Source organism: Streptomyces sp. NPDC057702 (genome assembly GCF_042799315.1).
Taxonomy (GTDB): Bacteria; Actinomycetota; Actinomycetes; order Streptomycetales; family Streptomycetaceae; genus Streptomyces.
Genome location: NZ_JBHVJC010000017.1, coordinates 115,344 through 172,018 on the forward strand (window position 1 = coordinate 115,344; position 56,675 = coordinate 172,018).

Here is a 56,675-nt window from a genome sequence, read left to right on the forward strand (position 1 = left end):
GGCCTCACCCACCGACCGGCGGTGCTCTTCCTGGACGAGCCGACGACGGGCCTGGACCCCGGCAGCCGCGCCGACCTGTGGGACCTGGTCCGCCGGGTGCGCGGCGAGCACGGCACCACGGTCGTGCTCACCACGCACTACCTGGACGAGGCCGACGCGCTCGCCGACCGGCTGGTGATCGTGGACAGCGGCGTGGTGGTCGCCGACGGCGCCCCGCGCGACCTCAAGCGCCGCCACACGGGCTCACCCGACGCCTCCCTTCACGACGCCTTCCTGGCGATCACCGGCCACGGCATCACCCCCGACGGGCCCGGCGGGACCACCCCGGCCGCCGCGTGAGCCACCCGTCCCGCGCCGGCGACGCCCCACGGCCCGCCCCGCACCCCGGCCCACCCCCGGGGCCGCCCCGCTGAGGCCCCCGGCCCCGACCGCGTACGCCCCGGGCCCCCCGACCCCGTACGCCCAACGCGTCCCGTCCCGTCCGCCCGTCCGTCCCTCCGTCCACCGGGAGCGCTCCCCATGTCCGCCGCCCTGACCACCCTGTGCTCCGACACCGCGCTGATCTGCGGCCGGTATGTCCGCCAGACCCTCAGATCCCGGTTCCAGGTCCTCTTCGGCATCCTCATGCCGCTGCTGTACCTGCTCTTCTTCGGCCCGCTGCTCACCGATCTGTCGCTGGACTCCGAAGGCGACTCCTGGCAGGTCCTCGTACCGGGTCTGCTGCTCCAACTCGGCCTCTTCGGCGCCTCGTTCGCCGGCTTCGCGGTGATCGTCGAGAAGCAGAGCGGGGTGGTGGAGCGGATGCGGGTGACGCCGGTGAGCCGCCTCGCGCTGCTGCTGGGCCGGGTGCTGCGGGACGCGGCCGTCTTCGTCTTCCAGGCCGTGCTGCTGGTGCTGGTCGCGCTGGCGATGGGGCTGCGCGCGCCGCTGGGCGGCATCCTGATCGGCCTCGCGTTCGTCGCCCTGCTCACCGTGTCGCTGGCCTCGCTGTCCTACGCGCTGGCGCTGCGGGTGGACACGCCGCAGGCGTTCGGGCCCACGGTCAACGCGCTGACCATGCCGTCCATGCTGCTGTCCGGGCTGATGCTGCCGATGTCGCTGGCCCCGGCCTGGCTGGACGCGCTCTCGCACGTGATGCCGTTCCGCTATCTGGTGGACGCGGTACGCGCGGCCTTCGTCGGCGACTTCGCCAGCCCCGCGATGCTGTACGGCACGCTGGTGGGCGTGGCCCTGTCGGCCCTGGCCGTGACCGTCGGCACCCGGGTGTTCACCTCGGCCGGCGCGTGAGCGGTGGTTACGCTCGACCCATGGTCAATCTGACGCGCATCTACACCCGCACCGGCGACAAGGGCACGACCGCGCTCGGCGACATGAGCCGTACCGCCAAGACCGACGTCCGCATCGCGGCCTACGCCGACGCCAACGAGGCCAACGCCGCCATCGGCGTCGCCATCGCCCTGGGCGCGCTGCCCGCCGAACTGGTACGCGTCCTCGTGCGCGTCCAGAACGACCTCTTCGACGTGGGCGCCGACCTGTGCACGCCGGTGGTGGCGGACCCCGAGTTCCCGCCGCTGCGGGTCGAGCAGTCCTACATCGACCAGCTGGAGGCGGACTGCGACACCTTCCTGGCCGACCTCGACAAGTTGCGCAGCTTCATCCTGCCGGGGGGCACGCCGGGCGCCGCGCTGCTGCACCAGGCGTGCACCGTGGTGCGGCGCGCCGAGCGCTCCACCTGGGCGGCGCTGGAGGCACACGGCACCAGTGAGGACGGCGGCTCCATGAACCCCCTCACCGCGACCTACCTCAACCGCCTCTCGGACCTCCTGTTCATCCTGGCCCGCACCGCGAACAAGGAGACCGGCGACGTCCTGTGGGTCCCCGGCGGCGAACGCTGACCCCCCGCGCGCCCCGTACATCTCCCGCGCGACCCCGCCGCCACGCCCCCGGACGCCATCGCGCCCGGCCGTCCTCCGCGACGCCCACCCGAGCCCCCGACGGACCCGCCCGTCGGGGACTCAGCGGTCCCGGTGCGTGTGGCGCGGGGGCGTGTGGCGCGGGGGCGTGGGCAGCCAGCCGGGACGTTCGGCGGGGGCGGTGTCGGTCCCCACGGCGGCGGGCGGCACGGCGGGACGCGCGGGATCGGTGTCGGTGGGCGCGGGGTCGGCGCGGTAGGTCGGGCCGGCGGCGGGTGCCCGACCGGTCGCGGGCGTCCGACCGGCGGGGTCGTCTTTCGGCCACAGCGTGTACGACAGGGCGACCAGCAGCCAGATGCCGGTCAGTATGCCCATCGGCGTCTGCGTGTCCCGCAGGGCCGCCGTGCGGTCGGGGTCGTCGACGTACCAGATCGCCAGTTGCAGCAGCCCGGCGGCGACACCCGCGCCCAGCGCCGTGCGCAGCCACATCCGCCACTCGTGGACGGCCCGCGCCATCCCGTACTTCGGCGGCTTCGCGGGCCGGGGACCGCCCGCGAAGCGGTACGCGAAGTGTCGGTCGGCCCAGGCGACCGTGTAGTGGCCGTACCCGACGGAGAAGCCGACGTACACCGCGGCCAGCCCGTGCCGGGCGCTCGCGGTCGCGCCCCCGCGCAGGTCGACGACGGTGGCGGCCAGCAGCGTGAGTTCGAGCAGCGGCTCGCACAGCAGCAGCGCGGCGCCCGCGCGCGGACGCCGCAGCGGGTAGCGCAGGCACAGGCCGCCGACCAGCAGCACCCAGAAGCCGACCTCGGCGACGACGATCATCGTGACGATCACGGCAGCACCCTCCCGCTCGATCCGTGGGGCCCGCGTGCCGGTCCCCGGGAGCCTCCTTCAGGCTGCCCCGCCCGCCGCGCCGCGCGCGTCGTCGGCGCTGACGAACCGGCACTGCATCCTTCGATGTAGCGGCCCGTCCCCGCGCACGACCGCCAGCGGACGCCGCGCCCGCGACCCGCGTGCTGTGATGGAGCCATGCCGCGCCGCCCCCTCTCGCTCCGCCCGGACGAACACGACGTGTTCATCAGCGTCAGCGGGCTCCTCGGCGGCCTGCTGCTGTACGCCCTCGGGCTGCGCAACAGCCCCGCCTCCCTCGGGCTGCCCGGCTGGCTCTCGCTGGTGGCGCTGGTCGTGATGGCCGGCGCCGAGCTGCTGCGGCGCACCGCGGCGCAGGTCGGTCTCGTGATCGGCACCTGCGCCCTGACCCTGGACGTGCTCACCGGCACCCTGGTGGCCACCGTGCTGATGTTCACGGACCTGGTGTACGCGGGCGTGATGTACGGCTCCCCGCAGGCGGCCCGCCGCATCCCGCGCGACTGCTACCTGATCACCGCGCTGGTCACCGTCGGCACCCTCGTCGCCTTCCGCGACCCGGCCGCCCTGCTGCTCGGCTTCGCCACCGCGATGATCACCATCGTGCCCGCCTGGACCGGCGCGATCATCCGCACCCACCGGGAGGCGGCCCAGGCCGCCCGCCTGGAGGCCGAGCGCACCGCGCTGCTCGCCGAGCTGGATCGCCGCGAGGCCGTCGCCACCGAGCGCGCCCGGATGGCCCGCGAGCTGCACGACATGGTCGCCGGCCACCTGTCGGCCATCGCCATCCACTCCACCGCCGGCCTCTCCCTGGGGGACCCGAAGGCGGCTCGGGAGGCGCTGGGGGTCATCCGCGAGAGCAGCGTCCAGGGGCTGGCCGAAATGCGTCGGCTCATCGGGCTGTTGCGCGACGCCAGCGGCGAGACCGAGCCCACCGTGGCGCCCACCCTCGACGGCCTCCAGGCGCTACTGACCCAGGCCGGGCGCACCGGCGCGGAGAGCGGCCTGACCTTCGCCCTCAGCGACGAGCGCGCGGCCGACGCCCCCGCCGACGACCACCCGCCCGCCCTCGACCCCCGCTCCCCGGCGGGCGCCACCGCGTCCGACCCGCCCCCCACCGAGGACGCCGACGCCGGCCCGCCCGACCCCGACGGCGAGGCCCGCGCCCTGCCGGCGCCGGTGGAGCTGGCCGCGTACCGCATCGTGCAGGAGGCGTTGACCAACGCGCTCAAGCACGCCGGTCCCGGGCAGGTGCGTGTGCGGCTGAGCCGGGCGGTGGGCGGGCCGCTGTGCGTGGAGGTGACCAGTCCGCTGGGCGACCGGGGCGGCCCGCGCGCGCCGGGCTCGGGCGCCGGGCTGGTCGGCATGGAGGAGCGGACCGCGCTGCTGGGCGGCGCGTTCGAGGCGAGCCCGGAGCAGGCCGGGCAGGACAGGATCTGGCGAGTACGGGCCGTACTGCCGGTGGACGAGGAGACAGGCACATGACCCACCCGATGGACGCGCACCCCACCGCGAGATCCCGGGGCCCGGCCGGCCCCCGACAGCCGACGGCCCCGGCGAGCCCCCAGGGGGCGCCGGAGCCGGTGGACGGGGCGGGGCCCGCCGAGCCCGTCCGGGTGCTGGTGGCCGAGGACCAGACGTCCGTACGCGCCGGCCTGGTGCTCATCCTGCGCTCCGCGCCCGACCTGCGCGTGGTCGGCGAGGCGGCCGACGGCGAGCGGGCCGTGGAGCTGGCCCGCGAGCTGCGGCCGGACGTGGTGCTGATGGACGTGCAGATGCCGCGCCTTGACGGGGTGTCGGCCACCGGTCAGATCGTCGCCGAAGGGCTGGCCGACGTCCTCGTGCTGACCACCTTCGACCTCGACGACTACGTCTTCGGGGCGCTGCGCGCGGGCGCCGCCGGCTTCCTGCTCAAGAACAGCGAGGCGGGCGAACTGCTGGCCGCCGTCCGCACGGTGGCCCGTGGTGAGGGCACGATCGCCCCGTCGGTGACCCGGCGGCTGATCCGCGAGTTCGGCCGCGTGCAGCCGCCCGGACCCGCGAGCGGGCCCGAGGCCGCGCTGCTGGACGCGCTCACCCGGCGCGAGCGCGAGGTGTTGGGCGCGCTGGGCGAGGGGCTGTCCAACGCGGAGATCGCCACCCGTCTGACGATGGCGGAGGCTACCGTGAAGACTCACGTCAGCCGGCTGCTCGGAAAACTGGAGTTGCGCAGCCGCGTGCAGGCCGCCGTGCTCGCCCAGGAGTGGGGTGTGAGCGCCCCGCCGCACCGGCCGTAACCGGAATCCCCCAATCTCACTTTGGTCCAGACCTATTGACCAGTGGTCCAGACCTCCTTACGCTCCCTTCACATCTTTGGTGAGCGTGTCATGACAATGACGGCTTACCGGGCGGCGCACGTTTCGCGAAGATCTCAGCCCGATATCCGGACCCCACATCCGGACCCGAATATCCAGGAGCCCCTGTAGTGAGATCAGGAATCGTCAGACGCATTCGACACAGCCGGCACAGAACCACCGCGGCGCTCGTGGCGCTCGCACTCCCCTTCGCCGCGCTCGTCGGCCTGGCCTCTCCCGCCCAGGCCGCCGAGTCCGCCACCGCCACCTACACCAAGGCAGCCGACTGGGGCAGCGGCTTCGAGGGCCGCTGGACCGTCAAGAACACCGGTGACACCGCGCTGAGCAGCTGGACCGTCGAGTGGGACGTGCCCTCCGGCACCACGGTCGGCTCCGGCTGGGACGCCACCATCACCGGCTCCAACGGCCACTACACCGCCAAGAACCTGAGCTGGAACGGTGCTCTGGCCCCGGGCGCCAGCGTCACCTTCGGCTTCAACGGCACCGGCGGCGGCGACCCCACCGGCTGTAAGCTCAACGGCGGCTCCTGCGACGGCAGCACGCAGCCGGGCGACACCCCGCCCAGCGCCCCCGGCATCCCCACCGCCAGCGACATCACCAACACCTCGGTGAAGCTGACGTGGGCCGCCGCGACGGACGACAAGGGCGTCAAGAACTACGACGTGCTGCGCGGCGGTTCCACCGTGGCCACCGTCACCGGCACCAGCTACACCGACTCCGGCCTGACCGCCGGCACCGACTACTCGTACACCGTCAAGGCCCGCGACACCGCCGGCCAGGTCGGCCCGGCCAGCGGCGCCCGCACGGTGCGCACCACCGGTGGCAACGGCGGCGAGCCCCCGGTGGGCGACGCGGTCAAGCTCGGCTACTTCACCAACTGGGGCGTCTACCAGCGCAACTACCACGTGAAGAACCTGGTGACCTCGGGCACCGCCGAGAAGATCACGCACATCAACTACGCCTTCGGCAACGTCCAGGGCGGCAAGTGCACGATCGGCGACAGCTACGCGGACTACGAGAAGCTGTACGACGCCAGCGCGAGTGTCGACGGCAAGACCGACACCTGGGACCAGCCGCTGCGCGGCAACTTCAACCAGCTCCGCAAGCTGAAGGCCAAGTACCCGCACATCAAGGTGCTGTGGTCCTTCGGCGGTTGGACCTGGTCGGGCGGCTTCGGTGACGCGGTCAAGAACCCGACCGCCTTCGCCGACTCCTGCTACAAGCTGGTCGAGGACCCGCGCTGGGCCGATGTCTTCGACGGCATCGACCTGGACTGGGAGTATCCCAACGCCTGTGGTCTGACCTGCGACACCAGCGGTCCGAACACCATCACCGACATGATGAAGGCGATGCGGGCCAAGTTCGGCAAGGACAACCTGGTCACCGCCGCGATCACGGCTGACGGCTCCAACGGCGGCAAGATCGACGTCGCGGACTACGCCGGCGCCGCGCAGCACGCCGACTGGTACAACGTCATGACGTACGACTTCTTCGGCGCCTGGGACGCGAAGGGCCCGACGGCTCCGCACTCGCCCCTCACCGCGTACCAGGGCATCCCGAAGGAGGGCTTCAACTCCGACGCGGCCATCCAGAAGCTGCGGGGCAAGGGCATCCCGGCGAAGAAGCTGCTGCTCGGCATCGGCTTCTACGGCCGAGGCTGGACCGGCGTCACCCAGAAGGAGCCGGGTGGCACGGCGACCGGCCCCGCGCCCGGCAAGTACGAGCAGGGCATCGAGGACTACAAGGACCTCAAGGACCGCTGCCCGGCCAACGGCACCGTCGCGGGCACCGCGTACGCCCACTGCGGCAACCAGTGGTGGAGCTTCGACACCCCGGCCACCATCGGCGGCAAGATGTCGTACGTGAAGGACCAGAAGCTCGGCGGTTCGTTCTTCTGGGAGTTCAGCGGCGACACCACCAACGGTGAGCTGATCTCGGCCATCAACAGCGGCCTGCGCTAGTCCCATCCCGGGGGGCCGCGACATCGCGGCCCCCCGGGCCAGCGGCCACCCTCCGAGGCCGCGACACTCCACCGTGGGACCGGTGAGATCCGGACCGGGGAGTCGGCACCGCCCGCCGACTCCCCGGTCCTTCGCCGTGTCCGGGAATCCCCACGGCGGTGGCCGCGTTCGCCCGACTGGAACCACCCGTCACACCAGCCAGGAGAGACCGCGTGCCCACGCCGCAGATCGACGCCCTCGTGTTCGACGTGCTCGGCACCCTCGTCGACGAACCCGCCGGCCTGCGCGCCGGCATCCGCGCCCTGGACCCGGGGCTCGACGGCGCCGAGGTCGACCGCCTCCTGACCCGGTGGCAGCGGCACGTCGAGGACGAGCAGCGCCGTGTCCACACCGGCGCCCGGCCCTACGCCGCCAGCGACGTCATCGACCGGGAGGCCGCCCAACTCGTCGCCGACGCCGTCGGCGTCGACACCCCGGGCGCCGTGACCGCCCTGGCCCACTCGGCCCGCGCCCTCCCGCCGTGGTCGGACACCGTGGCCGGCCTCGCCCGCCTGGCCGACCGCTTCCCGTTGATCGGGCTGTCCAACGCGAGCCGTACGGCACTGCTGGGGCTCAACGCCCACGCCGGACTCCGTTGGCACCAGGCCCTGTCCGCCGAGGACGCCCGCGCCTACAAACCGGACCCGGCGGTCTACCAGCTCGCCGTCACCGTCTCCGGGCTCCCGCCCGAGCGGCTCCTGATGGTCGCCGCCCACGCCTGGGACCTTCGCGGGGCCCAGGCCCTCGGCCTGCGCACCGCGTACGTGGCCCGCCCCGTCGGCGACCCGCCCACCGCCCAGGACACCTTCGACCTGCACGCCGAGGGCCTGGCCGACCTGGCCGACCAGCTCTCCGCCAACTAGACGCGGCCCCGCCCGGCCCGAGCGGACCGCACCCGCGGTTCAGCTCCCGGGCGCCGCCGGCCCGGCCGGCCCCGTCGGGGGCTCGGGTTCGAGGACGAAGACGGGAATCACCCGGGAGGTCTTCTCCTGGTACTCGGCGTACGGCGGGTACGCGGCGACCGCGCGCCGCCACCACCTGGCCCTCTCGTCCCCCGTGACCTCGCGAGCCCGCATGCTCCGGCGTACGGGACCGTCCTGGAGGTCCACCCGGGGGTCGGCCTTGAGGTTGGCGTACCAGACCGGGTGACGCGGGAAACCGCCCTTGGAGGCCACCGCCGCGTACCGCCCCTCGTGCTCCACACGCATCAGCGGAATCTTGCGGATTCTGCCACTCCGCGCGCCGCGCATCGTGACGATGACCACCGGCAGGCCCGTCTCCCAGAGCGTCGTGCCCCGCGTACCACCCGAGCTCTCGTACAGCTCGACCTGCTCCCGCACCCACCGCGCCGGACTCGGCTCGTACTCACCCTCAAGAGGCATCGCCGTCACTCCTCCCCCAGCTACCGCTGGGAGGTGCCCCCACCCCAACCACTGCTGGAGGTGCACACAACCCAGTCACCGTTGAGGTGCACACAACCCGACTAACGCTGGGAGGGACCCCCAACCAACGAGACCCCTCTACCTAAGCAACATTGACTCTCCCCCAGCTACCGCTGGGAGGGACCCCCAAACAACGAGACCCCTCTATCTAGGCAACATTGACCCTCCCCCAGCTACCGCTGGGAGGGACCCCCAACCAACGAGACCCCCTACCTAAGCCACATTGACTCGTTGGCCCGGGGGGGCGGCTTCTAGCCAGGCGAGGAAGCCGGTCAGGGCGTCTTCGCTCATGGCGAGCTCCAGGCGGGTGCCGCGGTGGTGACAGGCCAGTACGACCGCGTCGGACAGGAGGGCCAGCTCCTCCTCGCCGCGCGGGGTGCGGCGGGCGATGACCTCGATGGCCGAGCGTTCGAGCAGGCGGCGCGGGCGGGGCGCGTACGAGAAGACGCGAAACCACTCCACCCGGTCGCCGCTGTACCGCGCGACGCCGTACACCCAGCCCTTGCCGCTGTGATCGGCCACGACCCCACGCGGTCCCTCGGCCCCGGCGGCCCCGACGGTGTCGTTCTCCGTACGCGCCGGCACGTCCCAGCGCAGGCTACAGTCGAACGTTCCGCCGGATCGCTGGATCAGTCGTCTCCGCAGCCCGAAGACGAAGAGCCCCAGCAGCACGAGTACGACGACCGCGCCGCTGACAAGCAGAGCGAGGACCATCTTCACCGACCTCCTCGCGTCATCCAGCCAACCGGCACCTGCATCGCCTCAGCCGCGGGCCGCTGGACAGAGGTCCAGCGGGGCCCGCGGCTGAGGATCGTACGTATCCGTGGCCGGCTCAGTGCACGCCCGCCACCGCGCGCAGCCGGACCTCGGCGCGCCGCTCGGCGGCGTCGTCCGCATCCGACTTGGCACGCTCCAGCGCCCGCTCGGCACGCTGTACATCAATCTCGTCGGACAGCTCCGCGATCTCCGCGAGCAGCGACAGCTTGTTGTCGGCGAACGAGATGAACCCGCCGTGCACCGCGGCGATCACCGTCCCACCGTCGCTCGTACGGATGGTCACCGGGCCCGACTCCAGCACACCGAGCAGCGGCTGGTGGCCGGGCATGACGCCGATGTCACCCGATGTGGTGCGCGCGATGACCAAGGTGGCCGCGCCGGACCAGACACTCCGGTCCGCAGCGACCAGCTCGACGTGCAGCTCAGCAGCCAACGTGGCTCCTCGGGTCGTCACCCGGCGAGTGCGCCGGATGTTGGGTCGAATTCTAGTGGGCGTGACGGGAGGGACGGGACAACACCCGCCCCTCCCGCTACGTCAGGCGTCAGGCGACGCCGAGCTCCTTGGCCTTGGCCTTGAGGTCGTCCAGGCCACCGCACATGAAGAACGCCTGCTCGGGGAAGTGGTCGTACTCACCGTCGGCGATCGAGTTGAACGCGCTGATCGACTCGTCCAGCGAGACGTCCGATCCGTCGAGACCGGTGAACTGCTTCGCCGCGTGGGTGTTCTGCGACAGGAAGCGCTCGATACGACGGGCGCGGTGGACGGTGAGCTTGTCCTCCTCGCCGAGCTCGTCGATGCCGAGGATCGCGATGATGTCCTGCAGGTCCTTGTACTTCTGCAGGATCCCCTTGACGCGGGAGGCGCAGTCGTAGTGCTCCTGCGAGATGTACCGCGGGTCCAGGATGCGGGACGTCGAGTCCAGCGGGTCCACCGCCGGGTAGATGCCCTTCTCCGAGATCGGACGGGAGAGCACCGTCGTCGCGTCGAGGTGCGCGAAGGTGGTCGCCGGGGCCGGGTCGGTGAGGTCGTCGGCGGGGACGTAGATCGCCTGCATCGAGGTGATGGAGTGACCACGGGTCGAGGTGATGCGCTCCTGGAGGAGGCCCATCTCGTCCGCCAGGTTCGGCTGGTAACCCACCGCGGACGGCATGCGGCCGAGCAGCGTGGAGACCTCGGAACCGGCCTGCGTGAAGCGGAAGATGTTGTCGATGAAGAACAGCACGTCCTGCTTCTGGACGTCGCGGAAGTACTCGGCCATGGTCAGGCCGGCCAGCGCGACGCGCAGACGGGTGCCCGGGGGCTCGTCCATCTGGCCGAAGACCAGCGCGGTCTTCTCCAGCACGCCCGAGTCGGTCATCTCGTCGATGAGGTCGTTGCCCTCACGGGTGCGCTCGCCGACACCGGCGAACACGGAAACGCCCTCGTGCAGCTTGGCCACACGCATGATCATTTCCTGGATGAGGACGGTCTTGCCGACGCCCGCGCCGCCGAACAGACCGATCTTGCCGCCCTTGACGTACGGGGTCAGCAGGTCGACGACCTTCAGGCCGGTCTCGAACATCTCGGTCTTCGACTCGAGCTGGTCGAAGTCGGGCGCCTTGCGGTGGATGGCCCACCGCTCGGTGACGTCCGCCTCGGCCTCGGGCTCGTTGAGGATCTGGCCGAGGGTGTTGAACACCTTGCCCTTGGTGATGTCACCGACGGGCACCGTGATGCCGTCGCCGGTGTCGGTCACCGCGGCCTGACGGACCAGGCCGTCGGTCGGCTGCATCGAGATGGCACGGATGACGCCCTCGCCCAGGTGCTGGGCGACCTCAAGGGTCAGCGTCTTGAGCTTGCCGTCCTCGGCGGGGTCGGCAACCTCGACGGTCAGCGCGTTGTAGATCTCCGGCATCGCGTCGACGGGGAACTCCACGTCGACGACCGGGCCGATGACCCGCGCGACGCGGCCGGTGGCCACGCCGGCAGGAGCGGTCGGCTCAACAGTGGTGGTCATATCAGTCACTCCCCGCGGTCGCGTCGGCCAGGGCGCTCGCGCCACCGACGATCTCGCTGATTTCCTGGGTGATGTCGGCCTGGCGGGCCGCGTTGGCAAGCCGCGTGAGCGACTTGATGAGTTCTTCCGCGTTGTCGGTCGCCGACTTCATCGCGCGGCGCGTGGCGGCGTGCTTGGAGGCAGCCGACTGGAGCAGCGCGTTGTAGATCCGGCTCTCGACGTACCGCGGCAGCAGGGCGTCGAGGACGTCCTCCGCCGACGGCTCGAAGTCGAACAGCGGCAGGATCTGGTCCTTGGCCGCGCCCGCCTTCTCCGCGTGCTCGGTCGCCTCGTCGATGCTCAGCGGCAGCAGCCGCGCGTCGACCGGCGTCTGCGTCATCATCGACACGAACTCGGTGAAGATGATGTGCAGCTCATCGACACCGCCCTCGGCCGTCTCGGTGGTCACGGCCTCGATCAGGGGGCCGGCGACCGTCTTGGCGTCCGCGTACGTCGGGTTGTCCGTGAAGCCCGTCCACGACTGCGTGACCGCGCGGCCACGGAAGCTGTAGTAGGCCACGCCCTTGCGACCGACGATGTACGGCAGCACCTCCTTGCCCTGGGCGGTGAGCCGCTCGGTGAGCTGCTCGGCCGCCTTGATGGCGTTGGAGGAGTAGCCGCCGGCCAGACCGCGGTCGCTCGTGATGAGCAGCACGGCGGCCCGCGTCGGGCGCTCCACCTCGGTGGTCAGCGGGTGCTGGGTGTTGGACCCGGTGGCGACCGCCGTCACGGCGCGGGTGAGCTCACTCGCGTACGGCGTGGACGCGTCGACCTGGCGCTGCGCCTTCACGATCCGTGACGCGGAGATCATCTCCATCGCCTTGGTGATCTTCTTGGTGGCGGTGACGGACTTGATGCGGCGCTTGTATACCCGTACCTGGGCGCCCATGCTCAGCCCTCACCCAGCAGCTTGCCGTCCGAGGTCTCGAACTGCCGCTTGAAGGACGCGATGGCCTCGGCGACCGCCTGGAGCGTGTCGTCCGACATCTTCCCGCCCTCGCGGATCGAGGTCAGCAGGTCCTTGTGCTCCCGGTGCAGGAAGTCAAGGAGCTCACGCTCGAAGCGACGGATGTCCGCGACCGGAACGTCGTCCATCTTGCCGGAGGTGCCGGCCCAGATCGAGACGACCTGGTCCTCGGTGGAGTACGGCGCGTACTGGCCCTGCTTCAGCAGCTCGACCATGCGCTTGCCGCGCTCCAGCGACGCCTTCGACGCGGCGTCCAGGTCGGAACCGAAGGCGGCGAACGCCTCCAGCTCACGGAACTGGGCGAGGTCCACGCGGAGCCGGCCGGAGACCTGCCGCATGGCCTTGTGCTGCGCCGAACCACCGACTCGGGAGACCGAGATACCGACGTTCAGCGCCGGCCGCTGGCCCGCGTTGAACAGGTCCGACTCCAGGAAGCACTGGCCGTCGGTGATGGAGATGACGTTGGTCGGAATGAACGCCGACACGTCGTTGGCCTTGGTCTCGACGATGGGCAGGCCCGTCATCGAACCGGCGCCGAGGTCGTCCGAGAGCTTGGCGCAACGCTCCAGGAGCCGCGAGTGCAGGTAGAAGACGTCACCCGGGTAAGCCTCGCGGCCCGGCGGGCGACGCAGCAGCAGGGACACGGCGCGGTAGGCGTCGGCCTGCTTCGAGAGGTCGTCGAAGACGATCAGGACGTGCTTGCCCTGGTACATCCAGTGCTGACCGATGGCCGAGCCGGTGTACGGGGCGAGGTACTTGAAGCCCGCCGGGTCCGAGGCCGGAGCCGCGACGATCGTCGTGTACTCCAGCGCGCCCGCCTCCTCCAGCGCGCCGCGCACGCCGGCGATGGTGGAGCCCTTCTGGCCGACGGCGACGTAGATGCAGCGGACCTGCTTCTTGGGGTCGCCGGTGCGCCAGTTGTCGCGCTGGTTGATGATCGTGTCGACGGCCAGGGCGGTCTTGCCCGTCTGGCGGTCGCCGATGATGAGCTGGCGCTGGCCGCGGCCGATCGGGGTCATCGCGTCGACGGCCTTGAGGCCGGTCTGCATCGGCTCGTGCACCGACTTACGCACCATGACGCCGGGAGCCTGCAGCTCCAGGGCGCGACGGCTTTCGGTCTCGATCTCGCCGAGGCCGTCGATCGGGTTGCCGAGCGGGTCGACGACGCGACCCAGGTAGCCCTCGCCAACGGCGACCGAGAGGACCTCGCCGGTACGCGTGACCGGCTGCCCCTCCTCGATGCCGTTGAACTCGCCGAGGACGACCGCGCCGATCTCGCGCTCCTCAAGGTTGAGGGCGAGACCAAGGGTGCCGTCCTCGAACTTCAGCAGCTCGTTCGCCATGGCCGAGGGGAGGCCCTCGACCTTTGCGATGCCGTCGCCGGCAACGCTGACCGTACCGACCTCCTCGCGCGAGGCCGCGTCCGGCGTGTACGCCTGGACAAAGTTCTCCAGTGCGTCCCGGATCTCCTCCGGCCGGATCGTGAGCTCCGCCATCTGGGTTCCCTGCTCTCCTTGTTGGGCCCGAAGTTTTTCTGGGGGGTCTGGGGGCTACCCCCCAGAGGACTCAGTCGGCCCAACTCGGGCCGCTAGCAATGCTTGTTGAGTTGGTGGCTGGTCAGCCGGCCATCCGCCGGGCCGCCTCGTCGAGACGGTCCGCGATGCTTCCGTTGATCACCTCGTCGCCGATGCGCACCGTGACCCCGCCGAGGACGCTGGGGTCCACGTCGAGGTTGAGGTGCACCACACGCCCGTAGATCCGGGCGAGCGCACCACCCAGGCGCTGCTTCTGCTGGTCAGAAAGCGGCACCGCGGAGGTGACGACGGCGACCACGCGGCTGCGACGGTCCGCGGCCAGCTTGGAGAGGGCGTCAAGACCCGCTTCCAGGCTACGTCCCCGAGGCCGGGTGACAAGACGGGTCACCAGCCGCTCGGTGACGGGGTGGGCCCGACCGTCGAGCAGCGAGTGCAGCAGCTCGGCCTGGGCCGCCGTGGCGCCCTGGTGAGCGGCCTTCGCGGTCAGCGCGGCCCGCAGCTCGGCGGAGGAGGAGACGATCCGGCCGAACCGGAACACCTCGTCCTCCACGTCGTCGAGCGCGCCGGCCCGCTGCGCGGCGATGAGGTCGGCGCTGGCCGCCAGCTCCTCGGTCGCGTCCACCAGGTCGCGCGAGCGCGACCAGCGGGAGCGGACCATGCCGGAGACCAGGTCCAGGCTCTCGCCGCCGAGCTGGCCGCCGAGCAGTCGGCCCACCAGCTCGGCCTTGGCCGCACCGGACTGCGCCGGGTCGGTCAGGGCCCGGCGCAGGGACACCTCGCGGTCGAGCAGCGTGGTGACGGCGGCCAGCTCCTCGGCGAGCTTCGCCGCGTCGACGGACGTGTTGTCCGTCAGCGCGTCGAGTCGCTCGCGTGCGGAGGCCAGCGCCTCGCGGCTCGCTCCGTTCATCGCGTGGCCTCGGCCTTCGTCGCGCTGTCCTCGAGTCCGTCGAGGAAGCGGTCGATGGTGCGGCTCTGCCGGGCGTTGTCCTCAAGCGCCTCGCCCACGAGCTTGCCGGCCAGTTCGGTGGCGAGCTTGCCCACGTCCTGGCGCAGCGAGAGCGCGGCCTGCTTGCGGTCGGCCTCGATCTGGGCGTGGCCGGCGGCGATGATCTCCTCACGCTGCCGCTGGCCTTCCGCGCGCATCTCGGCGATGAGCGTGGCCCCCTGCTCCTGCGCCTCCTGGCGCAGGCGGGCGGCCTCGTGGCGGGCGTCAGCGAGCTGGGCCCGGTAGTCATCGAGAACCTGCTGCGCCTCGGCCTGGGTGGCCTCGGCCTTCTCCATGCCGCCCTCGATCGACGCCCGGCGCTCGTCCAGAACCTTGTTGATGTTCGGGAGGAGCTTCTTGGCGAGGAAGAAGAAGACGATCGCGAAGGCGATCAGGCCGATGACGAGCTCTGGGATCGGCGGGACGAGGGGGTTCTCGGCCTCCTCGGACGCCATCTGTACCAGGGCGTTCACATCAGTGCCTTTCGTCGAATCGACTGGGCTTTACGCCGTGATCAGCTGGTCGGGTAGACGAACGGCATGACCAGACCGATGAGGGCGAGCGCCTCACAGAAGGCGAAGCCGAGGATCTGGTTGGCGCGGATCAGGCCGGCGGCCTCGGGCTGACGGGCCAGGGCCTGGGTGCCGTTACCGAAGATGATGCCGACGCCGACGCCGGGGCCGATGGCCGCGAGGCCGTAGCCGATCGAGCCGAGGTTGCCCTTGAGCTCAACACTCGAAGCGGCGAGGGTCTGGAGAGCGGACATGCCGGTTCTTCCTTCTCTTTCACGGACCGGTGGGGGTTGGCCACCGGACGTCTGTTGGACTGGGGGAGGCGGGTGCTCAGTGGTGCTCGGCGAGAGCGCCCTGCACGTAGGTGGCCGCGAGCAGTACGAAGACGTACGCCTGGACGGCCTGGATGAAGAGCTCGAAGACGGTCATCACGACGGTCAGCACGAACGAGACGCCGGCGTAGGCGATGCCGATCCCGTTGAGCAGGTACCAGCTGGCGATGGTGAACATCAGCAGCAGCAGGTGACCGGCGAACATGTTCGCGAAGAGCCGGACGGCGTGGGTGAACGGCCGCACGATGACGTTGGACATGAACTCCAGGAACATGACCAGCGGCAGGACCCCGCCAAGGGACTTGTCGTAGCCGGTGATGTTCTTCAGGCCGCCGACGAAGCCGTGCTTGCTGAAGGTCAGGTACATCCACAGGACGTAGACGACCAGCGCCAGCGCGGCGGGGAAGGCGATGATCGAGGTCACCGGGAACTGGGCCACCGGGATGATCGACCAGAGGTTCATGATCCATACGAAGAAGAACAGCGAGACCATCAGGGGGACGTACTTCTCGCCCTCCTTCTTGCCGAGGGTCTCGTAGACGATGCCCTTGCGGACGAAGTCATATCCCGCCTCGCCCACCATCTGCAGCTTGCCCGGGACGACCTTGGCCTTCCCGAAGGCCGCCCAGAAGAACCAGACGATGGCTACCGTCCCGAGCAGCGCCAACAGCATCGGCTTGTTGAACTCGAAGCTGCCGACGGTGAAGATCGGGTCGAAGGTGAACGAGTGCAGCCCTGGGGCCGGGAAGCCGCACCCGTCAAAGATGTGGCAATCGGTCTCGAAGGCGAGCGTCTGGTCAGAACTCACCGCGAGCTCCTTCAGCGTGGCGCATGGGTACGGCAACCTCGTTGTGTCGGCGCGGCACGGAGCCACGGAACGGCACTGGACTGGTCTTACGGATTAGGGGGCGGCTGGTCGGCGCTGGGCCGGGGCGGATCGCTGGCACCTGCCGCGGTGGCCGCTGGTTGCGTCCCGGGAAGTTCGGGAGTTCAGCCGCCGGCGCCAGCTGTGCCGCAGATGGAACCGGACGATAGCAGGCGCTCGCGCGGACGCTTATTCCGCCCCTACGTGTCACGTCGTGGACCCCGCGGTCGGTGACTTCTGGGCCTCCGAGGCCGCCGGATCGACGTAGAAGATCTTGGCCTTCGTGTGTGCGCGCGCCTGGGCGCCGATCCACACGAGGGTGGCGGCGACCAGGGAGATGGCGAACGCTCGCGGGTTGAAGAACGTGGCGTCCTGGAACACGGCGACGAAGACGACCATCAGCAGGAGCTGCACGACGTACAACACCAGTCCGATGCCCTGGAAGAGCTGCGGGAGGGATTTGGCGATCCACTGCAGGACACCGAGCCCCATCCCCATGAGCGCGATCACCAGCACGACGCCGAACACGGCACCGATCGCCCCCTTGCCACCTGCGAACACAGCGCTGAGCGCCACGGCGACCACGCCGGCGACAGCGGTGGGTGCGGCGGTATGGAGGAGAATTCGGGCGTCATTCGACTGCATGGCGGCAGCTCCGGCTGGGCGAGAGGGCGGGCGTCGTCATGGACGAGCGTAGCCCGGAGCAGGGGATGACCTAGGACCCAAAGGACCATCGCACTGGGGCCCTTGGGATCTGTGCACCGGGTTTCGTGAACGGTATCACAAACTATTTGATGAGGTCTTTACCCACAAAGTGTGCCACCCGTCACACGGAAGGGTTACTTCCGTCACGTCTAGCTGACGCGTGAGTACAGGTCTGCTATGCGCGCCCTGGCACGCCCGCTACCAGGCAGAACGCGAAGGGCGCGGCCCGGCATCGCCGCACCACGCCCTTCGCGTCTTTGCGTTCCGTACGCCGTGAAGACGCCGGGCGGATGCCCACGCGCCTCGCGACCGGAGTCAGCGGTGACCGCTGATCTCGCGCCGCTGTGGCAGGTGCGCACGGTCCCCGATGGCGGTCGCCCCGTGGAACCCGCTGGGCACCGGCTCGCGCTCCTCGTCCACCTCCCGGCCGGCCTCCGACCCGACCGCCGAGTCGGCGTGCGCGCCGGTAGCAGCGTGCGCGCCACGGCGTCGACCGCGCCGGTAGCGGGGCGGGAACAGGCTCTCCGCCCAGCGCGGCGCGTGCGGGGTGAAGCGCGGCAGCAGCAGGAGCGCCAGGCCCACGCCGCTGAGCGCGGCGATCGTGAAGACCACCCACACGCTGGCGGAGTTGACCGAGTAGGCCACGGTGCCGAAGGCGATCAGGGCGGACCAGAAGTACATGATGAGCACGGCACGGCTGTGCGAGTGGCCGATCTCCAGCAGCCGGTGGTGCAGGTGGCCACGGTCGGCGGCGAACGGCGACTGGCCGTTCCAGGTGCGCCGCACGATGGCCAGCACCAGGTCGGCGACCGGCACCGCGATCACGGTCAGCGGCAGCAGCAGCGGGATGTAGACCGGCACCATCGCGTGCACGGCCGCCCGCTCCGAGCCCGCCGAGGAGTTGAGCAGGTCCGGGTCCACCTGGCCGGTGATGGAGATCGCGCCCGCGGCCATGACCAGGCCGATGAGCATCGACCCGGAGTCGCCCATGAAGATGCGCGCCGGGTGCATGTTGTGCGGCAGGAACCCCAGGCACATGCCCATCAGGATGACCGCGAACAGCGTGGCCGGGGCGGCGGCCTCCACGCCGTAGCCGAACCACATCCGGTAGGCGTACATGAAGAACGCCGTGGCCGCGATGCAGACCATGCCGGCGGCCAGGCCGTCCAGGCCGTCCACGAAGTTGACGGCGTTGATGGTGATGACCACGAGCGCCACCGTCAGCAGGGTGCCCTGCATGGGGGTCAGCGAGACGGTGCCGACGCCGGGCACCGGAATCCACAGGATGGTCAGGCCCTGGAGGACCATCACGCCGGCGGCGATCATCTGCCCGCCCAGCTTGACCAGCGCGTCCACGCCCCACTTGTCGTCCAGCACGCCGAGCAGCCAGATCAGCCCGGCGCCCGAGAGCAGCGCGCGCGGCTCGTTGGAGATCTCGTAGACGCTTCTGAGGTTGGTCAGGTGGGCGGCCACGAGCAGCCCGGCGCACAGCCCGCCGAACATGGCGATGCCCCCCAGGCGCGGGGTGGGTTCGCGGTGTACGTCGCGGGCACGGATCTCGGGCATCGCCCCGGCCGCGATGGCGAACTTCCGCACGGGCCCGGTGAGCAGATAGGTGACCGCAGCCGTGACACACAGCGTCAGCAGGTATTCACGCACAGGCTGCCCCAGAGGTTTCGCTGGCCATCACAGCCCCACACCCTATGCGCGTCCGACGTTCTCCTGTGAACTTCAAGACAGACGCACGGCGGCCGTCAGTGGTTCCCCCCACCGCTCTGGGGTGCGTCGATGACCGGATAGGGGGGAAAGCTTCCGGCCAGTTCCGCGACTCGGCCACGGGTCCCCGACTCCTCCCGCAGGGCCGCCCCGACCAGCTCCCCGATCAGCTCCATCTGGGCCTCCCCCATGCCCTGCGTGGTGATCGCGGCGGTGCCGAGCCGGAGGCCCCTGACGTACCCGGCCGGCTGACCCGGGTGCGGCAGCGCGCAGGTGTCCAGGACGATCCCGGCCGCCGCGAGCCGACCGCGCGCGGTGCGCCCGTCCAGGTCAAGACCCGTGACATCGGCGCTGATCAGATGTGTGTCAGTGCCACCGGTCAGCAGGTCGAGCCCCATCCCGTCCAGCACCCAGGCCAGTACCCGGGCGTTGTCGACCACGCGGTGGGCGTACGCCACGAAGTCGGCCGTGGCCGCCTCGGCGAACGCGACCGCCTTGGCGGCCACGGTGTGCATCTGCGCACCGCCCTGCGTGAAGGGGAAGACCGCGCGGTCGATGCGCTCGGCCAAGCCCGCGCCACACAGGATCAGGCCACCTCGCGGTCCGCGCAGCACCTTGTGCGTGGTGGCGCAGACCACGTCCGCGTACGGCACCGGATTGGGCGCCGCACCGCCGGCCACCAGGCCGATGGGGTGGGCCGCGTCCGCGATGAGGTAGGCGCCCGCCTCGTCGGCGATCTCCCGGAAGACGGCGTAGTCGGGGTGCCGGGGATAGGAGATCGAGCCACAGACGATGGCCTTGGGGCGGTGGGCCAGGGCCAGGGCGCGGACCTGGTAGTAGTCGATGAGGCCGGTGGCGCGGTCCACGCCGTAGCCGACGAAGTCGAACCAGCGGCCGGAGAAGTTCGCCGGGGAGCCGTGCGTGAGGTGCCCGCCGTGGGGCAGGGCCATCGCCAGGACGGTGTCCCCCGGGCGGAGCAGCGCGGCGTACGCGGCGAGCACGGCCGAGGAGCCCGAGTGCGGCTGGACGTTGGCGTGCTCGGCGCCGAACAGCGCCTTGGCCCGGTCGACGGCGATGCGCTCGGCGAGGTCCACCAGCTCGCAGCCGCCGTGGTGGCGGGCGCCCGGATAGCCCTCGGCGTACTTGTTGGCCAGCGGGGAGCCGAGCGCGCACAGCACGGCCCGCGAGGTGAAGTTCTCGGCCGCGACGAGCTGGAGCCCGTCCGACTGTCGGTCCAGCTCGCCGAGCAACACCCCCGCGATCTCCGGATCGACCCGGCGCAGCGCGTCGAGGTCGGCCCCCCAGGGGGTCTGCGGCAAGGGCGTGGCGATGACCGACATGGCGCTGCCTCCGGGCCTAGAAGGGGCGTAGGCCCAATGTAGGTCCGCGATGCCGCGTCTGCCCGGTACACACCACGTTCGGGCTGGTGTGACCGCGCGAGTGGCCCCACGCGCGCGGGGCGCGCCCGCCGGCCGTGGGCGCCGGGGCGCTGTGCGCTGCCGTGCCGCTCGCACGGGGGGCGCCCGGGCCTTCCCCGGGCGGGGGCCGTCGCCGGGCGGCACGCGCCCGCTGAGGGCGCTGGCGGGCGGGGTGGCGCCGGCCGGTGGCGGGTCGGCCGGCGCACCGCGCGCGGGCGGCGCGGCCCGGCGGCGCCCTACGCGGGGGCCGGCACTCCGGTCAGGGCCGTGACCACCGGGTCCAGGGCCTGGTTGATCTCGTCGCCGATGCTGCGGAAGAAGGTGATCGGCGCCCCGTACGGATCGTGCACCTCGTCCGCCTCCTCGCTGGGCGCCAGCAGCCAGCCGCGCAGCGCGGCGGCGGCCCGCACCAGGGTGCGGGCGCGCTCGACGACGCCGCCGACCTGCTCGGGGTCGGGCAGCGTCGCGGGGTCTATGGCCCGCACGAGCCGGGTGAACTCCTTGAGCGTGAAGGTGCGCAGACCGGCCGAGTGCCCCATGGAGATCACCTGGGCGCGGTGGTCGCGGGTCGCGGTCAGGACCAGGTCGGCGCGGATGACGTGCTCGTCGAGCAGTTCCCGGCCCAGGAAGCCGTCCGGGTCCGCGCCGAAGTCGGACAGCACGGTGGCGGCGTGCGCCTCCATCGGCGCGCCCTCGTGACCCCAGGTGCCCGCGCTCTCCACGACGAGGCCGCCGATGTACGGGTCACCGAGCCGGTGTGCCAGGGCGTGCCGGTTCAGCCGCTCGGTGATGGGCGAGCGGCACACGTTGCCGGTGCTGACGTGGAGGATGCGAAAGGCACCCGCGCCGTGGCCGGGGCCACCGTCGCGGAAGGGGTCACCGTCCGCTATGCCACGCCCGTGGGGGGGCGTCAATTGGCCACCTCGAGATCGGGAACGACCTCCCGCAGCTGGTCGGCGCTCAGGGCGCCCGCGCGCAGCAGCACCGGCACCTTGCCGGTGACGTCCACGATGGAGGACGGCACGGCGGCCGGCGTCGGCCCCGCGTCGAGGTAGACCGAGATGGAGTCGCCGAGCATGTCCTGGGCCGCGTCGCAGTCCTGCGGCGAGGGGTGCCCGCTCAGGTTGGCGCTGGAGACGGCCATCGGCCCGAACTCGGTCAGCAGCTCGATGGCCACCGGGTGCAGCGGCATCCGCACCGCGACCGTGCCCCGGGTCTCCCCCAGGTCCCAGGTCAGCGACGGCTGGTGCTTGGCGACCAGCGTCAGCGCGCCCGGCCAGAACGCGTCCACCAGCTCCCACGCCTGCTCGGAGAAGTCCGTGACCAGGCCGTGCAGCGTGTTCGGGGACCCGACGAGGACGGGCGAGGGCATGCCGCGCCCGCGCCCCTTGGCCTCCAGCAGATCGGCCACGGCCTCCGCGCTGAAGGCGTCCGCCCCGACCCCGTACACGGTGTCGGTGGGCAGCACGACCAGTTCACCGCGGCGGATCGCGGACGCGGCCTCGCGCAGGCCGGTCTTGCGGTCGGTCGCGTCACCGCAGTCGTATCGCCGAGCCATTTAACGGACCTCCTCGTACGTGACCAATGTCTGCTGCCGCGCCCTGGCGCGGTGCGCCGCCGCCGCGCGGGCCCGCGGGCGCGGGCGTGCCGTGCGACCCGTCATGGCATGGCCCGGCGGGCGGTGGCGAAGCGGGGGCGGTTGTTCAGGTCCGGGTGATCCGCGGCGTCCGCCCACCCCCGCTCCTCGGTGAAGATCCACGGCACCTGGCCGCCCTGGGTGTCGGCGTGTTCCACGACGACCACGCCGCCCGGGCGCAGCAGGCGGTGCGCGGTGCGCTCGATGCCGCGGATGGTGTCCAGGCCGTCCTCGCCGGAGAACAGCGCGAGCGAGGGATCGTGGTCGCGGGCCTCGGGAGCGACGTACTCCCACTCGGTCAGCGGCACGTACGGCGGGTTGCTGATGACCAGGTCCACCTGGCCGTCCAGCTCGGGCAGCGCCGCCAGCGCGTCCCCGTGGTGCAGGACGACGCGGGAGCCCTCGACGTTCTTGCGGGCCCACTGGAGCGCGCCCTCGTCCAGTTCGACGGCGTGCACCCGCGAGCGCGGCACCTCCTGGGCCAACGCCAGGGCGATGGCCCCGGAGCCGGTGCACAGGTCCACGATGAGCGGCTCCACGACGTCCATGGCGCGCACGGCGTCTATGGCCCAGCCGACGACCGACTCGGTCTCCGGTCGGGGCACGAACACGCCCGGCCCGACGTGGAGTTCGAGGTAGCGGAAGAAGGCGCGGCCGGTGATGTGCTGGAGCGGCTCGCGCGCCTCGCGGCGGGCGACGGCCTCCCAGTAGCGGGCGTCGAAGTCCGCGTCGGCGACGGCGTGCAGCTCACCCCGCTTGACGCCGTGCACGAACGCGGCGAGTTCCTCCGCGTCGAAGCGCGGCGACGGCACGCCGGCGTCGGCCAGCCGCTGGGTGGCCTGCGCCACCTCAGCGAGCAGCACGGACCGCGGGTTCGGGGGGCGCCCCCCGGGTGACTGCTGCACGGGCCCTCCTACTGGGCGGCGGCCAGCTTGGCCGCGGAGTCGGCGTCGACGCACGCCTGGATGACCGCGTCCAGCTCGCCGTCGAGCACCTGGTCCAAGTTGTACGCCTTGAATCCCACACGGTGGTCGGAGATCCGGTTCTCCGGGAAGTTGTACGTACGGATGCGCTCGGACCGGTCCACCGTACGAACCTGGCTGCGGCGCGCGTCGGACGCCTCGCGCTCGGCCTCCTCCTGCGCCGCGGCCAACAGTCGTGAACGCAGGATACGCAGTGCCTGCTCCTTGTTCTGGAGCTGGCTCTTCTCGTTCTGGCAGGAGACCACGATGCCGGTGGGCAGGTGGGTGATGCGCACGGCGGAGTCGGTGGTGTTGACGGACTGGCCGCCGGGGCCCGAGGAGCGGTAGACGTCGATGCGCAGGTCGTTGGGTCCGATCTCGACCTCGACCTCCTCGGCCTCGGGGGTGACCAGCACGCCGGCGGCCGAGGTGTGGATGCGGCCCTGCGACTCGGTGGCCGGCACGCGCTGCACCCGGTGCACGCCGCCCTCGTACTTCAGCCGCGCCCACACGCCCTGACCGGGCTCGGTGGCCCCGCCGCCGCCCTTGGTCTTGACCGCTACCTGTACGTCCTTGTAGCCGCCGAGGTCGGACTCGTTGGCCTCGATGATCTCGGTCTTCCAGCCGACGCGCTCGGCGTAGCGCAGGTACATGCGCAGCAGGTCGCCGGCGAACAGGGCGGACTCCTCGCCGCCCTCGCCGGCCTTGACCTCCAGGATCACGTCCTTGTCGTCGCTGGGGTCGCGGGGCACGAGCAGCAGGCGCAGCTTCTCGGTGAGCCGCTCGCGAAGCTGTTCCTGTTCCTTGACCTCGTCGGCGAAGTCCGGGTCGTCGGCGGCCAGTTCGCGCGCGGCCTCGATGTCGTCACCGGCGCGCTTCCAGTCGCGGTAGGTGGCGATGATCGGGGTCAGCTCCGCGTACCGCTTGTTCAGTCGCATCGCCTCCCGCTGGTCGGAGTGGACCGCGGGGTCGGCGAGCCGCTTCTCGAGGTCGGCGTGCTCGCCGATCAGTTCCTCGACCGCCTCGAACATCGGGACTCGTTTCTCCGCAAGGGGGCTGGGGGGGATCGTGACCCGGACGCCGGCGGCGCGGGCTGGGCAGCGGGCGAAACGGCCGCTACGACAGAACGCCGGTCCTCGGCCACCCCGGTCGGGGCGGCCGGGAACCGGCGCCGTTTGGGTCGCTACTTCTTGGCGGACCCGGCGTTCTTGCCGAAGCGTGCCTCGAAGCGGGCCACGCGGCCACCCGTGTCGAGGATCTTCTGCTTGCCCGTGTAGAACGGGTGGCACTCGGAGCAGATGTCGGCACGGATGGTGCCGTCGGCCACGGTGCTACGCGTGGTGAACGAGGCTCCACAGGTGCAGCTCACCTGGGTCTCGATGTACTCGGGGTGGATGTCGCGCTTCAAGGGAATCTCCTAGGTTTCGGGAGGGCACCGGGTCGCTGGGCCCCCTCGACCCGATGGGCAGGTCGGAAGGGATGGCTGCCTGACGTGAACCGGAGCCGATCGACCAGTCTGCCAGGACTGGCCGTATCTCCCAAAACGAGACCGGACCGCCGGGTATTCCACCCGCCCCCCGCCGTTCACAGGCGCCCGCCCCGGCCCCTCGCGCCGGGCCCCGGGCCGACGCCCCTCTGGTGCCGCCGGCGGGCGCCCCGGCGGGGCCCTGGGGGGGGCTCCGGCCCGGGCCTGAGCGGGTTCAGTGGCGGGTGATGCCCGGCGTCAGCGACGGGGTCGGGCTCGTGCCGGCCCCGGTCGTGTCCGCACCCCGCGCGGCGTCGGTGTCGGCGCCGACCACCTTGCCGGCCTCCGGCGGGTCGCCGACCGAACCCTTGGTGGCCGACTTGGGGATCGGTCGGTCGGCCAGCAGCGCCTGCCACACCTGGCGGGCCTTGTCCTCCATGGGCACCACCCGGTTGATGTCGATCGTGTCGTACACCACGGGCAGCGTCACCATCGTCATGTGCCGGGAGTCGATGCCCTTGAGCCCGCGCGCGAAGCCCAGCAGTTCGTCGACGGAGGCCAGGTCGGAGTCGGTGGTCAGGGCCTTGGTCGAGGTGTCGGCCAGGTCGAAGAGCTTCTTCGGGTTGCCGAACACGTTGACGTCCTTGACCTGGTCGAGCAGGGCCTTGACGAACGCCTGCTGCAGCGTGATGCGGCCCAGGTCGGTGCCGTCGCCGACGCCGTGCCGGGTACGCACCAGCCCGAGCGACTGCTCGCCGTTGAGAGTGTGCTCCCCCGGCTCCAGGTTGAGGTGGCTCTGCTTGTCCTTGATGGGCTCGGTCGTCGTGATGTCCACGCCGCCGAGCTCGTCTATGAGGTCCTTGAAGCCGGAGAAGTCGACCTCGAGGTAGTGGTCCATGCGGATACTGGTGATCGACTCGACCGTCTTGACGGCGCACGCCGGCCCCCCGACCTCGTACGCGGTGTTGAACATCACCCGCTGGGCCGCCGGCGTCTCCTGACCGTCCTTGGTGCAGGTGGGCCGGGTGATCAGGGTGTCGCGCGGGATGCTGACCACGCTGGCGTTCTTCCGGCCCTCGTAGACGTGCAGGATCATCGCGGTGTCCGAACGGGCGCCGCCCTCGTCCTTGCCGTACTTGTCGTTCTTGCCGGCGCGCGAGTCCGAGCCGAGGACGAGGATGTCCATCGAGCCGTTGTCGACGTCGGCGGGGCGCTCGGTACCCAGCGCGGCGTTGATGTCCACGCCGGTGAGGTTGCCGTTGAGCCGGTAGTAGAGATAGCCGAGCGTTCCACCGCCGAGCAGCACGAGGGCCGCGGCTATCCACGCGGTCGTCACCAGGGTCCGACGGCGCCTGCTCGGCGTCTTACGGCGCCGTCCCGTGGCTTTTCGGCCACGGCGACGCCGCACCCCCGACACGCTGTTGCTCTCGTCCGCCATGGGCTCCTCAGTCCTCGATGGTTGCGCTACCCCCTGACGCCATCCTTTGGCGCGCCCCGTCGTGACTAGTCAGACGAGGGCTCGGGCGTCAGGGTTGCATAGCGCCGGCTGCGGAAAATTCGCCCCGCGCACCGCCCCCGAGCGGACTCCGACGCCCGCGACGACCGCGTTCACCTGCTGTTTCGCGGACAGCGGTGGCACTGGTTGCCCTCCTGATGGCCGGGAATCGCTGTGCTCCACATCTCAGTCGACCCGGACCGGGAGCGGCTCCGGCGCGGGTGGGAGCGGCGCGCGCTCTACGCCGGCACGCGGAAGGGCCCCTTCCGTACCGCGTGCGGTACGGAAGGGGCCCCGAAGCCCGTGGGCGGGTTCCGCTGCCGGCCGGCAGCGGAGGCACCCGCGCGCGCGTGTCAGTCGCTGCCGTTGCCCGGCGCGGGCGTGGTCTTCGCGATCTGCATGAGGAACTCGGCGTTGGACTTGGTCTGCTTCATCTTGTCCAGCAGCAGCTCGATGGCCTGCTGGGAGTCCAGCGCGTGCAGCACGCGACGGAGCTTCCAGACGATCGCCAGTTCCTCGCTGCCGAGCAGGATCTCCTCCTTACGCGTGGAGGACGCGTCCACGTCCACCGCGGGGAAGATGCGCTTGTCCGAGAGCTTCCGGTCGAGCTTGAGCTCCATGTTGCCGGTGCCCTTGAACTCCTCGAAGATCACCTCGTCCATGCGCGAGCCGGTGTCGACCAGCGCGGTGGCCAGGATGGTCAGCGAGCCGCCGTCCTCGATGTTCCGCGCGGCACCGAAGAACTTCTTCGGCGGGTAGAGCGCGGTGGAGTCCACACCACCGGAGAGGATGCGCCCGGAGGCCGGCGCCGCGAGGTTGTACGCACGGCCCAGACGCGTGATGGAGTCCAGCAGCACCACGACGTCGTGCCCGAGCTCCACCAGCCGCTTGGCCCGCTCGATGGCGAGCTCGGCGACGGTGGTGTGGTCCTCGGCCGGGCGGTCGAAGGTCGAGGAGATGACCTCGCCCTTGACCGACCGCTGCATGTCGGTGACCTCTTCGGGCCGCTCGTCGACGAGGACGACCATCAGGTGGCACTCGGGGCTGTTGTGCGTGATCGCGTTGGCGATCGCCTGCATGATCATGGTCTTGCCGGTCTTCGGCGGGGCCACGATCAGACCGCGCTGGCCCTTGCCGATCGGCGTCACCAGGTCGATGATCCGCGTGGTCAGCGCGCCGGACTCGTTCTCCAGGCGCAGTCGGTCCTGCGGGTACAGCGGGGTCAGCTTGCCGAACTCGGGACGGCCACGGCCGGTCTCGGGCGCCATGCCGTTGACCGAGTCCAGGCGCACCAGCGCGTTGAACTTCTCGCGCCGCTCACCCTCGCGCGGCTGGCGCACGGCGCCGGTGACGTGGTCACCCTTGCGCAGCCCGTTCTTGCGGACCTGGGCAAGGGAGACGTACACGTCGTTGGGCCCCGGCAGGTAGCCGGAGGTGCGGATGAACGCGTAGTTGTCGAGGATGTCCAGGATGCCCGCGACGGGGATCAGGACGTCGTCCTCGGCGACCTGCGGCTCGTTGCCGAAGTCCTCGCGGCCCCGACGCCCGCGCCGGTCGCGGTAGCGACCGCGCCGGCCGCGCCGGCCGCCCTCGAAGTCCTCGCCGTCCTCGTCGGCCCGCTGCTGCTGGCCACGGCTCTCGCGCTGCTGCCGGCCGCCGCCCTGGCCGCCGCCGTCGTCGTTCTTGTTCCGTCGGCCCTCGCGCTCGCCGCGCTCGCCACGGCCCTCGCGCTCGCCACGGTCGCCGCGCTCGCGCTGGTTGCCGCGCTCGCGCCGCTCGCTCTTCTGGCCGCGCTCGCCACGGTCGCCGCGCTCGCCCTTGGCGGGCTTGGCGTCGCCGCCGTCGGCCTCGGCCTTCGCGTCGGCCCGGCCGTCGCCCTTGGCCTCGGTCTTGCTCTCGGCCTGCGGCTCGGCGGCCTGCTCGGCGCTCTCCGGGCTGCCCGCCTGGGAGGTGGCGCGGCGCCGGCGGCGCTCACCGGCGGGGGCCTCGTCGCTGACGGGCTGGCCGGGGATGTCGATCTGCTGCTGGGCGGGGGCCTGCTCGGCAGCCGGTTCGGACTGCTTGTCGGCTCCCTCGCCGGTACGCGCCTTGGAGGTCGCGCGGCGCTTGGGCTTGGCCGGCGCCTCGGCGGCGGGCGCGGTCTCGGCGCTCTTGGCGGCACCGGAACTGGCCTGCTTCTCCTTGATGACCTCGATCAACTGGCTCTTCCGCATCCGCGCGGTGCCCTTGATGCCGAGGCTGGAGGCGAGCTGCTGCAGCTCTGCCAGGACCATGGCGTCGAGGCCGGTACCGGAACGGCGCCGCCTGGGGGCACTAGCAGTGGCACCGGTGGCAGGCGCGGCGGGAGCGTCCGTAGCGGGCGCGGCGGCACTGCCGACGGAGCCGTCGGAGTTGCCGGAGGCGTTCACGCCCATCAGATCGGTGGTGTCGCTCACGAAGGGTCCTTCCCTGGAGCGGGCGTCGGCCTGTCTGGCTCGGCGACCGGTTGTGCTGTCCGGCTGTGGTCCGTACCACGTGGACTGGGCCGGGGCGGTGGTCCGCCAGGACGGCGGAAAGATCGGTGCTGGGTCCGGCGCACGGTAGAGACGTATCACTCAGATCCGCCACGCCGATTCCGGAGCGTGCTCAAAACTGCTCAGGCAGGCTGCTCAGGCAGTTGGGGAGGCTCCCGGAAGAAGGGTGGTCCCGAATGGGGACGGTGAGCACTGCGCCTTTGCAACAGTCCAAAAGGCTGCAGGTGCAGACTTGAGGTTAACACTACCGGCTCCAACAAACATTCCCCCTCTCCAAGTCCGGCAATCGCATTTCAGCCAGGCCCGGGGTGGCCCCCCTGGCCCCCGTGTGTCAGGCGAGCGGCAGGACGCTCGCACCCCCGGCGTCGAGGGCCAGCCGATTCGCGGCCCACCCCTCGCCCGCCAGTCGGGCGACCTTGTCGGCCGCACCGCTCTCGACCAGCGCGAGCACCGTGGGGCCCGCACCGGAGATGACCGCAGGGACGCCGTCGGCGCGCAGACGGTTGACCAGGCCCACGCTCTCCGGCATGGCCGAGGCCCGGTACTCCTGGTGCAGCCGGTCCTCGGTCGCCGTCAGCAGCAGCTCCGGACGCCTGGTCAGCGCCTCGACCAGCAGCGCGGCACGACCCGCGTTGGCCGCCGCGTCCCCATGCGGGACCGTGCGCGGCAGCAGGCCGCGCGCCGTCTCCGTCGACACCGCGCGCGCGGGTACGAAGACCACCGGAACGATGGAATCCGCCGGTGTCATGCGAATGGCCCGCGCGACCCCACCGTCCATCCACGACAGCGTGAACCCGCCGAACAGGCAGGCCGCGACGTTGTCCGGATGTCCTTCGAGTTCGGTCGCGAGCTCCACCAGGGCCTCGTCCCCCAGTCGCTCGGCGCCGCCTATGGTCACCGCTCGCGCGGCGACGATGCCCGCGCAGATGGCGGCGGCGGAGGAGCCGAGTCCGCGGCCGTGCGGAATGCGGTTGGCGCACACCACTTCCAGGCCCCGGGGCTGGCCGCCGAGGAGGTTGAACGCGGCGCGCAGGGCACGCACGAGCAGGTGGCTCTCGTCGCGCGGCACGGTGTCCGCGCCCTCACCCGCGATGTCGATGTGCAGCCCGGAATCGGCGACTCGGACGACCACGTCGTCGTACAGCCCCAGGGCCAGGCCGAGGGCGTCGAAGCCGGGGCCGAGATTGGCGCTGGTGGCGGGGGTGCGCACCCGGACGGCGGCGGCACGGAACGCTGGACCGGCCATCGCTCGATGACTCTCCTTGTGTGACTACGGACGTGTGAGGGCGAGTGTGTACGGGCTGCGGTGTGCTGGCGGCGGTGAATCGAGGAGGTACGGAACACCGCGAGGGCCGTTTCGGCAATGCCGCGCGGAGCTGATTGCTCTGCGGCGGGTGCGCTGCGACGGGGCGGATTCAGTACAGCCTATCGAAGGAAGGTTCTGTGGCGACATAGGGCGCACGGGAGGCGCACGATGCGTGTCGTGAGCCGTCCCGTGCTTCCCTTTATCCCTGCTTATCACTGCCCAGTGGCATAAAACCAAGGGAATTAGCGGCTACTCCGCGAGAAATCCCCCTCCCCTCGCGCCCGCCGACTACCCGGGGTTACGAGGGGGTTGCGTCAGGGTTACGCCAGGCCCAGGCTGCTGGCGGCGGCGTCGGCGTCCACCGGCACCGTGACCGGCTGCGGCGCGCCCGCCACCGCCCAGTCCGGGTCCTTGAGGCCGTTACCGGTGACCGTGCACACGATGCGCTGCCCGGGGTCGACCTTGCCCTGCTCGGCGGCCTTGAGCAGGCCGGCGACGCTGGCTGCGGACGCGGGCTCCACGAAGACGCCCTCCCGCGCCGCGAGCAGCCGGTAGGCGGCCAGGATTTGACGGTCGGTCACCTCGTCGATGAAGCCGCCCGACTGGTCGCGGGCCCGCTCGGCCAGCTCCCAGGACGCCGGGTTGCCGATGCGGATCGCGGTGGCGATGGTGTGCGGGTCCTTGACCGGCTCGCCGCGCACGATCGGCGCGGAGCCGGACGCCTGGAACCCCCACATCCGCGGCGTACGGGTGGAGACGGCCGCGCCGTGCGGGGACGGGGCGGCGTACTCCTGGTAGCCCTTCCAGTACGCGGTGATGTTGCCCGCGTTGCCGACCGGCAGGACGTGGATGTCCGGGGCGTCGCCGAGCGCGTCGACGACCTCGAAGGCGGCGGTCTTCTGGCCCTCGATACGCGCCGGGTTGACCGAGTTCACCAGGGCGACCGGGTACTTCTCGGACAGTTCACGCGCCAGCGTCAGGCAGTCGTCGAAGTTGCCGTCCACCTGGAGGATGCGCGAGCCGTGCACCAGGGCCTGGCCCATCTTGCCGAGCGCGATCTTGCCCTGCGGCACCAGGACGGCGCACACCATGCCGGCGCGGACCGCGTACGCCGCGGCCGAGGCGGAGGTGTTGCCCGTGGAGGCGCAGATGACGGCCTTGGCGCCGGCCTCCTTGGCCTGGGTGATGGCCATCGTCATGCCGCGGTCCTTGAAGGACCCGGTCGGGTTGGCGCCCTCGACCTTGAGATGAACCTCACACCCGGTGCGCTCGGAGAGCACCTGCGCGGGGACCAGCGGCGTGCCGCCCTCGCGCAGCGTGACCACCGGCGTGTGCTCGCCGACCGGAAGCCGGTCGCGGTACTCCTCGATGACCCCGCGCCACTGGTGGGTCCCCTGCCGAGCGCTGATGTTTGCGGTCATTGCTTCCGTTACTCCCCTTCAACCCGCATGATGCTCGCGACGCCGCGTACCGTGTCGAGCTGCCGAAGCGTCTCCACGGTGGCCGAGAGCGCCGCGTCCGGCGCCCGGTGCGTCACCACGACCAGTGACGCCTCACCGTCCTTGCCCTGTTGGCGGACGGTGTCGATGGAGACGCCGTGCTCGGCGAAGACCTGGGCGACCTGCGCGAGGACGCCCGGCTTGTCGGCGACGTCGAGGCTGATGTGGTAGCGCGTGACGACCTCCCCCATGGGGCTGACGGGCAGCCGCGTGTACGCGGACTCGCCGGGGCCCGTGGTGTCGGCCAGCCGGTTGCGGCAGGCGGCGACCAGGTCACCGAGGACGGCCGAGGCGGTCGGCGCGCCACCGGCCCCGGGGCCGTAGAACATGAGCTGGCCGGCGGCCTCGGCCTCCACGAAGACCGCGTTGTACGCCTCGCGCACGGAGGCCAGCGGGTGGCTGAGCGGGATCATCGCCGGGTGCACCCGGGCGGTGACCGAGCGGCCGTCGTCGGCCCGCTCACAGATCGCGAGCAGCTTGACCGTACAGCCCATGCGCTTTGCGGACGCGATGTCGGCGGCCGTCACCTCGGTGAGGCCCTCGCGGTGGACGTCGTCCAGTCGCACCCGGGTGTGGAAGGCGATTCCGGCCAGGATCGCGGCCTTGGCCGCCGCGTCGAAGCCCTCGACGTCGGCCGTCGGGTCGGCCTCCGCGTACCCCAGCGCGGTGGCCTCGTCCAGCGCCTCGGAGTACCCGGCGCCGCTTGAGTCCATCTTGTCGAGGATGAAGTTGGTGGTGCCGTTGACGATGCCGAGCACCCGGTTCACCGTGTCCCCGGCCAGCGACTCGCGCAGCGGGCGCACCAGCGGGATGGCGCCGGCGACGGCCGCCTCGTAGTACAGGTCGGCGCCCCGCTCCTCGGCGGCGGCGTGCAGCGCGGCACCGTCCTCGGCGAGCAGTGCCTTGTTGGCCGAGACGACGCTGGCGCCGTGCTCGAAGGCGGTGGTGATGAGCGTGCGGGCCGGCTCGATGCCGCCGATGACCTCGATGACGACGTCGATGTCACCGCGTTTGACCAGTGCCGTGGCGTCGGTGGTGATCAGCTCGGCGGGCACCCCGGCGCGCACCCGGCCGGGGCGGCGGACCGCGATGCCGGCCAGCTCGACCGGGGCTCCGATGCGCGCCGTGAGGTCGTCCGCGTGCGTCGTCATGATGCGCGCCACCTCTGAGCCGACCACACCACAGCCCAGCAGCGCCACCTTCAACGGACGCGTACGCATCATCCGACCTCGTTTCCTCTGCTACTACCGCACATACGTCGGCACCAGTCTCACTCACTGGACGGGAGTTCCCCTGCCTCGTCCAGTATCCGAGATGTCTATTTCGTCTGTCGGCACGGCGCACGTCGGCGCCCGGGACGGGCCCGCCGCCGGCCCTCAATTGTCACCCGACGTCGAGGCGCATCAGGTCCTCCTCGGTCTCCCGACGCACGATGACCCGCGCGGCCTCGTCACGCACGGCCACCACCGGGGGCCGCAGCGCGTGGTTGTAGTTGCTGGCCATCGAGCGGCAGTAGGCCCCGGTCGCCGGCACCGCGATCAGGTCACCGGGCGCGACGTCGGCGGGCAGGAAGGCGTCCCGTACGACGATGTCGCCAGACTCACAGTGCTTGCCGACCACGCGTACCAGCATCGGGTCCGCGTCGGATGAGCGCGAGACGAGGGAGACGGAGTACTCGGCGTCGTAAAGCGCCGTACGGATGTTGTCGGACATGCCGCCGTCGACACTGACGTAGGTCCGCAGCCCGTCGAGTTCCTTGACCGTGCCGACCTCGTAGAGCGTGAACGCCGTGGGTCCCACGATCGCGCGGCCCGGCTCGACGGAGATGCGCGGCACCGCGAGCCCGGCGGCCTGGCATTCGCGGGTGACGATGCTGGTCAGCGCGGTGGCGATCTCGTGCGGCTCGCGCGGGTCGTCGTCGGAGGTGTACGCGATACCGAGGCCGCCGCCGAGGTCGATCTCGGGCAGTTCGACGCCGTGCTCGTCGCGGACCTCGGCCAGCAGTTGCACGACGCGGCGCGCGGAGACCTCGAAGCCGGCCATGTCGAAGATCTGCGAGCCGATGTGCGAGTGGATGCCGATCAGCTCCAGCCCGTCGAGCTTGAGCGCGCGGCGTACGGCCTCCGCGGCCTGGCCGCCGGCCAGTGCGATGCCGAACTTCTGGTCCTCGTGCGCGGTGGCGATGAACTCGTGGGTGTGTGCCTCGACGCCGACGGTGACGCGGATCTGCACCGGCTGGCGCTTGCCGAGCCGCTCGGCGATGTGCGCGACGCGCACGATCTCCTGGAAGGAGTCCAGCACGATCCGCCCGACGCCGGCCTCGACCGCCCGCTCGATCTCCTCGGTGGACTTGTTGTTGCCGTGCAGGGCGATCCGCTCGGCGGGCATCCCGGCCGACAGCGCCGTGGCCAGCTCACCGCCGGAACACACGTCGAGGTTGAGCCCCTCCTCGTGCAGCCAGCGCACGACGGCCCGGGACAGGAACGCCTTGCCGGCGTAGAACACGTCGGCCTCGCCGCCGAACGCCTCGTGCCACGCGCGGCAGCGGGCCCGGAAGTCGCTCTCGTCCAGGACGTACGCCGGCGTGCCGAACTCCTCGGCCAGCGCCCGCACGTCGAGCCCGCCCACGCTCACCGAACCGACGTCGGTACGGGTGACGGTGCGGGCCCAGACCTTGGGGTCGAGGGCGTTCAGGTCGGCGGGCGGGGCGAAGTAGTGGCCCTCGGGCAGCACGTCGGCGTGCCGGGGCCCGGCGGGGTGAGCGGATCGACTCATGGTTCTCAGGTCTCCTACAACGACTCGGAGGTAGCTCAGAGGTGGGCGGGCGCGGAGATGCCGAGCAGGTTCAGGCCGCTGGCGAGCACCGTCCCGGTGGCCTCGGCGATGGCCAGCCGGGCGCGGTGCGCGGCCGAGGGTTTCTCCTCGCCGCGCGGAAGCGGGGGGCAGGTGTCGTGAAAGCGGAAGAAGGCGTCGGCGACGGCCTCCAGCTCCCGCGCCAACCGGTCCGGCGCCCGCCGCCGAGCGGCCTCCTCGACCACCCGTGGATAGTCCGCCAACAACCCCAACAGAGCAGCCCGCGCCCGGACCGCGGCCTCGCCAGTCCCCGACTGACCAGCGGGTTCGCCTCCGGCGCGGGGGCGGGGAGCGGGGTCGGCCGGCGACCGCGCCGCCCCGGCGTACGCGCGCTCGCCGGCCTCGGGGCGGGCGGCGCTGCCGGCGCCCCGGCGGGGCGTCGCGGAGGGGGCTGCGTGGGGGTGGGTCGCGTCGCGGTGAGCTGCCTCGGAGTGAGTCGCCTCGCGGAGGGCTGCCTCGGAGTGAGTCGCCTCGCGGAGGGCCGCCTCGGAGTGAGTCGCCTCGCGGAGGGCCGCCTCGGAGTGAGTCGCGTTGGAGTGAGCTGTCTCGGGGTGTGCTGTCTCGGAGTGGCCCCTGTCGCGGCGGGCTGCCTCGGGGTGGCCCGCGTGGGGGTGCGTCGCGTCGCGGTGAGCTGCCTCGGAGTGAGTCGCCTCGCGGGGGGCCGCCTCGGAGTGAGTCGCGTCGCGGAGGGCCGCCTCGGGGTGGGTCGCGTTGGAGTGAGCTGTCTCGGGGTGTGCTGTCTCGGAGTGGCCCCTGTCGCGGTGAGCTGCCTCGGGGTGGCCCGCGTGGCGGCGAGCTGCCTCGGAGTCGGGGTCGGAAGCGCTGTGGCGGGGGGCGGCGGGGTGGCGGCCGTCGTGGCGGAGGGCGTCGGGGCCGGTCGGGCCGGTCCGTGAGGTGTCGCTCTCCCCCGGCGCCGGGCTGCCGGCTTCGCCCGCCGAGGGCGACTCCCGGTCGGGAGACGGTAGAACGCCCAGGTCACGGCCGTTACGCAAGAGGGCGCGGGCCCGCGCGTGCGCGTACCGCACCTGGAACAGGGGGTTGCTCTCACGCTGGGCCAGCACGGTCTCCGGCGCGCAGCGCGGCAGGTCGTGCGCGGCGGTGTGCAACAGCGCCCACCGCGCCCCGTCCCGCCCGAGCTCCCGCTCCCACTCCTCCAGCGTGCGCCCCGGCTCACGCACGGACAGCGCCACCGTCTCCACGTCCCCCACGGCCACGGCCACCGAGGAGGAGCGCGGTACGTCGTCGACGGCGGCCCCGGTACGTCCGGCCGCGAGCGCCGCGACGCGTTCCCCACCGGCGGCCGAGCCGGCGACGGCCCCGGCGTGACGGGCGCCGGAGGCACCACGGCCATGCGGACCGTCAACGGTGTCGGGGGCCTCGGTGGCGTCGGCGGTGGCCGGCGAAACGACCGAGCGGCCGGCGTCGGGGGCGGGGCCGGCCGCGTGGGCACGCGGCCCGGTCGGGCGGCCGTGGTCGGTCGCGGCGACCGGCCGCACGGTCTCGACCTCGGCTCCGCACGCGGTAACCAACCGTGCGATGACCTCGGCGAACAGGCCGGCGCGCGGCCCGGCTCCAGGTCTCAGACGCAGCCGCGTCCCGGCGAGCCCGTCGCCCCGCCCGTACGCCGTGCCCTGCGCGAGCACCTCCCGTACGAGCCCGGCGTGCGCTCCGTCGGCCACGGTGATGTTCACGAACCCCGGCCCGGCGACCTCGACCCGCGCGATCCCCGGCTGCCGCGCCAACCGACGCCGCAGCACCTCCGCGACCTCGCGCGGCGCCTGCCCGGAGACGGCGGCGAGCCGCAGGGCGAGAGGGGAGGCGAAGTCGCCGCGCCCGGCCCGGGGAGGTACGCGCACGATTCCGCGCCGCGCGCCGCCGTCGACACTTCCCGCCTCGGCGGCCAACGCCGCGAGATCCGCGGCCGGCACGGACAGCTCACCAGCCTGAACGGCAGAGCGCACGACATGCACGACGGTGCGGGAGAGCTGCGCGGGGGTCACGGTCCAAGCGTATGGGAGAAGGGGGTCGGCTTCGCCAACGGGTTTCCCGCCGCGCCCCGGCGCCACCACCCCGAACGCGCCCCACCCGCCCGGCCGGAACCCGCACGCTTCCCACACGCCCCCGCCCGCACCGGCCGGCCCACCGGACGCGGGGCCCGCCCCGGCCCCGACCGTCCACGTCCGTGATCGCGAGGCCGCGGGGCGCGCCCACCCGCCCCTCACTCGCCGTCGCGTCCTGCGCCCCGCGCGAGACCTGCCCCCACCAGCGCAGAGACCTTCCTGCGCCCCTCGCCCCGGCCCACCGTGCGACCACGTGCCGTCCAGCGATCGCCGGCACGCCGACTCATCGCACGCGGCAGCCACCGAACGCCGTCAGCCGGGCCGCACTCCGCTCAGCCACCGGGCCGGACGACGGGCTCGACGCCTTCTGGCGGTCCGGAACTGGGACCGCCGTCGTCGTCACCGTCCTCTCCCGCCTCGTGTCCGGCGGACTGCCGCACGAGTTGTCGGACGAGCCGCACCAGCTCGGCGGGCTCGAAGGGTTTCGCAAGAAAGGCATCAACGCCGGCGGACTGCCCGCTGTCGACATCCGACTGCGTGCAGGCGCTGACGATGGCGAGGGGAAGATGCCGAGTACGCGCGTCATCCCGCAATCGAGCAGCGGTCAGCAACCCGTTGAGACGGGGCATCATCACGTCGAGAGTGACCACGTCGGGCCTTACGCGATGCACGATCTCCAGGCACTCGACACCATCAGCCGCGGTCACGACCTCGAACCCCTCAAGCTCGAGGTTGACCCTGATTAGCTGCCGGATGACCTTGTTGTCGTCGACGACAAGGACCCGGCCGGACACGCCAGGCACAACTCGAAGCGTAGGCGTGCGACTCCGACTGCGTCCGGGTTTTGCCCACTTCCGCCACGTGCGAGGGACGTTTCAGCGAGGCTCCCCACGAAGCGCGACGAATGCGCTACAAGCACCCACCTCGCCCCGCCCGCCCCCCGATCCCGCCTCCCCGAACCCACCCCGAGACCCCCCTTCCAGCCGCCCGCCCCACCCCGCGAAAGGCGTTCATGGCCACCCCTCATGAGCTGGTAGTGTTCTCTCCGTCGCCACGAAAGACGGCGGACACGCCCCCGTAGCTCAGGGGATAGAGCAACGGCCTCCGGAGCCGTGTGCGCAGGTTCGAATCCTGCCGGGGGCACCTCGCAGAAGGTGCCAGAAGACCCCGCCACCAGTGAAGTCGCTGGAGCGGGGTCTTTGCGTGCGCGGACTCGTGTCACCCAGGGCAGTCACATGCCGAGGACCGCGAGCGAGCACTGGACGGGGGAATGGGCGTTTCGCCGACGACGACGCCTGTGAGCGCCGAACACATCCCTGTTCCCGGTTATCCTCGCGCTGACTTGCCGAGATCGGGCCGAGTGCGGGAAAGCCGCCTTCGTCGCCGGTCACTGGTGGCGACAGGCGGATGGGGGATCTCGTGGACGTGACCACACTTGCCGTCGCGCTTATCAGCGTCGGGGGAACGCTGGGTGGAGCGGTGCTCAGCCAGCGCCCCCATCGAGAGCAGAGTCAGCGGGCCGACCGGGAACGCCAGCAAGAGCGTGAGGATCAGGCGATCCAGGCCCGGCGGGATCTCTACGCCCGCCTGAATGCCACCGCTCGCGCCTACCGGGTGGCCGCCCGAGACGTCGTGGAGGCAGCCAAACGCGGCGAGAGCGTCGACCCTGCGCCCCTTGATGTCGCCAAGGAGGCCTGGGCGGACCAGTACTCCCAGGCGCAGATGGCACTGCCGAAGGACGTTCTGGAGGTGGCCTCGGCCCTCAACAGGTCTCTTGGAGTCGGGTACTCGGTCGTCAGGAACCTGCCCCGCAGCTCCGACCTGACCGAGTCGTACCGGCGGGCGAACGCGTGGTTCGGCGGTCCGCTGTCCGACGGCGTGTACCTGCTCAGGGTCGCCCTGCGGCACGACCTCGGGGTGGAGGTCGAGCCTGACTTCGAGGAGACCCGCGCGCAGCTGCTCACCGCGCTCGACAGCGCGCGGGACGACCTCGCGCGCTCGCTGGCCGTGGAAGGGACCCCGGCGGGCGGGGCAGGGACCTAGGTTCACGAAGGGCGTCACCGACGGCAAGGCCGCCTCGGGGCAAGCGAGCCGCCCGCGATCGGGCGCGGGCGCGGAAACGTCGCCGAACCGACGAGTTGGTCCCAGGTGGTACCGCGCACCCTCTCGTCAGACCACCCCCTCACCCCTCCCCCGTCGCCCCCTCCGGTGAGGAGGAGTCACGGGACCAGGTCAGGCCCTCCAGGCGTTCGATGCTCTGGTTGAACTCGATGAGGAGCTGGACGAACTGGTCGGTCTTCTCTTCTGGCCAGCCCGTCACCTCGATGAGGCGGGTGGTGCCGGCTCGGCTGATGGCGCGGTCGGCGGTCAGGCGTTCCAGGCCGAGGGGGGTGGGGCGGAACTTGCGGGCCAGGCCGCCTTCGGGGTCGGGGATGCGTTCGACCAGGCCGTTCTTGAGCATGGCGCTGACCTGGCGGTTGATGGTGGAGACGTCGACGTGGAAGGTGTGGGCCAGTTCCTTGAGGGTGAGGGGTTCGCCGGCTTCGAGGCGGGTGAGCAGGACGTAGGCGGAGCGGTCCAGGCTCTGGCCGATGCGGGGGCCTCGCGAGGCGACGAAGTGGCGGGAGAGGAGGGTCATCTCCCGCTCCAGGTCGTGCAGCCGGTGGTCGTGGTCGCTCATGCCCTCGTTCTCTTCTCCGCCCGGGTTCCCGTACCTCATCATCGCGCATCGCCGTGGGCTGGCGAGGGGCACGCGACGTTCCATTGTGCATAGTGCACATGATGTGTATTGTGCATATGACGTGCAGGGCGCTCATGGCCTGCCGGTCGCTGGCGCACCCGCTGGGGTCTCCTGGGGCGGGCCGGTCGTGCGCGTCGCCGGCACCGCTCGCCGGGCGCGTGCCCACCGGGCCCGACACGCGGTACGCGCCCAGCGCGTACCCGTCGGGCCCGCGTGGTCGCCCGGCTCGCGTGGCCGCCCGGCCCGGTAGCCCCGGGCCCGTGGGTGCCGGTCGTCCGCCGTCGGACACGTCCGCCCGGCGGGCCCCTACCGCCTCGCGTCGTACGCGCTCGGCCACCGGTCGCGGCGGTACGGGGGGCGCACGACTCGTCGCGCGGCACGCGGCGGGAGCCGCCCCGGCGCCCGCCGTTCGCGCGCGTCAGCCTCACTCGTCAGCGCCCGCCAGGGCGCGTTCCGTCCAAGGAGCCCCAACGTTGTCAGCCACCTCCCCCCGTACGGTGGGGCCGGGCGCGGTGACCGCCGTGATCGCACTGAGCGGTGTCGTGGTCTCGCTCATGCAGACGCTCGTCGTGCCGATCATTCCGCAGCTCCCGCGCCTGCTGGACGCCGAACCGTCCGACGCGTCCTGGGTGATCACCGCCACGCTGCTCGCGGCGGCCGTGGTCACCCCGATAGCCGGCCGCCTGGGCGACATGTACGGCAAGCGCAAGGTCCTGATCGGGAGCCTGGTGCTGCTGGTCGCGGGCTCGGTGCTGTGCGCCGTGTCCTCGGGACTGGTCCCGGTGATCGTCGGGCGGGTGTTGCAGGGGCTGGCCACCGGTGTGATCCCGGTGGGCATCAGCATGCTGCGCGACACCCTGCCCGCCCCGCGCGTGGGCGGGGCGGTCGCGCTGGTCAGCGCGAGTCTGGGGGTGGGTGGCGCGATCGGACTGCCGCTGTCGGCCGCCATCGTGGACCACGCCGACTGGCACGTCCTGTTCTGGCTGGCCGCCGGGCTGGGGGCCGCGTGCCTCGTGCTGGTGGTCGCCCTGTTGCCGGCGCCGCCGAGTCGGGCCGCCCAGCGGTTCGACGTCCCGGGGGCGATCGGCCTCGCCGTGGGGTTGGTGCTGCTGTTGCTGCCGGTGACCAAGGGCGGTGACTGGGGATGGACGAGCGGCACCACCCTCGGGCTGTTCGCGGGCGGTGTCGTGGCCCTCGTGCTGTGGGCCGCGTACGAGATGCGGGTCGCCCAGCCGCTGGTGGACCTGCGGGTCACGGTGCGGCGCCCCGTGCTGTTCACCAACCTGGCCTCGGTCCTGGTCGGCTTCGCGATGTACGCGATGTCGCTGACCCTGCCGCAGCTGCTCCAGTCGCCGGAGGCCACGGGGTACGGGCTCGGCCAGTCCACCCTGATGGCCGGGCTCGCGTTGGCGCCCGGCGGGCTGGTCATGATGGCCCTGTCGCCGGTCTCCACCCGTATCACCGCCCGGCACGGGGCGCGTACCTCGCTGCTGATCGGGGTGGGCGTGATCGGCCTCGGGTACGCCGCCGGCCTGTTCCTGATGGGGCAGGTGTGGCAGATCGTGGTCACCGCGGTGATCGTCAGCGGCGGTGTCGGCATCGCGTACGCCGCCATGCCCGCGCTGATCATGGACGCGGTGCCGGTGACCGAGACCGCGTCCGCCAACGGGGTGAACGCGCTGATGCGCTCGATCGGCACCTCCACCTCCAGCGCGGTGATGGCCGCGATCCTCTCGAACATGACGCTGCGGCTGGGGCCGGCCGAGGTGCCGACCGAGCGCGGGTTCCAGGTGACGTACGTGGTCGCGATGGCCGCGGCGGCCGTCGGGCTGCTGCTCACCCTGGCCATCCCGCGCGCCACCCGCGCCGCCACCGGGCGGGCCGCCCTCCCGGCCGACGCGCCGACGGCGGCCGACGGCACACCCCCGACGGACGCACCGCGCTCCGCCGACCACCGCTGACGGCCACCCCGCGCACCCTCCCCCCTCTCGCCAGCAGACACCGACAGCCACCGCTGACCGCCACCCGCTGGCCAACGACTCATCCCGTACGACGGAAGGACAACCGACCATGGAAGACCACACGGACACGACAGGCCGACCGGACACGACGGGCGGGACGGGCACGCCGGGTGGACCGAACGGGCCGGTTGCCGCCGGCGGGAACCGGCTGGACGGCAAGGTCGCCGTCATCACCGGTGCGGGCAGCGGGATCGGGCGGGCCGCCGCGCTGCTGATGAGCCGGCAGGGCGCACGGGTCGTGGTCGCCGACTACGACAGCGACGGGGCGAGGGAGACGGCGGCGTCGGTGACGGCGGCGGGCGGCCGGGCGCTGCCGGTCACCGTGGACGTCACCGACGAGGAGTCGGTGGCCGCCATGGTCGGCTCGGCGGTCGACGCGTTCGGCGCGCTGCACGTGCTGTGCAACCACGTCGGTGGGACCGATCCGCGCAGGGACCTGGACCTGTTGCGGATGGACATGGACGAGTTCGACCGGGCCGTGGCGCGGAACGTGCGCAGCACGTTGGTGGGGGCCCGGCACGCGATCCCGCACATGATCCGCGCCGGGGGCGGCTCGATCATCAACACGGCCTCCGTCGCGGCGCTGGTGGGCGACGTGTTGCAGACCTCGTACGGGGCGGTCAAGGCCGCCGTGGTCAGCGTGACCAAGTCGATCGCCGTGCAGTACGGCCCCCAGTACGTGCGCTGCAACGCGATCGCGCCCGGCGCGGTCATGACCCCGGCCCTGGAGAACAACCTGCCCGAGGACGTCATCGAGTCCCTCAAGCGGGGCAACGCGCTGCCCTACCTGGGCGCGCCGGAGGACATCGGCCACGCCATGGTCTTCCTGGCCTCCGACGAGTCCCGCTACCTGACCGGCCAACTCCTGGTCGTCGACGGCGGCATGACCATGCAGTCCTCCGCCGCGCCGGGGCGCCGCGCCATGCTCCCGACGTAGCCCTTACGGAGCGGGCGGCCCCACACCGGGGCGCGGTGGCACCACGCGGGGGCGGCCCCGCCCCGGGGCAGGGTCCGTCACGGAACGGGCCCGGCTCCGGGGCGGGGCCCTTCCGCTGGGCGGCGGGCGCTGTGCGTACGGGGCGGGGCGGGGTACGGGGCGGCGAGCACACCGCGTGGAGGACGGGGCGGGGCCGTGACGCTGAGCGGCGGGCGCTGTGCGTACGGAGCGGGCACGGGGCCGTTGACGGGGCGGCGGTACGGAGCGGGGCGCGGGGCGCTTGCCGCGCGGGGACGGGGGTGCGGGCCCCGTCGGCCGTTGGAATCCCCCGGCCCGCTCCTGGGGGGCGGGCCCTTCCCGTGCCCCGTCCGGGGAATCATCGCGCATCACGCGCGACAGGGGGCTCGCGCTCGTCCCGTCCTGGGAGGGGGGAGGGCGCGTGCGGTGGTCCCGCGCGTGCTCCTGGCGGACTTCGCCCCCCGAGATGTGGAGAGGACGCCCGTGCTGATCGGCTTCGAAGAGTTCACCGGGATGTTCCGGACCCTCGCGCACACGGCGTGGCGGCTGGAGACCCGGCGTCGCTACGCGTCGGACGAGGCGACCGAGACCTACCAGCGGTTCATCCGGGGCGAGGACGCCGGATGGGACCTGGACGACCCGTGGTGTGCCTCCCGGCGCGAACAGTCCGCCCTGGGCAAGCGCTTCGAGCGGGTACGCATCGTCGACGACCCGCCCACCCCCGGCCAGCGCTATCTGCTGGACAACGCCCGCCGCAACAGCGCGGTGGGCGAGGACATCCGCAACCTGTGGCGCTCCGAGGCCGAGGCTCTGCGCCTTCCTGACGAGGACTTCTGGCTGTTCGACTCCCGCGTCATCGCCCGGCTCCACTTCGATGACGACGATGTGGTGACAGGTGTCGAGCTGGTCACGGACGCCGTGGAGGTGACGCGCGCCTGCCAGGTGCGGGACGCCACGTGGCACCGCGCCGTGCCGTACGAGACCTTCGCGCGCGAGGTGCCGTCCGTCGAGTGAGCACCGACGTCCCACCAGCGCCCCGCCCTACGTGTCCGGGCCCTCGCGCGGGAGTGGCATGCCCGCTACCAGTAGCGGGGGTTCGACGGTCAGCAGGCGGGTGCGGAGCGCGTGGACCAGGGCCACGCGGCCGAGGTCTTCCACGGGGGTCCAGGTGAGGCCGTACCGACCGCGCGGCGGGGTGGCGAACGTGTCCTCGTCCACGCGTCCGCCGTCCACGAAGAGTGCCAGCTCCTCGGCCTGACCGTCCCCGGCGGGCTGCTGGTCCACGGCCAGCAGGCGCGGTGGCCCCGGGGGCGGCGCGAGGCCGAGGGCGGCGCCGGCGCGTTCGGCGGCCCGTTGGATCGGCTCGCCCGGGCGCAGCACGACCCCCGGCGAGTACGTCACTCCGTCCCTGACCACCTGGAGCACGCGGGGCCACAGCCGGGCGGAGTCGAGCGGGTTACGCGTGTCGGCGGGGCAGTGGACCAGCAGGAACACCCACACCTGGCGATCGCTCACGCGGCGTGGCCCCCCTCGATCCGCGCCATCCCCGCGCACTCCTCGGGGCTGCGGTCGTCGAAGGTGATCAGGCCCGCCGTCGCGCTCCCGTCCGACCAGAACCAGCCCTCGACGGTGTTGTGCTCCACGCGCCGCCGGTTGGGGCACAGCACGTCGTGCCGGAACGCGTCGGGGTCGAACATCGACGCCTCGTACGCGGCGTGGAACTCGGTGTCGGTCACCGGTGCCCACGCGCCCCGCTCCCGCAGGAAGAACCGCAGGGCGACGCCTCGTACCAGGACCCGGTGAGTGCCTTCCGCCGTCACACGCCACCCCCGACGGCGCGCGCCGGCGCGGGCAGTTGACGGTGCATCGGGCAACGGCACGGGGGCCAGGCCGACGTGGCGGCCCACAGGTGCTCGCCCCGCCACACCCGCTCACTGTCGACAACGGTCACGCTGACGTCCCCACCGTCGGGTTCGGACGGCCCGTCCTCCCCCGCCCGCAGCCGGTACACGCGCAACGTCATCAGGTGTTCCATGACCTGGTCTCCCACGGGTGTGGCTCGCAACTGTCGCCCTCTGGCCAGGACTTGACCCTTCAGCGGCCGATCGCTTAGGCAAGGGGGCAGCAGCCCGGTCGCGGATTGTGACCGGGCACTCACAGCATCGGCTAGCGGAGGTTACGATCACAATCAGTGACCCGTGGGGTCCGTAGGCACCTCACGGCCGTGCGGTCCAAGGTTCTGGCACACATCGAAGGGGGTCCCCATGGCACGCCGGGGACGTGGTTCTGACAGGGATGCGGCAGCCTCTCCGTCGGACCCGGGCAAGGATCTCGTAGTCACTGCGGCCCAGCTGTTCGGGCTGCTCATAAAGCGCGCACGCGAACACGCCGAGCGGACACAATCGGACCTAGGCACAGTGGCCCATCTGGACCGATCTGTTGTCGCGAGGATCGAGGCCGGCGACCGCGTCCCCAACAAACCTCAAGTCGTCGCTTGGGATGAGGAGCTGGAGACCGGGGACCTCCTGTACGACCTCTGGCGCGCGATCGACTGGTATCCAATGACACCGCGGCGTGACTGGTTCGAACGCCGAGAAGAGATGGACCGCAAAGCGACCGCCATTCGCACATACCAAAACCAGTACATGCCGGGGCTATTGCAGACCGAAGCCTATGCCCATGTGCTGTATGCACAAGTGGTCCGCAACCCGGACGACTTGAAGCGCGCTGTCGAAGCCCGCATCCGCCGGCAAGACCGGTTCGTGACAGCGGAGCCAGAGAGTCCGCTACTTTCCGCCATTCTGACGGAGGAGGCTCTGCGCACGGTCGTGGGCAGCCATGAAGTCATGGCCGAGCAGTGCGCACACCTCCTACACATGGCTGATCTGCCAAACTTCGTCATCCAGGTGGTGCCGTCAGACTCCCCCGTAGTCGTGCGACCCAGCGCCGCAATGACCATCATCTCCATGCCGAACGGGCAAGATTGGGCATACTCGGAATCAGTTGATTACGGCCACTTCGTCAACGACCCAGCCAGAGTGCAAAAGCTGACTCGCACCTACACTCGACTTGCGGCGGACGCACTCTCCACGGCTGAGTCCGCTCAGTTCATTCGGAACGTGATGGAGGGATATCAGTGACCACCGATCTCACTTCGGCGAAGTGGTTCAAGAGCAGCTACAGCGGCAACCATGGCGATTGCGTGGAGGTCGGCGCCGGCATGCCGACCACCGTCCCGGTACGCGACAGCAAGGACCCCCACGGCCCGACCCTCGCGTTCGACGCCACCGCCTGGACCGCGTTCGTGACGGGCGTGAAGAACGGCGACTTCGACGCCTAATCCCCCACGCACGACAGAGTCCCCGCCCGTACAGCGATGGTCGGGGGCTTTGCCATGTCAGAGGCGGATGATCGGGGGCCATCCGACACTCCAACCAGGTCGACACTCTTGCTCAACTGCCCGAAAATTCAGCAGAGTTGAGCAACAGCCGATCTGGAGAGGGCGCGCCTCATGACTGACAACTGGGTCAAGTCCAGCTACAGCTCGCCCAACGGCGGTGACTGCGTCGAGTGGGCCCCCGCACACGCCGCCGCGACCGGCACCGTCCCCGTCCGCGACAGCAAAGACCCCCACGGCCCGACCCTCGCGTTCGACGCCACCGCCTGGACCGCGTTCGTGGCGAGCGTGAAGAACGGCGACTTCGACGCCTGACCCTCTACGGATGACGGAGCCCTGGCCATATGACGTACATCGAGGGCCGTTCCAGCGCGCCAGGCGCGGCGGTTGAGCGAGCCAGCGGCCAGGCACCGCGCGCCGGCACACCGGCACTCGCGTCTTCGTTACGCACAAGCGATCTGCGGGGTGCCGAGTTCGTCCGTGCCATCCGGGAGACCTCCCAGCGGCTCGTGGTTCTCGACAACGCGTACGGCGGGACACCCATCGCCGAGCCTGCCGCCCACGCCTTCAAGGTCGTCCACGCGCGGCTGCGCGGCGGGGACTACGAGCCGGCGTACGAGCGTGAGATCCGTTCCGCCGCAGCGGAGTTGGCGGAGGTGGCCGGCTGGGCTCTGTTCGACGCCGAGAAGCACGACGCGGCCGAGCGGTACAACGCCGCCGCGCTGAGCCTGGCCCGGGCGAGTGGCGACCGAGCCATGGAGCTGCTGATCTCGCAGAACGTCGCCATGGTCACCGAGTGGCGGGGGCGCTACCGCGAGGGGCTGGAGACGGTCGCGGGCGCGCTCGCCGAGCGGCTGTCCGCGCGGGTTCGCGCGATGCTCCTCATACGGGACGCCAAGGGGCGGTTCGGCATGGGCGACGCCTCAGGCGGCGTACGAGCCTTCGACCGGGCGCGGGCGCTGCTGGACGACGGGGCGCGCGAGGACGACCCGGCGTGGGCGTGGTGGGTGTCCCGCCAGGAGATCGACGGCCAGCACGGCTTCGCGCTGTGGGCGGCGGGGCGCCACCGGGAGGCTGTGACGCACCTGCGGCGCGCGCTCCCCGCCGACTCCGCGCACGCCGGCTATCGCGGCATCAGCGGCGCGCGGCTGCTCGACTCCCTGCTCCGCGTGGGGGCCTGGCGCGAGGCGGAGGAACTCGCCGTCGGCCTGCACGACACGGCCGGCGAGACGGCGTCCGCCCGCACCCGCAACCTGCTGCTCGCGACCGTACGACGCGACCTGCCCACGGCCCCGACGAGCACGGGCCACGCGCTGGAGCACCTGGGCGGCCTCGTGAGCGCCGACCCGCTCCGCCTCGACTGAGCCGGGCTCGCATACAGGACGCGAGGCGTTGGCGTCCCGTACGCCGGGCCCCGGGCCGTCGCGGGCGCGGCCACACCTCAGCCGGGCGGCGCGAAGGGCATCCGGCGCGCTGGCCGAGTCCGCGCACTGGCTCTACTCCCTTGCGGCATACGAGAGTTGAGGCCCGACTCCGAAAGGTTGCATCTCATGACCGAGCAGTGGATCAAGTCCTCGTACAGCACCAACGGCGGTAACTGCGTCGAGTGGGCACCCGCACGCGCCGCCGCGACCGGCACCGTTCCCGTCCGCGACAGCAAGGACCCCCACGGCCCGACCCTCGCGTTCGACGCCGCCGCCTGGGCCGCGTTCGTCACCAGCGTCAAGGTCGGCGACTTCGACGGCTGACCCCCTGGGAAGCGGCGTCGCGACCTGGCCGCTCGGCTCGGTCGGCGGTTTCGCTTCGGCTCACGCGCGGAGGGCGTCATCGCGGTCGTCGCCGGCCTGGTCGATTACCGGGCGAACGCCTCGACCGAGCCGGCGCCGCGCGCCGCGCCTCCCGGTCTACCCGCCCTCCGGGCGGGACCCGTTGGCCAGGGTCAGGAGGAGGTGGGCGGATTCGGGGTGGAAGTAGTCGGAGTGGGCGCGCAGGGGGTTGTGGGGGCTGTTGCGGTAGCGCCAGCTCGCGTTGACGTTGACGAAGGCGTGGTCCAGGCAGGCGTGGGGGTAGGGGGTGTCGGCCGGGTGGAGGGGGGTGTGGGCGACGTCGTTGGGGGCCAGGTCGCCACGGGCCGGGGAGAGGCGCATGCCGCCGTGGCCGATGCCGGGGAGGTGTTCGGCGCGCAGGTGGAAGTAGCCGGTGGCCCGGTCGTGGCGGGAGTGGGTGAAGACCATGGGGCCGCCGACGGGGGCGCGGTGGCCCCGGGTGGCGGGGCGCAGGGCGCGGAAGGTGCCGTCGAAGGCGTTGCTGGGGGCCGCCATCTGGAACGCGGTGAGCGAGTCGACGGTGAACGGCCGGCCCGGGTCGGTGGCGACGCTCCAGGCGAGGGTGTCGCCGGCGTCGGCGGCCCACCGCACGGCCTCGCACAGGAACCGGCCGCCGAAGGAGTGGCCGACCAGGTGCAGGTAGCGGCCGGTGGCGGTGCGCAGGGTGTCGGTCGCGGGCTCGCCCCGTTCGGCGTCGAGGTAGCCGAGCAGGTGGCCCAGGACGTGGGGGGCGTAGCCCCGGCCGGGGGCGCTCATGGCGTGGGCGCGGTCGCGTACGGCGCAGTAGCCGTCGTACGAGAGCCGTGAGGAGGAGGGCCAGCGGACCACCACCGTCCAGGGCGCGAAGTCGCCCGGGGGCAGCCGGGGGTATAGGTGCGGGCGGCGGGCGTGCTGTTCGTGGACGAGGGCGAGCAGGCGCCCGGCGTTGCGCAGGGCCGCGTCGGGGCCGGTCTGCCAGCCGTGGGCGTAGACCAGGATGTCGGTCGCCCAGTCGGGGGGCCGCAGCCAGCTCGCCAGGTGGTCGACGAGCCGGTCGGCGGGTACGGCGTCGCCGGTGTCGGGGGCCAGCAGCCAGCCGTTCTCGTCGAGGTCGACGGTGGCGAAGGCGGCCGGGGGCGCCACCTTGGCGGCGGCCCGGCGGCGGGCGCCCGGGGGTCGGGGCGCGAGGCGGCGGCTGGGCGGGGCGGTCACGGGGCGGTCGCTCCTTGGTCGGGGGTGGCGGGGGCGAGTCTGCTGTCCAGGCCGCACTGGAGCCCGTAGATCAGGCCCAGCGGGTTGTGGTACTCGGCGGCGAACCAGCGGACGGTGTCGCGTACCGCCGTGCCCGCCGCCGCGCGGTCGACGACGTAGCGGGTCAGGAAGCCCAGCGCGAACTCCACGCCGAAGACCTTGGGTACGGCGATGTGGGGGGCCAGGACGCCCTGGGCGCCGTGTCGGATGAAGCTGCCGGCCAGGCTGGCGAACCGGCCGGTCATCGGGGAGCCCGCGTAGCAGACGTTCAGCACGACCATCGGGTGGAACGGGACGAACGCGCCTTGCCGTCGGTTGGCCTCGGTGTGCCGCTTGCGGGTGCTGTCGATCCGGCCGGCGTGCACGGACCGGGCGTCGGTGAGCTGGAACGCCTGCCAGGCGGCGTCGCCGTCGCCGATGACGGCGCCGTGGCAGAAGAAGTACATGAGGTCCTCGTCGAAGCCGGCCATGGCCAGGTCGGCCAGGAGGACGTCGCTGTGCGTCCGCTCGGTCAGCTCCGTCCGGTCGTCGAGCAGCTTGTGCACCTCGGTGGCCCGGGGCGTCTTACGGAGCCGGTGGTCGACGTTGGCGCTGCTGACGGGGCGGGAACGGCTGGCGACGTAGTAGAAGTCGGTCTCGTACGCGCCTGAGGCGGCCTCGACGAGGTGCCGGTGCCCGAGGAAGAGGTCGAAGAGGCCGGGGAGGTCGTGCGGGTCGGGGGTGGCGACGGGGGCGGGTGGCGCGGAGACGTCGGCGGCGTACGGTGCGGCGGCGGCGGGCGCGTGGGGGCTGTGGGTGTCGTAGGACAGGACGTGCGGCGGTGGGCCGGAGGGGGCCGGGGCGGGTCCGTCCAGGGCGAGCAGCGGCCAGGGCAGGTCCAGGTCGGAGTCGAAGCGTATGCGCAGGTCCCGACGGTGCAGCGCGCTCAGCAGGACGGTGCGCAGCCGGACCAGGTTCGGGTCGTTGCCGTCCAGGAGTTCCTCCAGGAGGTGGCTGCCGCCCCGGGCGAGCTCGGTGACGTGCGAGCGGACCTCGCCGGGCGGGCGGGTGCTGAGGTCGGCTCCGGCGGCGTACGGGCGGATGCCGGCGGCCGGGTCGGACGGCTGGTAGTCCACGAACGCCTTCCAGTCCGCCAGGAGTTGCGCCGAGAGGTCCCTGATGTCGCGGACGTCGCTCTCCAGCAGGGCCCAGTGCTCGCGGGTGCGGGAGCGGGGCAGGATCTCCGTGTCGCCCCAGAGGCTGATCATCGGCTGCCCGCCGCCCGGCAGGCGTATGCAGACGACGAGGTCGCGGGGTTCGCGGGCCGGCGAGACCGGGAGCAGGCGGTAGCCGTCACTGGGGTCCTGGCGGATGGTCAGGGGGATGTTCTCGTCCAACGGCTCAGGACTCCGGCGCCTGGTCTCGGCCGGCGGCGTCGACCGGGGTCGCGGGCTCGCCGGGGGGTGGGGTGGCTCGCGCGGTGGGGCGCGCGGGGGCCTCGATGGTCATGGTCGCGTCGAGTTCCTGGAGTACGACTCCGTAACCCCGGTCGTAGACGGTGAACCGGAGTTGGTGCTCGCCCGGCTCGTGGGCCGTGAAGACGAAGGTGGCCGCCTCCTCGGGGGCGCCCCCCGCGCGGTAGCCGCGCGCGGGAGGCGTGATGCGGGCCGCCGTGCGGGTGGAGGCGACCAGCACGAGCTGGGCCGAGGGGTGCTCGGGTCGGCCCGCCCACGGGTGCCCGTCGGGTACGTCCAGCGCGAATTCGAGTACGGCGGGCGCCCCCACCCGGGCCGGCCCGTCGCGCAACGTCAGCCGGGGCACGCAGGGGGGCCCGGGCGGGGGCGTCGCGGGGGCGCGGGGAGACGGGTCCGGGGTCGCGTCCCGGCCCGTACGGGAGGAGAGGTCCGGAACGCGGAACGGGGGCGCACTCGCGCGGGGCGGCCGCGCGATACGACGGAGCGGTCGGCCGCCTCCACGGGGCGGCGGGTCCGGGGCGCGGGGTGAGAGCCCCGAGGCGCGGGGCATCAGGTCGGACGGCCAGGACAGGTCGCGCCGCCGGGGCGAGACGAGCGCCGCCCACCTCGGCGCTTCGGTCGAGTCGGGCCGCGTGTCCCCGAGCCACGCGAGCGTGTTGAGCGACCCCGGTGGTACGTCCACCGACCCCGGCGGGGTCGGTGGGAGCAGGGACGCCCACGGCGACACACCGGTCGTGCCCGACGGCGCGTCGGTCGAGCCGGGTGACGCGTCGGTCGCGCCGGGGGGCGCGAGTCCCGCGTCCGTCCACGAGCGCGCTCCGGCCGTTCCGGACCACGCCGTGTCGGCGCCCGTGTTCGTGTCGGTGTCGGCGCCCGGGGCCGCGTCGGTGTCCATGGCCGCGTCCTGCCAGGAGAGCGCCTCGGCCGGTGTGCCCGGCGGTTCGGCCTCCCGTCGTGGCCCCGTGTCGCTCCAGGACGGCAGCCGGGCGGTCCACGGCTGCTTGGGCACGAACCACGGCGCGGGGTCGTCGCTCCGTGGCCTCGCGCCCGCGCCCGCGCGTGGGGAGGGCCCGTCGGTGGGCGAGTTCACGGGTGGAGGTTGGTGCGCGGGGCCGGGTTCGTGCCGGGATGGGGGTTCGCTCGCCGGTGGCGGTTCGCTGGGGCGCCTCCGCGCCTCGGCCGACGGCGCCGGCTCGTCCGCTCGTGGCGGGTCGCCTGTTTGTGACGGCTCGTCCGCTCGTGGCGGGTCGCCTGCTCGTGACAGCTCGGCCGACGGTGCCGGCTCGTCCGCCGGTGACAGGTCGGCTCCGGGCGGGGGTGCGTTCGCCGGTGGCGGTTCGCTGGGGCGCCTCCGCGCCTCGGCCGACGGCGCCGGCTCGTCCGCACGTGACAGCTCGCCTGCTCGTGACGGGTCGGCCGCTCGTGACAGCTCGCCTGTTTGTGACGGGTCGGCCACTCGTGCCGGGTCGCCTGCTCGTGACGGGTCGTCCGCTGGTGGCGGGTCGCCTGCTCGTCGCGGGTCGGCCGACGGTGCCGGCTGCTCGGGCGAGGGTGCCGGCTCCCCGGCCGCTGCGGCCTCGGGGGCGAGTGTCGGGGGTGTCCGGTCGCCCCGCCGCAGGTGCTGGTACGTCGGGGGCGGGCCCGTTTCGGGTGGCTCGGGCAGGGCCGTCGAGGTGGTGGTGTCGGGCGAGGGGCCACGGGCGGCGCCGGGGCGCGGTCTGGACACCACGGCGCCGGCGCCGCTGAGCAGGAGGGTGCCTGGCTCGTGGTCGGGCGAGGGGCCAGGGGCGGCGCCGGGGCCGGCGCCGCCGAACGGGACGGGCCGTGGCCCGTGCCCGGCGCGGGTGGTGCGGTGACGGGCCCTGGCGAGCCGTGCCTGGCCCCTGACGTAGGCCACGGCGTGCCACAGGAACTTGCCGCCCAGGACGACGAGGCCGGAGGTCAGACCGAGTACGACGGCGGACAGCATCAGGGTGGGCACGTCCGGAGCGGTGGACTTGCCGGCCAGCCGCAGGCCCAGCAGGGCCGCGAGGGCTCCGACGGTGAAGGCGGCGGCGAGGCGGCTGCCGACGAGGGCGCCGAGGTGGAAGAGGGCGCCGCGCAGCCGTTGCCCGCGCGTACGGCGTTGCGGGGTGGCCAGTGCCCAGTGGGTGTCGGTGACCGGCTCCTGCCGGTCGGCGGCGGCGCGCAGGGCGGTGGTGACGGCGGCCGTCTTCGGCCGCGCCTCGGGGTGGGGGGCGAGAAGCCCCTCGATGAGCGGCGCGAACTCGCGCTGGCGGCGAGCCCGGGGCGGGCGGGCGTCCCGGAGCGCCCTGAGGCGGGCGCCGGGGACGGGGCCCCGGGTGAGGCGGCGTCCCTCGACCATCTCGTACAGGGTCATGCCGAGCGCCCAGAGATCCCCCTGCGGCGTGGGGGCGAGCGCCTCGGCGTCCGCACGGGCGCGACCGTCCGCCAACTCCGGTGCCGTGTACTGCGAGCGGGGCTGAGGGGGACGTAACGGCGGTGCCCCGTACGCCGGGTCGGGCGGCTGGAGTCCGTACCCGGGCAGGGCCGCCGTGCCGTCCTCGCGGAAGAGGATGCCCCGGGGGTCGACCTGCCCGTGCGCGGCGCCCGTGGCGTGCAGCGCCCCGAGCGCGCTCGCCACCTCCAGGCCGATGTGGGCCGCCGCCCCCGAGGGCAGCCGCCCGTGCGCGCGTAACAGGGTGTGCAGCGAGCGCGGTACGACCGGCTCCATCACCACCCACAGCGCGCCCGCCTCCTCGACGACGTCGTGAACGGCCAGCAGGTGGGCGTCCGCCGGCCGCGCCACGGGACGCACCTGGCGGGCCAGCGCGCCGGGAGCCCAGACACCCGCCTTGGAGGTGTCGGCGCCGTCCGGGATGCGCGGGGTGAGTTGTTGGACGAGGACGTCCGTCCCCGCGACGCGGTCGTGACCCGACCAGTAGGTGGACCCCGTGGTCCCGCCCCAGGGCCGGTGGAGCGCGTAGCGGTCGCGCAGGACGTCGGGGTGTGCGCCAGCCATGGAGCCCCCTGTCCTCCCCGGTGTGCGCCCGGCGGCGTGCCGCCCGCCGGATACGGGGAGGATAGCCCGAGGTCGACGGGAGCAGCAGGGCCCGGGACGACATCGGACGGGGCGCGCGGGCGCACCCGGCCACCGGCCCGCCCGGGCGGAGCGACCGACGGCCCGAGGGTGTCGAGCGACCCCGCCTCCCACGCCCAACTCCCGCCCCACTCGTCCGTCTTGGCCTCGCCGGGCGGGCACGGGCGCGGGCGGGCCCGGGCGGGGCCCCCGCCCCGTCGGGGTGGGCACCGGGGCGGCGGGTTGGCGGGCGCGGTGGCGGGCGGTCACGGGGCGGCGGGGGCCTGGCCATGGTCACCTGGGGTGCCCCGGAAGGGCTTACCCCACAGGCAGCGAGAGGGGCGTCATGTTCAGTTCTTCCGTACGGGTGCGGCGGGTGTGGGCGGGGGTCGTCGTGTCGGCCGCCGCCGGGGCGCTGGTGGTGACCGGGCCGCCCGGAGCGGTCGCCGCCGGGGACGGGGGCGCCGCGCGCGCCTCCTCGCACGGGGCGACGCGGGACGCCCTGGACGGGCTGGTGCGCGCCGGGATACCCGGAGTGGCCGCCGAGACGCGGACGGCGGACGGGAAGCGGTGGTTCGGGTCGGCGGGTTACGCGGACACCGGGGCCCGGCGCGAGCGGACGGCGGGCGACCACTTCCGGGCCGGCAGCATCACCAAGACGTTCATGGCCACCGTGCTGCTCCAGCTGGAGGCCGAGGGCCGGATCGGCCTGGACGACCCGGTCGAGACGTGGCTGCCAGGCGTCGTACGGGGCGAAGGTTACGACGCGCGCAAGATCAGCGTGCGGCAGATGCTCAACCACACCAGCGGCATCCACGACAGCGTGGAGACGCCGGAGTGGCGGGAGACGATGAACGGGCCCGGCTTCCTCCAGCACCGCTTCGACGTGAAGACGCCCGAAGACATCGTCGCCATGGCGCTCCGGCACCCGGCGTACTTCAAGCCCGGCGGCGGCTGGCACTACTCCAACACCAACTACGTGCTCGCCGGGATGGTCATCGAGCGCGTCACCGGCGACCGTTACGCGCGCCAGGCGGAGCGGCGCATCATCAGGCCGCTGGGCCTGCGGCACACCTCGTTCCCCGGCACCGTCACCACCCTGCCCATCCCGCACCCCGTCGGCTACTCCACGCTCTACGCGACCGACCCGGGGCCGGAGGTGTACGACGCCACCGAGTACAGCCCCACCTGGTCCGGCGCGACCGGGGAACTGATCAGCACCAGCGGGGACCTCAACGCCTTCTTCCGGGCCCTGAACCGTGGCGCGTTGCTGCCCAGGGCGCAGCAGCGGGCGATGTTCACCACGGTGGAGACGGGCCAGCACTACCGGTACGGGCTCGGGCTCATCGCGCGCGATCTGTCCTGCGGGCGGACCGTGTGGGGCCACGACGGGATCGTGTGGGGTTCGCTGACCGGCTCCGCCACGACCCGGGACGGGGCGCACGCGCTGACGTTCCAGCTCAACGGCGACTGGCTGGCGGACGGCGCGCCGTACGAGAAGGTCTTCGAGGCCGAGTTCTGCGCCCCGGGCCAGCCGGGGCGGGAGTGACGCGGCGAGGCGGGTCGCCGGTACGCCAATGGGCTGACAGCTCAAGCCCGTTGGCGACGCCGCGACCCCGCACGTGCCGCGCGGTCGGCGCCGGCCGCGCGGCACGTGCGGGGTCGGCGTTTCGGGAGGGGCGGACGGGGCCCCGGGCCACCGGGGGAGCGCTGGAGCCCCGCCCAGTCCGGGTGGTCGCCGCGCGGGCGCCCGGTGCGGCCGTCGGGGCCGGCCGGGACGGCTACTCCTCCCCCGGCCTCGCGCGCGCCGGGGCGGGTGCCGTCGCCCGCCCGGTCGGGGGTTACGAGCGCTCCGCGTCCCGCGTCGGTGTGCCGCCCGTCGCGGGGCACACGCTCGCCAGGCCACCGACGGCCACCCGGGCGGCCCGGACGAGGGACAGGCGCAGCGCGTCGGCCGAGGCGTCGCGGGCCAGACAGGTCAGGGCCGTGTTCACCAGGGCACCGACCAGCGCCCCGACCGCCGCCGCGGCCTCGGGCTCGCTCAGCTCCCCCTCGTACGCCCGCGACAGGGCGGCGGTGAGCTGGCGTTGGCCTTCGAAGAGCCAGTGCAGCGCGCGGGCCTGGAGCGCCGGCGAGGACAGGACGAGGCGGACGCGCGGCGAGGGGGCCTCGCCGGTCAGGTCCTCGGCCGCGTGGGGCGAGAGGACGGAGCCTTCCAGCGCGCGCAGCAGCAGGTGGGCCACGGTCTCCCGCGGGCGGCGGGCGAGGACCGTGCGGACCAGGGCGTCCACGCGCTGCTGGCCGTCGGCGAACAGGACGTCGTCCTTGCCGGGGAAGTAGCTGAAGAACGTGCGGGTCGAGACGTCGGCCGCGGCGGCGATCTGGGCCACCGTCGTCTCCTCGTACCCCTGCGCCGCCATCAGACGCACGGCGGCCTCCATCAACGCGCGCCGGGTACGCAGCTTCTTGCGCTCGCGCAGCCCCGGGGGCTCCGGCGCGGAGGCCGTCGTCTCGATCACCCGCGCAGCCTACCCAACTCCCCGCATGACATGCAGTTTTGCACGCCTTGCAGGTTCGCTCGCTCGGCCCTTCCCGCGCCCACGGACGGCCGCGTCGCGGCCGGTCGGCGCCCGGAGTGGGGGCGCGCGGGCCGTACGTCTCGGGGGCGACTGGCGTACGCGGCCGGGTGCGTGAGGCCGGGGGGCCTGCGGTCGGGGCGCGGGGAGGCCGGGGCGCCTGGGGCCCGGTGCGTGCGGCCGGGGTGGGCGCGCGGCACGAGGGGTGCGCGGCACGGGGTGCGCGGGCGGCGTGTGTCCGGGCGGTGTGTGTGCGGCTGCCGGGCCTCGGTGGGGACGCGGCGCGGGCGTAACTCGGAGGCGTACGGGGCGGGGCGTGGGCGACGATGGGCGCGGGCCGTGACGGAGCCGGCGTGGCGGGTCCGGGGTGGCGGGTCCGGGGTGGCGTGGTGGGCCCGCCCGGCGCGCGGTCCGCCCAGTCTCGCGGCCTGTCGCGCCTGGCGGTCCGTCGGTCGTGGGGATCGCCGATTCACGGGGGTTCGCCCGTGGTGTCGTATGTGAGGGTTGACGTGTGATGGATGTTCTCGCCGTGCACCGTTCGCTGTTGGAGCGGTTGCTGCCTGATGACGCACCGGACGCGCTGGTCGTCCACGAGGGGCAGTTCCACCGCGTGGTGGTGGGCGCGGAGCGCGTGGTGTGCCTGCCGCGCAGCGCGGCGGCGGCGGCCCGGCTGCCCGAGCGGGCGGCGGTGCTGCGCACGCTCGCCGGGCTCGACCTCGGCTTCCGTACGCCCGCCCCGTTGCTCGCGGCCGAACAGCGCCCCGACGGGGCGGGCTACCTCGTGCTCAGCCGTGTCCCCGGGGCGCCGCTGGAGGCCGCCGCGCTCACCGCGCCGGGCGTGGCCGGAGCCGTGGCGGAGCAGTACGCCGCGCTGCTGGCCGGGATGGCGGCGGCCGGCTCGGACGCGGCGGTGCGGGCGGCGTTGCCCCGGGCGGAGGAGGACCGGTGGCGCGCGTTCGCGACGGGGGTGCGTACGCGGCTGTACGCCCTCATGTCCGAGGACGGGCGGCGGCGGGCGGACCGGGAACTGGCCGCGCTCGACGCCCTCCCCCACCGCACCGACGCGCTCGTGCACGGCGATCTCGGGGCGGAGAACGTGCTGTGGACCACCGAGGACGGACTCCCGCGCCTGAGCGGCGTCGTGGACTGGGACGAGGTCGTCCTGGGCGACCCGGCCGAGG

Annotated in this window: 53 protein-coding genes and 1 tRNA gene (2 of these 54 cut by a window edge); 19 read left to right on the forward strand and 35 right to left on the reverse strand. The window is 72.5% G+C overall.

Going from position 1 to position 56,675, the window contains the following annotated elements; genetic code table 11:
* The 3 genes from ACFVFR_RS15390 to ACFVFR_RS15400 all read left to right on the forward strand — a co-directional run.
* Nucleotides 1-339 carry the end of an ABC transporter ATP-binding protein gene (locus tag ACFVFR_RS15390; RefSeq protein WP_383701576.1) on the forward strand. Its footprint begins 453 nt before the window's first position, so 339 of the gene's 792 nt are visible here — the last part of the coding sequence; its start codon lies beyond the left edge, outside the window; the stop codon is at nt 337-339.
* A gap of 180 nt (nt 340-519) precedes the next feature.
* Nucleotides 520-1,287 carry an ABC transporter permease gene (locus ACFVFR_RS15395; protein ID WP_383701578.1) on the forward strand — a complete coding sequence of 256 codons (768 nt, stop codon included), beginning with the start codon at nt 520-522 and terminating at the stop codon, nt 1,285-1,287.
* Between the two features lie 20 nt (nt 1,288-1,307).
* Nucleotides 1,308-1,895 (forward strand): cob(I)yrinic acid a,c-diamide adenosyltransferase, encoded by a 588-nt coding sequence (locus ACFVFR_RS15400; RefSeq protein WP_383701580.1) that lies wholly within the window; start codon nt 1,308-1,310, stop codon nt 1,893-1,895.
* A 120-nt stretch (nt 1,896-2,015) separates the two neighbouring features.
* Here the strand turns inward: ACFVFR_RS15400 and ACFVFR_RS15405 are convergent, their stop codons facing one another.
* On the reverse strand, nt 2,016-2,750 hold the full coding sequence (locus tag ACFVFR_RS15405) for a hypothetical protein (protein WP_383701582.1): 735 nt from the start codon (nt 2,748-2,750) through the stop codon (nt 2,016-2,018).
* A 195-nt stretch (nt 2,751-2,945) separates the two neighbouring features.
* Between ACFVFR_RS15405 and ACFVFR_RS15410 the strand changes: the two genes are divergently transcribed.
* The 4 genes from ACFVFR_RS15410 (at nt 2,946) to ACFVFR_RS15425 (ending at nt 8,000) form a co-directional block, all read left to right on the forward strand.
* Nucleotides 2,946-4,268, forward strand: a complete 1,323-nt coding sequence (locus ACFVFR_RS15410; RefSeq protein ID WP_383701584.1) for a histidine kinase — start codon at nt 2,946-2,948, stop codon at nt 4,266-4,268.
* On the forward strand, nt 4,265-5,059 hold the full coding sequence (locus ACFVFR_RS15415; RefSeq protein ID WP_383701586.1) for a response regulator: 795 nt from the start codon (nt 4,265-4,267) through the stop codon (nt 5,057-5,059). The genes ACFVFR_RS15410 and ACFVFR_RS15415 overlap by 4 nt, the downstream gene beginning before the upstream one ends.
* Nucleotides 5,060-5,259: 200 nt before the next feature.
* Nucleotides 5,260-7,098 (forward strand): glycosyl hydrolase family 18 protein, encoded by a 1,839-nt coding sequence (locus ACFVFR_RS15420; RefSeq protein WP_383701705.1) that lies wholly within the window; start codon nt 5,260-5,262, stop codon nt 7,096-7,098.
* 212 nt (nt 7,099-7,310) lie between these two features.
* Nucleotides 7,311-8,000 (forward strand): haloacid dehalogenase type II, encoded by a 690-nt coding sequence (locus ACFVFR_RS15425; protein ID WP_383701588.1) that lies wholly within the window; start codon nt 7,311-7,313, stop codon nt 7,998-8,000.
* A 39-nt stretch (nt 8,001-8,039) separates the two neighbouring features.
* Here ACFVFR_RS15425 and ACFVFR_RS15430 read toward each other — a convergent pair whose 3' ends face one another.
* From ACFVFR_RS15430 to ACFVFR_RS15555, 26 genes are all read right to left on the reverse strand, one after another.
* Nucleotides 8,040-8,519 carry a nitroreductase family deazaflavin-dependent oxidoreductase gene (locus tag ACFVFR_RS15430; RefSeq protein ID WP_383701590.1) on the reverse strand — a complete coding sequence of 160 codons (480 nt, stop codon included), beginning with the start codon at nt 8,517-8,519 and terminating at the stop codon, nt 8,040-8,042.
* Nucleotides 8,520-8,792: 273 nt separating this feature from the next.
* Nucleotides 8,793-9,293 (reverse strand): DUF2550 domain-containing protein, encoded by a 501-nt coding sequence (locus ACFVFR_RS15435; RefSeq protein ID WP_383701592.1) that lies wholly within the window; start codon nt 9,291-9,293, stop codon nt 8,793-8,795.
* Between the two features lie 118 nt (nt 9,294-9,411).
* A complete protein-coding gene (locus ACFVFR_RS15440) occupies nt 9,412-9,789 on the reverse strand; it encodes a F0F1 ATP synthase subunit epsilon (RefSeq protein ID WP_383701594.1) in 378 nt (125 codons plus the stop codon).
* Nucleotides 9,790-9,898: 109 nt separating this feature from the next.
* Nucleotides 9,899-11,353 carry a F0F1 ATP synthase subunit beta gene (gene atpD, locus ACFVFR_RS15445; RefSeq protein ID WP_383701596.1) on the reverse strand — a complete coding sequence of 485 codons (1,455 nt, stop codon included), beginning with the start codon at nt 11,351-11,353 and terminating at the stop codon, nt 9,899-9,901.
* A 1-nt stretch (nt 11,354) separates the two neighbouring features.
* Nucleotides 11,355-12,281 carry a F0F1 ATP synthase subunit gamma gene (locus ACFVFR_RS15450; protein ID WP_383701598.1) on the reverse strand — a complete coding sequence of 309 codons (927 nt, stop codon included), beginning with the start codon at nt 12,279-12,281 and terminating at the stop codon, nt 11,355-11,357.
* Nucleotides 12,282-12,283: 2 nt separating this feature from the next.
* Nucleotides 12,284-13,855, reverse strand: a complete 1,572-nt coding sequence (atpA, locus tag ACFVFR_RS15455; RefSeq protein WP_383701600.1) for a F0F1 ATP synthase subunit alpha — start codon at nt 13,853-13,855, stop codon at nt 12,284-12,286.
* Between the two features lie 121 nt (nt 13,856-13,976).
* Nucleotides 13,977-14,801, reverse strand: a complete 825-nt coding sequence (locus tag ACFVFR_RS15460; protein ID WP_383701602.1) for a F0F1 ATP synthase subunit delta — start codon at nt 14,799-14,801, stop codon at nt 13,977-13,979.
* Nucleotides 14,798-15,352, reverse strand: coding sequence for a F0F1 ATP synthase subunit B (locus ACFVFR_RS15465; RefSeq protein WP_383701604.1), 555 nt, complete (start codon nt 15,350-15,352; stop codon nt 14,798-14,800). The genes ACFVFR_RS15460 and ACFVFR_RS15465 overlap by 4 nt, the downstream gene beginning before the upstream one ends.
* A 41-nt stretch (nt 15,353-15,393) precedes the next feature.
* Entirely contained in the window at nt 15,394-15,645 is a 252-nt protein-coding gene (locus ACFVFR_RS15470) for a F0F1 ATP synthase subunit C (protein ID WP_383701606.1), read from the reverse strand.
* Between the two features lie 76 nt (nt 15,646-15,721).
* Complete coding sequence (gene atpB / locus ACFVFR_RS15475; RefSeq protein WP_383701608.1) at nt 15,722-16,531, reverse strand: F0F1 ATP synthase subunit A; 810 nt, start codon at nt 16,529-16,531, stop codon at nt 15,722-15,724.
* Between the two features lie 264 nt (nt 16,532-16,795).
* Nucleotides 16,796-17,233, reverse strand: coding sequence for a hypothetical protein (locus tag ACFVFR_RS15480; RefSeq protein WP_383701610.1), 438 nt, complete (start codon nt 17,231-17,233; stop codon nt 16,796-16,798).
* A 375-nt stretch (nt 17,234-17,608) separates the two neighbouring features.
* Complete coding sequence (locus ACFVFR_RS15485; RefSeq protein ID WP_383701612.1) at nt 17,609-18,952, reverse strand: MraY family glycosyltransferase; 1,344 nt, start codon at nt 18,950-18,952, stop codon at nt 17,609-17,611.
* A 95-nt stretch (nt 18,953-19,047) separates the two neighbouring features.
* Nucleotides 19,048-20,349, reverse strand: a complete 1,302-nt coding sequence (gene glyA / locus ACFVFR_RS15490) for a serine hydroxymethyltransferase (RefSeq protein ID WP_383701614.1) — start codon at nt 20,347-20,349, stop codon at nt 19,048-19,050.
* 314 nt (nt 20,350-20,663) lie between these two features.
* A complete protein-coding gene (locus ACFVFR_RS15495) occupies nt 20,664-21,341 on the reverse strand; it encodes a protein-tyrosine-phosphatase (RefSeq protein WP_383701616.1) in 678 nt (225 codons plus the stop codon).
* Nucleotides 21,338-21,985: an L-threonylcarbamoyladenylate synthase gene (locus tag ACFVFR_RS15500; protein WP_383701618.1), complete on the reverse strand. Its 648-nt coding sequence runs from the start codon at nt 21,983-21,985 to the stop codon at nt 21,338-21,340. Before ACFVFR_RS15500 ends, ACFVFR_RS15495 begins: the two co-directional genes overlap by 4 nt.
* Before the next feature lie 101 nt (nt 21,986-22,086).
* Nucleotides 22,087-22,968, reverse strand: coding sequence for a peptide chain release factor N(5)-glutamine methyltransferase (gene prmC, locus ACFVFR_RS15505; RefSeq protein WP_383701620.1), 882 nt, complete (start codon nt 22,966-22,968; stop codon nt 22,087-22,089).
* Nucleotides 22,969-22,976: 8 nt separating this feature from the next.
* The gene (prfA, locus tag ACFVFR_RS15510) at nt 22,977-24,056 is read right to left on the reverse strand and encodes a peptide chain release factor 1 (RefSeq protein ID WP_383701622.1); all 1,080 of its coding nucleotides are present in this window, start codon (nt 24,054-24,056) and stop codon (nt 22,977-22,979) included.
* 152 nt (nt 24,057-24,208) lie between these two features.
* Complete coding sequence (rpmE, locus tag ACFVFR_RS15515; protein ID WP_383701624.1) at nt 24,209-24,433, reverse strand: 50S ribosomal protein L31; 225 nt, start codon at nt 24,431-24,433, stop codon at nt 24,209-24,211.
* A gap of 292 nt (nt 24,434-24,725) precedes the next feature.
* Nucleotides 24,726-25,928, reverse strand: coding sequence for an LCP family protein (locus ACFVFR_RS15520; protein WP_383701626.1), 1,203 nt, complete (start codon nt 25,926-25,928; stop codon nt 24,726-24,728).
* A 410-nt stretch (nt 25,929-26,338) separates the two neighbouring features.
* Nucleotides 26,339-28,420, reverse strand: a complete 2,082-nt coding sequence (gene rho / locus ACFVFR_RS15525; RefSeq protein ID WP_383701628.1) for a transcription termination factor Rho — start codon at nt 28,418-28,420, stop codon at nt 26,339-26,341.
* Nucleotides 28,421-28,829: 409 nt separating this feature from the next.
* Complete coding sequence (thrB, locus tag ACFVFR_RS15530) at nt 28,830-29,744, reverse strand: homoserine kinase (protein ID WP_383701630.1); 915 nt, start codon at nt 29,742-29,744, stop codon at nt 28,830-28,832.
* Between the two features lie 380 nt (nt 29,745-30,124).
* Nucleotides 30,125-31,225: a threonine synthase gene (gene thrC / locus ACFVFR_RS15535; protein ID WP_383701632.1), complete on the reverse strand. Its 1,101-nt coding sequence runs from the start codon at nt 31,223-31,225 to the stop codon at nt 30,125-30,127.
* 8 nt (nt 31,226-31,233) lie between these two features.
* Nucleotides 31,234-32,526 carry a homoserine dehydrogenase gene (locus ACFVFR_RS15540; protein ID WP_383701634.1) on the reverse strand — a complete coding sequence of 431 codons (1,293 nt, stop codon included), beginning with the start codon at nt 32,524-32,526 and terminating at the stop codon, nt 31,234-31,236.
* A gap of 160 nt (nt 32,527-32,686) precedes the next feature.
* A complete protein-coding gene (gene lysA / locus ACFVFR_RS15545; protein ID WP_383701636.1) occupies nt 32,687-34,078 on the reverse strand; it encodes a diaminopimelate decarboxylase in 1,392 nt (463 codons plus the stop codon).
* Nucleotides 34,079-34,113: 35 nt separating this feature from the next.
* Nucleotides 34,114-36,156: a DALR anticodon-binding domain-containing protein gene (locus ACFVFR_RS15550; protein WP_383701638.1), complete on the reverse strand. Its 2,043-nt coding sequence runs from the start codon at nt 36,154-36,156 to the stop codon at nt 34,114-34,116.
* A 392-nt stretch (nt 36,157-36,548) separates the two neighbouring features.
* Complete coding sequence (locus tag ACFVFR_RS15555) at nt 36,549-37,019, reverse strand: response regulator (RefSeq protein ID WP_383701640.1); 471 nt, start codon at nt 37,017-37,019, stop codon at nt 36,549-36,551.
* Nucleotides 37,020-37,287: 268 nt separating this feature from the next.
* On the opposite strand from ACFVFR_RS15555, the gene ACFVFR_RS15560 reads away from it, so the two are divergent.
* Together ACFVFR_RS15560 and ACFVFR_RS15565 are read left to right on the forward strand one after the other, a co-directional pair.
* Nucleotides 37,288-37,359 (forward strand) — tRNA-Arg (locus ACFVFR_RS15560).
* Between the two features lie 276 nt (nt 37,360-37,635).
* The gene (locus tag ACFVFR_RS15565; RefSeq protein ID WP_383701642.1) at nt 37,636-38,259 is read left to right on the forward strand and encodes a hypothetical protein; all 624 of its coding nucleotides are present in this window, start codon (nt 37,636-37,638) and stop codon (nt 38,257-38,259) included.
* A gap of 139 nt (nt 38,260-38,398) precedes the next feature.
* Here ACFVFR_RS15565 and ACFVFR_RS15570 read toward each other — a convergent pair whose 3' ends face one another.
* Entirely contained in the window at nt 38,399-38,896 is a 498-nt protein-coding gene (locus ACFVFR_RS15570; protein WP_383701644.1) for a MarR family winged helix-turn-helix transcriptional regulator, read from the reverse strand.
* 533 nt (nt 38,897-39,429) lie between these two features.
* Here ACFVFR_RS15570 and ACFVFR_RS15575 point away from each other — a divergent pair.
* From ACFVFR_RS15575 to ACFVFR_RS15585, 3 genes are all read left to right on the forward strand, one after another.
* A complete protein-coding gene (locus ACFVFR_RS15575) occupies nt 39,430-40,917 on the forward strand; it encodes an MFS transporter (protein ID WP_383701646.1) in 1,488 nt (495 codons plus the stop codon).
* A gap of 109 nt (nt 40,918-41,026) precedes the next feature.
* A complete protein-coding gene (locus ACFVFR_RS15580) occupies nt 41,027-41,914 on the forward strand; it encodes an SDR family NAD(P)-dependent oxidoreductase (protein ID WP_383701648.1) in 888 nt (295 codons plus the stop codon).
* A 501-nt stretch (nt 41,915-42,415) separates the two neighbouring features.
* Entirely contained in the window at nt 42,416-42,946 is a 531-nt protein-coding gene (locus ACFVFR_RS15585; protein ID WP_383701650.1) for a DUF6879 family protein, read from the forward strand.
* A gap of 27 nt (nt 42,947-42,973) precedes the next feature.
* Here the strand turns inward: ACFVFR_RS15585 and ACFVFR_RS15590 are convergent, their stop codons facing one another.
* Genes ACFVFR_RS15590 through ACFVFR_RS15600 form a run of 3 tightly spaced genes read right to left on the reverse strand, consistent with a single transcriptional unit; the run spans nt 42,974 to nt 43,967 of the window.
* Nucleotides 42,974-43,447 carry a hypothetical protein gene (locus ACFVFR_RS15590; RefSeq protein ID WP_383701653.1) on the reverse strand — a complete coding sequence of 158 codons (474 nt, stop codon included), beginning with the start codon at nt 43,445-43,447 and terminating at the stop codon, nt 42,974-42,976.
* Nucleotides 43,444-43,752 (reverse strand): hypothetical protein, encoded by a 309-nt coding sequence (locus tag ACFVFR_RS15595; protein WP_383701655.1) that lies wholly within the window; start codon nt 43,750-43,752, stop codon nt 43,444-43,446. The genes ACFVFR_RS15590 and ACFVFR_RS15595 overlap by 4 nt, the downstream gene beginning before the upstream one ends.
* Nucleotides 43,749-43,967 (reverse strand): hypothetical protein, encoded by a 219-nt coding sequence (locus ACFVFR_RS15600; protein ID WP_383701657.1) that lies wholly within the window; start codon nt 43,965-43,967, stop codon nt 43,749-43,751. The genes ACFVFR_RS15595 and ACFVFR_RS15600 overlap by 4 nt, the downstream gene beginning before the upstream one ends.
* 229 nt (nt 43,968-44,196) lie before the next feature.
* Here ACFVFR_RS15600 and ACFVFR_RS15605 point away from each other — a divergent pair, with 229 nt between their 5' ends.
* The 5 genes from ACFVFR_RS15605 to ACFVFR_RS15625 all read left to right on the forward strand — a co-directional run bounded on the left by ACFVFR_RS15605 (nt 44,197) and on the right by ACFVFR_RS15625 (nt 47,077).
* Nucleotides 44,197-45,072: a Scr1 family TA system antitoxin-like transcriptional regulator gene (locus tag ACFVFR_RS15605; protein WP_383701659.1), complete on the forward strand. Its 876-nt coding sequence runs from the start codon at nt 44,197-44,199 to the stop codon at nt 45,070-45,072.
* Nucleotides 45,069-45,272: a DUF397 domain-containing protein gene (locus ACFVFR_RS15610; RefSeq protein WP_383701662.1), complete on the forward strand. Its 204-nt coding sequence runs from the start codon at nt 45,069-45,071 to the stop codon at nt 45,270-45,272. The genes ACFVFR_RS15605 and ACFVFR_RS15610 overlap by 4 nt, the downstream gene beginning before the upstream one ends.
* Nucleotides 45,273-45,443: 171 nt before the next feature.
* The gene (locus ACFVFR_RS15615) at nt 45,444-45,644 is read left to right on the forward strand and encodes a DUF397 domain-containing protein (protein ID WP_383701665.1); all 201 of its coding nucleotides are present in this window, start codon (nt 45,444-45,446) and stop codon (nt 45,642-45,644) included.
* Between the two features lie 29 nt (nt 45,645-45,673).
* Entirely contained in the window at nt 45,674-46,693 is a 1,020-nt protein-coding gene (locus ACFVFR_RS15620) for an XRE family transcriptional regulator (RefSeq protein WP_383701667.1), read from the forward strand.
* A 186-nt stretch (nt 46,694-46,879) separates the two neighbouring features.
* Entirely contained in the window at nt 46,880-47,077 is a 198-nt protein-coding gene (locus ACFVFR_RS15625; protein WP_383701669.1) for a DUF397 domain-containing protein, read from the forward strand.
* A 156-nt stretch (nt 47,078-47,233) separates the two neighbouring features.
* Here ACFVFR_RS15625 and ACFVFR_RS15630 read toward each other — a convergent pair whose 3' ends face one another.
* The 3 genes from ACFVFR_RS15630 to ACFVFR_RS15640 are packed head-to-tail and all read right to left on the reverse strand — an operon-like array spanning nt 47,234 to nt 52,861.
* Nucleotides 47,234-48,346 carry a hypothetical protein gene (locus tag ACFVFR_RS15630; RefSeq protein ID WP_383701671.1) on the reverse strand — a complete coding sequence of 371 codons (1,113 nt, stop codon included), beginning with the start codon at nt 48,344-48,346 and terminating at the stop codon, nt 47,234-47,236.
* A complete protein-coding gene (locus ACFVFR_RS15635) occupies nt 48,343-49,761 on the reverse strand; it encodes a hypothetical protein (RefSeq protein ID WP_383701673.1) in 1,419 nt (472 codons plus the stop codon). The genes ACFVFR_RS15630 and ACFVFR_RS15635 overlap by 4 nt, the downstream gene beginning before the upstream one ends.
* Before the next feature lie 4 nt (nt 49,762-49,765).
* Nucleotides 49,766-52,861, reverse strand: a complete 3,096-nt coding sequence (locus tag ACFVFR_RS15640; RefSeq protein ID WP_383701675.1) for a protein kinase — start codon at nt 52,859-52,861, stop codon at nt 49,766-49,768.
* Between the two features lie 403 nt (nt 52,862-53,264).
* On the opposite strand from ACFVFR_RS15640, the gene ACFVFR_RS15645 reads away from it, so the two are divergent.
* Nucleotides 53,265-54,467, forward strand: coding sequence for a serine hydrolase domain-containing protein (locus ACFVFR_RS15645; protein WP_383701677.1), 1,203 nt, complete (start codon nt 53,265-53,267; stop codon nt 54,465-54,467).
* A 292-nt stretch (nt 54,468-54,759) separates the two neighbouring features.
* Here the strand turns inward: ACFVFR_RS15645 and ACFVFR_RS15650 are convergent, their stop codons facing one another.
* Nucleotides 54,760-55,437, reverse strand: a complete 678-nt coding sequence (locus ACFVFR_RS15650; protein WP_383701679.1) for a TetR family transcriptional regulator — start codon at nt 55,435-55,437, stop codon at nt 54,760-54,762.
* A 571-nt stretch (nt 55,438-56,008) separates the two neighbouring features.
* On the opposite strand from ACFVFR_RS15650, the gene ACFVFR_RS15655 reads away from it, so the two are divergent.
* A protein-coding gene (locus ACFVFR_RS15655; protein ID WP_383701681.1) for an aminoglycoside phosphotransferase family protein crosses the window boundary here: on the forward strand, nt 56,009-56,675 show its 5' portion. Its footprint extends 194 nt past the window's final position; the window shows 667 of its 861 coding nt (coding positions 1-667); the start codon lies at nt 56,009-56,011; its stop codon lies off the right edge, out of view.

Excerpts from the sequence above, each read along its gene's own strand:
- ACFVFR_RS15395 (WP_383701578.1), top strand. The coding sequence starts at position 520 with ATGTCCGCCGCCCTGACCACCCTGTGCTCCGACACCGCGCTGATCTGC.
- ACFVFR_RS15400 (WP_383701580.1), top strand. The coding sequence starts at position 1,308 with ATGGTCAATCTGACGCGCATCTACACCCGCACCGGCGACAAGGGCACG.
- ACFVFR_RS15410 (WP_383701584.1), top strand. The coding sequence starts at position 2,946 with ATGCCGCGCCGCCCCCTCTCGCTCCGCCCGGACGAACACGACGTGTTC.
- ACFVFR_RS15415 (WP_383701586.1), top strand. The coding sequence starts at position 4,265 with ATGACCCACCCGATGGACGCGCACCCCACCGCGAGATCCCGGGGCCCG.
- ACFVFR_RS15430 (WP_383701590.1), bottom strand. The coding sequence starts at position 8,519 with ATGCCTCTTGAGGGTGAGTACGAGCCGAGTCCGGCGCGGTGGGTGCGG.
- ACFVFR_RS15435 (WP_383701592.1), bottom strand. The coding sequence starts at position 9,293 with ATGGTCCTCGCTCTGCTTGTCAGCGGCGCGGTCGTCGTACTCGTGCTG.
- atpD (WP_383701596.1), bottom strand. The coding sequence starts at position 11,353 with ATGACCACCACTGTTGAGCCGACCGCTCCTGCCGGCGTGGCCACCGGC.
- ACFVFR_RS15450 (WP_383701598.1), bottom strand. The coding sequence starts at position 12,281 with ATGGGCGCCCAGGTACGGGTATACAAGCGCCGCATCAAGTCCGTCACC.
- atpA (WP_383701600.1), bottom strand. The coding sequence starts at position 13,855 with ATGGCGGAGCTCACGATCCGGCCGGAGGAGATCCGGGACGCACTGGAG.
- ACFVFR_RS15460 (WP_383701602.1), bottom strand. The coding sequence starts at position 14,801 with ATGAACGGAGCGAGCCGCGAGGCGCTGGCCTCCGCACGCGAGCGACTC.
- ACFVFR_RS15470 (WP_383701606.1), bottom strand. The coding sequence starts at position 15,645 with ATGTCCGCTCTCCAGACCCTCGCCGCTTCGAGTGTTGAGCTCAAGGGC.
- ACFVFR_RS15480 (WP_383701610.1), bottom strand. The coding sequence starts at position 17,233 with ATGCAGTCGAATGACGCCCGAATTCTCCTCCATACCGCCGCACCCACC.
- glyA (WP_383701614.1), bottom strand. The coding sequence starts at position 20,349 with ATGTCGGTCATCGCCACGCCCTTGCCGCAGACCCCCTGGGGGGCCGAC.
- ACFVFR_RS15500 (WP_383701618.1), bottom strand. The coding sequence starts at position 21,985 with ATGGCTCGGCGATACGACTGCGGTGACGCGACCGACCGCAAGACCGGC.
- prfA (WP_383701622.1), bottom strand. The coding sequence starts at position 24,056 with ATGTTCGAGGCGGTCGAGGAACTGATCGGCGAGCACGCCGACCTCGAG.
- ACFVFR_RS15520 (WP_383701626.1), bottom strand. The coding sequence starts at position 25,928 with ATGGCGGACGAGAGCAACAGCGTGTCGGGGGTGCGGCGTCGCCGTGGC.
- thrB (WP_383701630.1), bottom strand. The coding sequence starts at position 29,744 with ATGGCCGGTCCAGCGTTCCGTGCCGCCGCCGTCCGGGTGCGCACCCCC.
- thrC (WP_383701632.1), bottom strand. The coding sequence starts at position 31,225 with ATGACCGCAAACATCAGCGCTCGGCAGGGGACCCACCAGTGGCGCGGG.
- ACFVFR_RS15540 (WP_383701634.1), bottom strand. The coding sequence starts at position 32,526 with ATGATGCGTACGCGTCCGTTGAAGGTGGCGCTGCTGGGCTGTGGTGTG.
- lysA (WP_383701636.1), bottom strand. The coding sequence starts at position 34,078 with ATGAGTCGATCCGCTCACCCCGCCGGGCCCCGGCACGCCGACGTGCTG.
- ACFVFR_RS15570 (WP_383701644.1), bottom strand. The coding sequence starts at position 38,896 with ATGAGCGACCACGACCACCGGCTGCACGACCTGGAGCGGGAGATGACC.
- ACFVFR_RS15580 (WP_383701648.1), top strand. The coding sequence starts at position 41,027 with ATGGAAGACCACACGGACACGACAGGCCGACCGGACACGACGGGCGGG.
- ACFVFR_RS15600 (WP_383701657.1), bottom strand. The coding sequence starts at position 43,967 with ATGGAACACCTGATGACGTTGCGCGTGTACCGGCTGCGGGCGGGGGAG.
- ACFVFR_RS15605 (WP_383701659.1), top strand. The coding sequence starts at position 44,197 with ATGGCACGCCGGGGACGTGGTTCTGACAGGGATGCGGCAGCCTCTCCG.
- ACFVFR_RS15615 (WP_383701665.1), top strand. The coding sequence starts at position 45,444 with ATGACTGACAACTGGGTCAAGTCCAGCTACAGCTCGCCCAACGGCGGT.
- ACFVFR_RS15620 (WP_383701667.1), top strand. The coding sequence starts at position 45,674 with ATGACGTACATCGAGGGCCGTTCCAGCGCGCCAGGCGCGGCGGTTGAG.
- ACFVFR_RS15625 (WP_383701669.1), top strand. The coding sequence starts at position 46,880 with ATGACCGAGCAGTGGATCAAGTCCTCGTACAGCACCAACGGCGGTAAC.
- ACFVFR_RS15640 (WP_383701675.1), bottom strand. The coding sequence starts at position 52,861 with ATGGCTGGCGCACACCCCGACGTCCTGCGCGACCGCTACGCGCTCCAC.
- ACFVFR_RS15645 (WP_383701677.1), top strand. The coding sequence starts at position 53,265 with ATGTTCAGTTCTTCCGTACGGGTGCGGCGGGTGTGGGCGGGGGTCGTC.